Genomic DNA, 57,671 nt, shown 5'->3' on the forward strand with positions numbered 1-57,671 from the left:
TCATTTCGGGGCCGACTGCCTACGCGGATACCCAGATCGCGAAGCTCGTTCCAGCTGACATGTTCGGCAAGGATGATCGATGGGACGTCACGCGTCACTGGACCGACGAGGAGCAGGTGGCGCTCGGACAACGGGCCGAAGCAGTTGAACGCGGCGCATTCGTAGACCAGGTATCCCAGACCTTCCGAGAATTGCTCACCGATCTCGACAGTGCGCGTGCCGAACTCGACGCGCTCGAGGATGGTCCGATGGGCACCTTTGCCCTCTCTGACAGCAGCCGCTTCACGGTCCGCTCCGGGGTTCGGATCCGAAATGTCGACCTCCGGGATCACCCGGGTGAAGTTCCTGTGTACTCGGTCTTCACTCGTGCGAACGTGATCAAGGGCCGCATTGACGCTGACTGGCTCAGGGAAGCCAAGGGTGTCGAGCCCGAAGAGTTCCCGTCGGTGACCGTGATGGCGACTGGGGCATCTGCCGTTGGTTTGGTTCACCTGCGTGAAGCCGGCTCGGTCATGACAGACGATGTCGTGATCGTTCAGCCGTGGCCGACCGAAGAGCCTGGTGTTATCGACGTGGACGGCAGCGACACCGGCGATAATCGCTTGTCGTCACTCGGCGATGACGGGCTCCCCGCCCACGACATCGATCTGGGCTACTTGGCGGTAGCTCTGGCGCGCACGATCGCTCAGGGTGGCTACATGTACGAAGCGAAGCTGTACGTTCGCCGTGTCACGCAGTTGGTGATTGAGGTGCCGGTCCGTGAAGACGGCAGGCCCGACACGGAGCGACAAGTTGCCATCGCCCGCGTCGTGAAGCGCATTGACGAGATTCGCGATCGCATCGATGAAGCCAACAGGTGGATCAGGTCGTCACGCTTGGCGTGACGGACCGCCGCTTCCGAACGCGTGTGGCAGAAGTCTGTTACCAGATCGAGCGGAATGTGTGATCAGGCGCAGTCCTTGCAGATCATGTTCTTGGGATCTGCGAGCTGGCTGCGGTGGTGGACCAGGAAGCAGCTCATGCAGGTGAACTCGTCGTCCTGCTTGGGCTTCACCTCGACCGCGAGCTCCTCGTGGGACAGGTCGGCGCCGGGCAGCTCGAATGACTCGGCCGCCTCGGTCTCGTCCTCGTCGACCTTGCCCGAGTTCTTGTCGTGGCGGCGCGCCTTGAGTGCTTCGATGCTCTCCTCGGACTGTTCGTCCTCGTTCTTGCGCGGTGCGTCGTAGTCAGTCGCCATGACTGGTTGCTCTCTCCCCTCTCGACTGACCGCCGCTCATGTCGGGAGCGTGCGGATGGCAGCAGCAGTGTTGCACCACCGCGCGGGTTGCGCAGTTACCCGTCCCCTCCGGAATGCAGACCGCCCGGGGCAGCCGGCCAGACACGAATCATGGAGGATCAAGTCGGTCAACGGGGTGGGAACTACGAACGCAATCGGAACCGCCAATCCTGCCCGCTCGTGCGTCCCGGCTGGCAAAGGGCGTCCCAACTCGTGCGTCCTAGGACCGGCTCTCGCCACCGCCCGCTGAGTCGCAATGGCACTCCTCATCGAGAGCCAGGACGAGTTCGTCGCCGTGGACTTCGACGAGCAACCTTGGTTCGCATCGTTTCCGCATGTCGGTTCTATGCCGTGAGCGCACGGGCTGGCGGTCCTCTGGCCGCCAACCTCTGCTCCCGCTGACAAGGAACCTTGAGGCCTTGAGGAGAACCCATGCTTGCGGCGACGGGCTGCGCTCAGCCACCAACGTCGCGTTGAGACATCGGAGCAGCGGGTGTTGGCTGGTCGGTCGGGGCGCCAAGGAAGGGCTGGTCTCTCAACGCTGGCGAGGCGGACCCGAGGCGGAGCTGGGACTGATCAGTGAGCCGCCGGGTCGGGTCCGACCGGATGGAGGGAGGGCCGCGAGCAGCCGACGCAGGTGCGGGCCCTCCCGCTGCTCGTCGTAGCGGAAGCCCGAGTACCTGCCGGGACCGTCGTCCTCGACGTCGCTGCACACGATGCTGTCGACGCCGTGCCGGGCGGACTGCGGAGATGAGGTACTCGTTGCGAGGCCGGCAGGGTGCGGACACGACCTGGATGGCCCGGGTCGGCTCCGTTACGAACGCGAGCTGGAACATGCCACTTCCGGCGAATCCACCAACGACGCCGGCCGCGCGGAACATCTGGACTTGCTCGGCAAGCGAGAGTTCCTCGGGGAAGACGACCTCGAAGCCGTGGTCGACGAAGACCTGCTCGACGTCCTCCCGGTTGCGGCACGACCGGTTCGCCAGGCGCCTGGACACGAAGATTCGCCGTGGCCTGCTGAGCGCCTCCGCTTGCGCGGCGAGCCGATCTCCCGCCCGACGCCAGACCTCGGCGACCTGCGGGTGCACGTAGTGGGGGTTGCTGAACATGGGCGTGCCGGCCACGACGATCCAGGCGCACCGGTCCCTCCACCAGGAGCACCCGGTCGCGCGGGATCCCTCCAGCGTCGTACAGTGCCAGCTCGAGGTCGAGCAGCGTCGGGTGGACGTCGCTCGCCATCACGATTGCCTGCGCGTCAGGGTCTGCGGCGAGGGCGTGAGGCCAGGCCCACACTCGCGCCAGCGACTCGGTGATCAGGTGACCGAAGTGTCCGCGATCCTCGTTGTCGAGGTGCAGGTAGGTGCCGTCCAGGACGGGGACGTCGGGCCCGATCGGCTCGACCGGCACGACGAAGTTTGGGGCGACCTCAGGAAGGGCGATGTTGCGCAGCACCTTGCCGCGATGGTGCCGGTAGGTGTCGGGCAGCACGACTCGGCCCCGCAGCGCGACCTGGTGACGGGGCGACGACGACTTCTCGGTACTCGCGCAGGTTCAGGTCGACGGCCTCGATGGGCAGCTCGTGGTGCCGATCTCGGGGTTCGGGGAGTTCCCGGTACTTCGGCGGATCCGGAGCCGCGCCGGGTGGCACGGCGATCACCCTGACGACAGATGAGGACGCGCCGCGGCCAACGTCGCGAGCAACCTCGAGGCAGCCGTTGAAGTCCTCCTCCCGCACCTTGAAACGCCGGCGCAGCCGGCCTCGGATCGGCTCAGTCTCGGGTTCTTGCCAGTGGACGAGTTAGAAGGGACGGCTGACGGCTACTTTCGCCCAATCCCAATAGGTCACGTCGAAGTTGGGAGGCAGCGCCCTCCGCGCGAGAGCGGATCGTCGGAACGGTTCGGCGCGTCTCAAACGAACCCCCCGGTCGCCGGATTGTGCTTGTCGCGCGGTGCCGCCGGGGTCAGTACAAGTCGGCGATCTCACCAAATCCCCGCTTGCGCGTGTGGTCATCATGTGGTCATCACGCGTTGTCCTCACTGTCCTCACTGTGCTCGGGACGAGGCGCGGTCGCCTTCTTGAGTGCCTGCTGTGGTGGATGCCGGAAGGTCGCCGGCCTCGGCTCTCTCGTAGCGACGGACGAATAGGCTGCAGCGTCCGGCCGAACGAGCTCTTCGACGGAGTTCTGCGCCTCGAGCATTGCCAAGCGGTCGCCGAGGCCGTTTTGACCGTATCGGCTCGATGAGTATGACTTCCCGGCGGACGACCTCTACGGACGTCATGTCGGACGTCATCCGCGCGGTGGGCACCTCACGCCTCCGCGGCTCTTGCGTGGCGCCTGCCGCTGCGACCGGGCGACCAGGACACCTCCCGCACCCAACAGAGCGACGGCGAACAGGATGAGCGCCGGAGACAGGGGCGAGCCGGTGTTCGGGAGCGTTGAGGACCCGGCCACCTCACCGCCCTTGGGCACCGGCGCAGCACTCGCCTGGTCGGTCGTGGTGATCGAGCCCGCCGGTGTCGAGGGGGCGAGTGTTGGGGTCGGGGCGGGCGTCGCCGTGGATGTTGGAGTCGGTGTGGGCGTCGGCGTCGCGGTTGGAGTCGCGGCGGAACCTTGTCCAGTACCGCTCGCCGACGAGGTTCGCTCCGTCGCGGTCACCGGCTCTTCAGCTCCGTTGATGGTGACGGTGCCCTGGTTGGTGTAGGCCCCGCGTGACGGGTCTATGACGTGGGCATCGACCCACACCTCGAAGATCTCTCCGACGGCAAGGCCGGTCAGGGTGACGGTCAATTGTTGAGCCGTGCAGGTGATCGTGGCCGGGTTGTTGGTGAACGGCGCGCTGAGAAATCCGCGTGTGCCGCGGACTGTGCCGACTTTCACGGCCACCGTCGCACAATCCAAGGCGAGGCCCGGTCCGGGTGTGTCGGTAACCGTAACGTCGGAGGTGGCGGCGGTCATCGCGGGCGCCGTAATCACCGATCGGACGATGCTCTGCTCGGCGTTGTGCCACCAAGAGTACTTCTTGGTGGCGGCAGGGTCGGGACCGCAGCCGTCGGTACACGGATCGGTGGTCGAGATCGGCGCATGGATCACGCTCGATCCGACATCGAACTGGAGGTCGACCTGCTCGGTGGTCGTCTGCTCAACGTACTGCGTGCTGAATGCGCAGGCGCCATGCAGATTTGTCGGATGATCCGACGCGTAGCCGCTCAGTGTGAAAGTGACCAGGCCGGATGCGTCGGCCAGCGCGGTGGCGACAACAGTGCCATCGGGATCGCGCAGATCGAAGGCCGCCGCACCGAACCAGCGCAACTGCGCCGGAAGCTTGAGCGTGAAGGTGTCACCGGGTTGGGAGTAGTCAGGAACCGCCCAGGTGCAAGTGAAGTCGACCTCGTCCCACTGCTCCACCTGTGAAGCGGTCGTCGTCATGGATGTAATCCCGTCCGGGATGGTAGCGGCAGATGCGGGAGACTGACCGGTGGTGATGGTCAGCATCAACGCCGAGAACATCGCGGTGACCGCTGCCACGAGAATTGCCGCGTGTGTTGTAGATCGAAGACGAGACTGGGGCACTTGAAAACTACTCCTCATTGGGCGAAGCGCCATCCGTCCCCGGACCCTTCACTTGGCGGATGCGAGCGCGGTCCTTCAGCTGCCGACGGTGACCGTGTTGAACGACCACTTCCGGTGACCAACGGGGTCGCGGACCTGGAGGCAGTCGGCGAGCCTTCGTCTGCGGACCAAGCCCGAATTGGGCAAGGTGAGGACGGCCGCGGCCGCAGGCGGGATGTGCGTTTGCTTGTCGCGATCGGCGTCGTCGTGTCGCATCCGCGGTCGGTCAGTCGGATGTCGTCGCGGTCGAATGAGGGCGGACTCGGGAGCGTGACGGCGGTGCTTCGGAGGTCGAGGGTGAACGATCCGCCGGCGAAGGTGGAGCCGCCTGCGATCTTCGTCGTCCGAACCAGAACGTTGGACTTGCACGCTTCTGCCGGTTCACACATGAACGCGACGCGCGGGTTGGTGTCCAATCCGATCGCCTCGAACTGAGAGTCCTCCACTGCAACGACGCGTCTAGACCGCACACCAATACCCGGCCGTTGAGCCGTTCTCTTGTCGATCCGCGACTTGTTGCCCACGCAAAGGGGACGCCACCATTGAGCGGCACTTACGGGCGAGCTGACATAGAACGCCGAACGTGACCGCGGCGAACATATCGACGCATGCAGTCGACCGTCGAGCTCCCGTGTCGCGCCCGACACGGTGTGGAGACAACTCCGCTCGATGAACATGAGCGGCGCCCTCACTGGCAATCCGATCAGCGGAAGATTTCCTTGCGCCGTGGTCAACGCGACCCCGAACTCGAACCGCGTGCCTTGCGGGAGCTCTGTCAGGGCTGGGTCCATGGTCCCACCGAGCACGTTGCTGGACGGCCTCTGATCGCGCGGCCGGCACCAACTCAGTGCCAGTAGCTCGCATGGATTCACGGGCAACGCCTACACATGCGGAAGCGCCTCGGCGATCGGTTGAGGCCGAGTCTCAGCCTCGGACGAGGCCCATAGGATCGGCAAATCAAGGTCAAGCGTCCTCGGGCGGTGGTCCGGCATGCGCTGAGCTGCGACCGGACCTGGACGGCGTCGCCGGCCACTGGCGCCCCGCCCGCGGTGGAGCGGTCGAGTTCGTGGGCGAGGCGGCGCGGGCCGGTCTTCCGCAATCTGGCAAGACGGATGGCGATGCCCGGGAATAAGGAACTGAGGGCCGGTGCGTCTATGTATCGGGAGGGAAGCCCAAGTAGGCCACTTCATTGAGGTTGCGTCGGGCCGCCCAGGAGGGAGAAGGCTCATGTCTCGGAATGCCAGGTTGCTGGTTCGCCCCATCACCGGAGCCACGCTGTTGGGCGCGAAGCGCGCGTTCAGTACCCGGCGTGTACCGCCGTCGTCGATGGCAACGCTGATCACGGGCTCGGTGCGTCCACGCTCTGGCGACATCGTGCTGGCTCGAGTGTCCAGGTTGGGCAATCACCGGCGGCTGGAGACCGTCGAAGGCCGTCGGGCTGCTCTGCACGTGGGCGACCTGATCGTGGTGGCATACGCCGACCGTTACGCACCGGACCAGTTCGAGTCGGAGGTGCCCGACCGTCTTGAACCCACCCAACTGGTGGCTTCGGGTGGAATCGCATCCAAGGTGCTGAGTCGGAGCCGAGCCGTCAGGGCAGCCACCGACATCGTGCCGCTCGGATTGATCGGGGACGAGCGTGGACAGCCCTTGAACGTCCGCGAGTTCGCGCTGCCCCCCGTGACGCCCACGCGACCGCGCCCCGTGACCCTCGCCGTCGTCGGAACATCCATGAACTCAGGGAAGACCACCACGGTGCATCACATTGCCGAGGGGATGGCGAGGCGAGGGGTCCGTGTCGGCACGACCAAGGTGACCGGGACCGGATCCGGCGGGGACTACTGGGTGATGCTCGATGCGGGCGCGTGGCCGATGCTTGACTTCACCGATGTCGGCCTCGCCTCGACGTACCGGCAACCAGTCGGCCTGCTGGAGGAAAAGATGCTGGAGCTGGTCGACCACTTGACAGAGTCGGGGACCCAGTTGAACTTGGTCGAGATCGCAGACGGCTTGTACCAGCAGGAGACCGCACAGCTGATTCGGTCTGAGGCGTTCCAGTCCATAGCCGACGCCGTGATCTTCGCTGCTGGAGACGCCATGGGCGCCGTCCACGGCGCTGAGGTGTTGAAGGCACTCGGGCACAACCTGCTAGGTGTCTCGGGGCGGATCACCACGTCCCCGCTCGCGACTCGAGAGGCAGAGGAAGCCCTCGGCATGCACATCTTGACGCTTGCCGACCTTGCAGACGCGGACTCGATGGGGGCGTGCCTGGGAATCACGGTGCCGGATCTGGCTGACGCCGGAGGCTCGGTCGCTGGTGAGGCTGCCAGTTGGGAGTTGAGCCTGCCCGGCCTGGCCGACGGCATCGTGCACGAACGGGGTGGCATCGGGGAGCACGAGGTCGGCTCCAGGTCATGATGGTGCGCATTCGCCGAATCGATGCAGCCGCGGTCGTCGGCATCGGCCTTGCTCAGGCGGCTGCGCTGGCCGCCACATTGCTGCTTGTCCGGTCCATCGTCGACGCTCTCGCTCCGGCAGGTGTGGGTCAGGCGGCTGCTGACCAGCGACACCACACCTACCTCCTCGTCGCTCTATTGTGCGTGACGGCACTGGTACAGGCGGCATTGCGTGCACTGGAGTTCTCGGTCGCGGAGAAGGCAGGTTACGAAGTCGTCCGCCGGCTCCGGCTCGAGATGTATGAGCATCTTCAGGGCATGACTCCGACGCAGCTGCAGTATCGCGCTAGAGGGGGACTGATGCTCCGGTTCATCGGGGATCTGTCAATGCTCAGGCTCTGGATCAGCCGGGGCATCCTGCGCGGGACGGTGGCCCTCATCGTCGTGACTGCCACGTTGACCGCGATGGCTGTGCTCAACGTGTGGCTGGCGCTGGCAGTGCTCGCCGTGATCAGCGGTGGATCTGCCGCCTCGATCGGGTGGGGCAAGGCGATGCGCGCGGCCACCAGACGGATGCGTCGCAGGCGGTCGCTGGTGACGGGCAACATTGACGAGCAGTTGAACTCCCTGGCGGTGGTCCAGGTGTTCGGCCGCGCCCGAGGAGAGTTCTCGCGCCTCGCACAGCAGACCGAGTTGCTGACTCAGGCTCTGTGTCGCATCGCCGGACTGCGGGGACGGCTGCGTGGCATCTCGTCCGCCACCGCTGCCCTGTCGGTCGCGGCTGTGCTGGGTGTGGGCCTGGTCGAGGTGAGCCGCTATGCGACGACTGTCGGAACGGTGGTTGCTGCTCTGCTCATGACACAACAGCTCAGTGGCCCGGTGCGCAATCTGGGACTCGCCCACGACTACTGGCACCGCGGACAGGTCTCGCAGCAGAAGATTACCGAGTTCATCAACAGTTCGAGCAGCGGGCTCGAGCCAGCAGGAACCCAACCGTTGCGACTTCGGTCGGGTCGCGTTGAGTTCGTCAATGCCGCCGTCGAAGGTCGGCTCCCTGCGATCTCGGCCGTCGCGGCCCCCGGTCGTATCGTCGGCATCTGCGGGGCAGCGGGTAGCGGCAAGTCGTCGTTGCTCGCGCTCGTGGCCAGACAGCTCGAGACCACGAGCGGCGACGTGCTCATCGACGGCCAGGTCCTCGCTTCGACGTCGCCGGCCTCCGCCTTCCGGCAGCTCGGAGTCGTGAGCCCGGACCTGCCCCTGATGCGAGGAACGGTGTGGCGCAACCTGACCTACCGGATGCCGAATGCCTCACGTCACGAGATTCAGAGAGTCTGCTACGCCCTCGGTTTGGACGAACTGGTCTCCACGCTGCCGGGCGGATTCGAGTTCTGGGTCACCGAAGGTGGCCGGAATCTCTCCACAGCGGAGCGTCAGCTCCTCTGCCTGGGGCGGGCCCTCATCAACTCCCCCAAGGTGCTCCTGTTCGATCAACCCACGCTCGGCCTTGACCCCACGCAGGCATCAACTGTCCGCAAGTACCTTGCCGGATATCGCGGGACAGTCCTGCTGGCATCAACTCAGCCGGCCGACCTCGCCATCGCTGACGTCGTCTGGGACCTGGGTTCCGAAGGCAGGATCAGCGTTGTCGAGGGCGATGAGTACCGGCGCAGCCCGAGAACGACGACTACCAACCAGGTACGACCATGGGTCCGCAACGTCACGGCCTGATCGAGTCACCACCACGTGGCCCGACGCCTCGTCGTCCGGCACGCCTCGGCTATCGGGCGTTCATCCCAGCCAACCCTGAGCGGCTGCTCGTGCTCGTCCATGGGCAACGGCGTGACTCTGCACGCCTGTTCAGGGCATTCTTGCCCAGCGCGATCTACACCAACGTCGCCCTGATGGCGCCAACGTTCGGCGATCGGGAGTTCACCGGATACCAACGGCTCGCCGGCCGCCAGGGGCAGTTCGCTGCACACGACGCGCTGGTCGCAGCCGTCGCGTCGTTGAAGGCCGAGACAAGCCTGCAGTGCTCCACCATAGACTTGTTCGGCTACTCCGGTGGCGCACAGTTCGCCCATCGGTTCACCCTGGTCTCACCCCATCTGGTTCAGCGAGCGGCCGTTGCGGCGTCCGGCTGGTACACCTACCTACGGGCCGGTCGCCGCTGGCCCTATGGGCTCGAACACAGCAGTGGTACGTCGACAACAGTCGACCCAGTCGCCTTCCTCACGGTTCCGATCCTGGTCCTTGTGGGCGAGCGCGACGTCCGTCCAGGACCGGCCGTCCGCAGCAACCGACGACTTGACCGCGAACAAGGTATTGGCCGCCTCGAGCGGGCACTCCGTTGGGTCGATCACACCGAATCGGTAGCACGCACCCTGGGCGCCACCTCCAACGTCACTTTCGACCTTCTCAGCTGTGCCGGACATTCGTTCGGCGAAGCAGCTCGCGCCGGGCTCGTGGACAAGGTCATGGCCCACTTCAACATAGGCAACGACGGCGCATTCGGGTCCTGCCGCGAGGAATGGAACAGATGAAACGATCCACCCGAGACCGCATTCTGATCGCGGTGCTGGCAGGCAGCGCTGTGGCGACCGGATGCGCAGTAGGCCTCCACCTGGCCTCAGCAAAGGGACCCGATGTGGCCACCGTCGATGCGCATCCGACGCCACAACAGTCGGGGAGTTTGAGCATCGACTTCCTCGGCGACACGATGCTCGGCGACGGCGCCCAACCGCTGCTGGATCGTCACGGTTATGACTACCCTCTGACGAAGGTGACGGGCCAGCTCGACGCCGACTACACGATCGTCAACCTGGAAACAGCCATCACCACCGCAACCCAACCAGCCATTCCGGGGAAGCAGTACTCCTACGCCAGCTCGGCACTCGGCCTCGACGCCTTGCACCGAGCTGGCGTCGACGCAACCAGCCTTGGCAACAATCACAGCATGGACTACGGGTCAGTGGGTCTCGCTGACACGCTCGCCGCCCTGAACCGATCGGGACTGGCCGGCTTCGGCGCAGGGTCAACGCTCGCCGACGCCGAGCGGCCCCTGCTCATCACCAGCTCATCGGGCGACGTATCGGTTATCTCGCTCACCGAGGACTTCGGCTTCGCGAGCACTGCCACCACCGATCACGCGGGCACTGTGGCCTTCAGCGCACGATCCGTCCAGCGCGGCGTGGACCTGGCGCGGGCTGCCGGCGCCGAGTTCGTGGTCGCCTACGTCCATTGGGGCGACAACTACGCGCCCACCAACAATCAGCAACGCTACTGGGCAAGGATGCTGGTCGACGCCGGTTACGACCTGATCATCGGCACAGGCCCCCATTCCAGCAGCCGAGTCGAGCTCGTCGACGGCGTTCCCGTGGCCTACAGCATAGGGAACTTCGTGTTCGGGGCACCGGGCCGCTTCGACACCTACGGGCTGCTCGGCGTCGGACTCGCGGTCCGCCTGACCGTCGAGAGCCAAGGTGCCAGTCTGCGCCTGAGCTGTCTGCGTACCGACAACGACGTGGTGCGGTACCAGCCCAGGCCCTGCGCTCCGGCGGTGGCTCGGCGAACCATGACTGCCCTGGCGCCTGCCCCGAGTATCGATCCGGGTGGGAGCACCGCGACGATCCGCTTCACTGCCCGCACGCCCTCGTGAAGTCGTGGACACGAAGATGAAGGCTGGCGTTCTCGGCACGTGGCCGCCGCGCCTCGGAGCGCCCTCCAGCCGCAAAGCGGCGCGCCCGCAAATCGCCCGCCTCATGACTTGCCTGGCTGGTTTGGCAGCGGTCGCCGCCGTGCTCGCTGGGCTTGCCGGTTGTTCGGGCTCGCCTGAGCCTGTGAGCCGAGTTGGGGTCTTCACCTTCTCCCCTCCGGGAGGCCCAGCAGTACCCGTCTGGTATCTCATCCACGGCTCGCCAGCCGACGCTCAGATCGTCCTGGTGCTCACCGGAACCGACCGGAATGCAGAGGACTACCGATCCGACTGGGAAGACCTCACGCCGACGCCGGACCTGCTTGTTCTGGTACCCGAGTTCAGCAAGGAGGACTTCCCGTCCGAGCAATACAACCTTGGCGGCCTCGAGAACCCCTCTGGTGCGGATCCCCAGCACTCGCTCACGTTTGGCACCCTCAACCAGATCGTCGAACGGGGCAAGGTCCGGACCGGCGCCACTGATACCCGTTACAGCGTCTTCGGACACTCTGCCGGTGCGCAGTTCGCGGCTCGCCTCGTGGAGTTCGCGCCTTCTAACGCGCTCGAGGCTGTGGTTGCCGCCAACCCCGGCTGGTACACGATGCCTGACGATGATCAACCATTCCCCTACGGGCTATCCGGGATCGACCTGGACGAGAACGACCTGGGCGCAGCATTCGCAACCAACTTCACGCTCATGCTCGGAGCAGACGACATCGACGAAGAGGATCCCAACCTTCGTCACGACGATGGCTCCGACAGTCAAGGCGACAACCGCCTGGAACGAGGTCTGGCCTACTTCGGGGTCGCCCGGCGAACAGCCGCCAAGTACCGTGACCCGTTCGCCTGGGGACTCGTAGTGGTCCCCGAAGTCAGTCACGACCACCACGCCATGGCGGCTGCGGCCGCCCCCTACCTGTTTCCCGACTCTAGTCCTACCTCGGGTCGGCCCAGCGCTGTCCGCGCACGATGACTGGATCGCTTAGGCCCGGCAATAAGAACAGCTCGCTGTCGGACCACGGTGCTGTCCGACTTGCGATCTACACGACGTGACTATCGAAAAGGCCGTGCCGGACGTCTGTACTGGCAGGCTGGCCATGAAGCCCCAACCCTTCTCGGTCCGGCTCGCACGTCCGCTCGAGACACCTCTGCGGACGTGTTCTCACAGCCGGAGCAGCGTTCGCCGCGCAACAACACCCCTCACTGGCAACCTGATGGTGTGCATCGTCGCTGCAGTAGGAGACGGGTGGCTCCCAGTTCGGGAGTCGTAAGTTCGCGCGGTTGCTGCGCGTCGTTTCGGCAGGTGGGTAGGGGCTCACATCTCGCCCACCAGTCCCCGCGAGGGACACAACTCAATGCCGGATTGCTTTGTGCGCAAGGCGCGGATTTCCGGCGCGGGTGACGGTCCCGGGTTTCGCTACTGTGGATGGTGGGGGCGTCACCCGCTTGGGATGCGCGGCCGCTGGTTACGTTGGCGTCCAACGTCGGTCAGGATCAACGGGCCCGTCGGGGTCTCCGGGGGCATAGGCGTACCATCCGACGTCGGTTCTGCCCTGGGCGATGGCTTGGCGGATTTGCCGTCCGATTTCGGCGCCCCAGCCGATGGGTGGCAGTTCGGGGCGAGTGGACCAGATGAGGTCGTCCTCGTAGAACACGAGGTAGGTGTCCTCGGGGTTGAGTTGGTTGAAGTCTTGGGGGTCGTCGGCTTGCGGATCGAGCGGTTCGCCTATCAGGGCCCATTGCTCGGGGGTAACGAGAACAGTGAACGACGTGCCGTCCTCGCGTATGACGGCGAGCCGCCCGTGGGCTTCTTGATGGACGGTTCCGTTGAGTGCGAGTCGATCCAGCAGCCAATGCCACCGTTCGGCGACCTGTTCGGGAGACGGGGTGGTTGCGGGTGGTCGAGGCGAGACGAGCCGGCGCGCCGCGCGTTCGACCTCGTCGGCGAGCAGTTGTGCGTAGCCGGACGGTTCCTCGCGTCCGGTGGCGTATCGCCAGTCCGGGGCCAGCGGGGCATAGGCCGATCCTTGCGTCTGGCCCCGCCAGGCGGGGGGTGGATCGGCAAGGCGGAAGGCAACCTCAACTCGGGGCCAAGGCCGACCACCCACCGGCCGCACAGCGGTCACCACGACGTCCTCCCCAACCAACCCTGCTAGCAGGTCCTGAACCTCGTACAGGAAGGCGGAGTCGTCCATGTTGGGAGGGTCCCACACTCCCCGTCAGCTCGTGCAGCTTCCCGCCCCGCAGCGCCGGCACCCATACCTGGCACTGGCATGGCTCGTTGAAGGCGTGGAGGAACACGGTCAGTGCACAACTCCCTCCCGTGTGCGGGCCCGCGCCTGCCCGGCCACCCCCCTCCCCGGCTGGGCAGGCATGGTCCTTCATAGTCCAGACGCTGGTGTTGCCGACGAGAGGCGCCGCCGGTGTCGAAATGTAGCGAACTCTGGCTTCGCCTATGACAAGGTTGACTTGTGTGGCAACCCCCCGCGCCGAAGGACCCGCCAGGCACACCACTGTCTCCACCCCTCGCTGCAATGGGCGAGGGCCGGTCGAGCTGAGGTCGTCGTATAGACGCTGGGGAGACGCCCGGCCATCGCGACAGTGCGAGAGGGACGCCCAGTTGTGCGGAGGTCGGCTCCTCCTTTCCGATCAACAGACTGCGAGGATGAGTGGATGCCAGTACAGATCGTCCGGGTACCGGAGCGGCACAGTTGGGAGGATCACGGACCTCGGCTCCGGGTCTATCTCCACGGCAGCAGCGAGTCATCGACCTCCGGATGGGCCGACACCTATGACGTCACCGGCGCGGACGTGTTGCAGGTGATCGACTGGGCACAGAAGCAGGCCGGAGACACCTTGACCTATGCCATCGCGCTGGGCTGGGACGACACAGAAGCCGAGAAGTTGAACCCCGGGCGCGGGCGCGGCCTCGTGTGGCTCGTGGGGATGGACGGCAACGACAACACGACCGACCCCGTCTGCGCGGAAGAGGCCGAGGTTCAGCGGCGCATGCTGGTCCGTCGATCAAGTCCGGTAGCTCTCGGTCGTGACGACCGAGTGCCCCCTGGAGTCCCCGATCCCTACAACGACGGATCCGACAGCCGGCAGTAGGCACCGGATTGTCGAATGGATCGTTGTGAGAGATAGGCCTCCTCCGACGAGGCGCGGGACAAGCGCCCTCGAATCAGCGGATTCGCAGCGGCTGCCCGATCCGCGAGCTGGCGTCGAGCGCGGAGGCGAGCACGTCCAGCATCGGACGGCCGTCGGACGTTACAAACCAGTTCGCTAGGCTGCTGATCGTCGGGGCGATATTCTCACCCCACGGGGGTTGAGCGGCAGGATCATCGGCATCCCAGACCACTTGGTCGGGAGTGAACCGGGCCAGCTCAGCTCGAACGAGGTCCAGCTCCGCCAGCGCGGCTGACGCTCGACCGTGCGACAGCTCACCGTCGGCGTACAGTGCGGCCAGAGCCGGAAGACGGCTTCCCCGCCGTCCACTCTCCAAGCGCACGGCGACCGTGTCGAAGAAGGCACCGAGGAAGGCGCCAGTTCCGATAGGGAATGCGATCACGCCGGTGCTGAAGAAGAGCGCCACGTCAAGGGAGGGTACCTCCCCTGATCCAGTTCCAGATGACACCACCTTAGTGCCCATGGGCTGCCGCGTCAGCCTCTGCGTCTTCGGAGTGACCGATCGCGGTGTGCCTAACGACAAAGCGGCCGCAGACGAGGCCGAGAAGTGGCGGTCCGCAGTCCTGTGAGTGACCGCGGACCGCCACGTCCGCCGCTGCGCCCAATAGATCAGGGGGGACGCAGCAGGCAATCGATGACGCAGAAGCGTCAGACGAGGAGAGGTGTGGGGTCTCTGCTCGTCCACTAGTAGGACGTTGTTCGGCCGCCACGTCTTACTGGTGGAGGCAGTTCTGTTCAAGTGATTCTTGTGTCGACTTCCACGTGATCCAGAAGGCTTGCACTCATGCGCGCTCCGGTCGACTGCCGCGGCGGGCGTGCAGACGAGATCCGAACGAGCGCAGCCGCCGGTGTTGGCACCGGAAGTCGCGTGATTAGCAAGGTGGGGATCATGAAGTGGTGTGCGCGGGGCGCCCGAAGTCTTGCGTCCACCAGTACCGCGGTTCGTTGGCCATGACGCCGACGCCCATATCCCGTAGTCGACAGTTGAGAATGTTGTGACGGTGGGTAGGGCTGTTCATCCAGGCGTCGACGACGTCACTTGGCGAGGCGAAGCCTGCGGCGACGTTCTCGGCCAGCAACGACCAGTCGTCGTAGCCGGCTTGAGCGAAACGCCTGTGCAGCGAAGGTTCACCGGGCAAGAAGTGAGCCATGACGCCCGCCCGTGCCATTCGCTTGCTGTGCGACCTCGCCGCGCGCCGCAGGTGCTTGTTGAGCTGAAGCGGCTGGCAGCCGGCACGTTCTCGGTGGAGATTCACAAGGGCGACGACTTGTGCTTCGAGGTTCGGAGCGAGGGAGGAGTCGTGCGAAGCGACATCCGCTGCGTCCGATGAGGTCGGTGTTGCGGACGAAGGTCCAACGACCAGGAGGACTGCGGCCGAGAGCATGAGGAGAAGGGAGATGAAGGTTCTTCCTGCCCCCCGACGTTCTTTCAAGGCGTGCGGCATTGTCACTGGTTCCCCGTATTCGGTTGACGCGATGTGCAACCGAATGACGAGAATGCTTGTCGGTCTATTACAGGGGATCGCGGGGTGGAGACCGTGATTTGCGGACGCGTTCGGGTGCGTGCTTGCCAGAGCGAGGGGATAAGGAGGACGAGCTTCCCCTGCCCCGCTTCTTACGCGACGTTGCCCTGGAAGGCCGTGCAAGGGACAGGAGGAGGCGGAGCGGTCCCGCGTCCTGGCTGGTTCCTTCCGCACCGCCGCCCACGTCGAATCTCGCTGCGAGTGGTACGGCCGACGTTGCCGCGTTGAGGTCCGAGGCTCGCGAGAGTTGGGCGCGACCCGGTCGACGCGGTTGGGGCGTCAGCCAATCGAGGGTGGTGCGCTGGCCCAGATGAACGCAGACGGCGACGAGCCCGATCGCCATCGGATTTGTCTCGGCTGTTGTGCATGCAGGGAATCGCCCTCTTCGAGTTGCCAAGTCTGGTCGTCAACATCAACCGTGAGGTGCCCTGATCGCACGACGATGACGACCGACGACCCGGCGACGTCGAGCGGGCACGTTCCTGTCTCGTCCGGTTCGGCATTGGCGAATGCGACCTTCAGCTGCAACGTATCGCTGCTGACCAGGTGGGTCCCTGGCTTGGGGTCGAGCCTTCCAGCCTTGACAGATGCCACAGTTTGTTCAGCGATGAAGTCGCCCAAGGTCAGCTCGAGGGCGTGCGCGATTCGCGCCAGCACCTGCAGGGAGGCGGTGCTGGTGCCCGCCTCCACCGCAGTCAGGTACGACGGCGATACGTCTGACCGGCGCCCGACCTCGGAGAGGCTGAGCCCGAGTTCTTTGCGGCGACGGCGCAGTCGAACGCCCATGGCCTTGGCCAGGGTCTTGGCGTTGTCGGTTCTGGACATCGGCTCAGACGATAGCCGGGCTGACGAACCAGAGAATCTCGGCCGGGCCGTTCGAGGTGATCTCCATGGAGTACGGCATTTGTGACGCGAAGTGCGCGTAGTCGTTGGGAGCGAGGTCCTGGATCTCCCCGTTGAAGATGAAGCGCACGGACCCGGTCAGTACGAGCGCGAATCGTTCTCCTGCGTTGCGGAACTTCACGGGCGGCTGGTCGCTCGGGTAAGCGCGGTGAATCAGCGCCGAGATCGAGGTGCCAGGACCGTGGCTGCTGAGGATCGTGTACTCCTCTGCTGCGTTGGGGGACATGCGCAGCTTGTTGAGGTCGCCGGCACGGCTGACGCGCACCGTCGGGCCGGTGTCGACCGGGAAGAACTGGGTGATGTCGGCGCCGACCGCGACTGCGATCGTTGACAGCGCACTCAGTGACGGCAAGGTCGCGCCGCTCTCCACCTGCGAGATGTATGCACCGCTGTAGCCAGTCTCCTGCGCGAGCGCCTTCACGCTCATCCCGGCACCGCGTCGGTGCTTACGGATGGTCGGTCCGAGGTTGGAGATCGAGTGGTCCACGCGTAAACAATAGCGCAAGATTGCCTCTTGACGTGGCTCATCTCACACTGTTCTACTTACGAATGTAAGTGATTCCGAATGAAGGTGAGCAGTGACCGTGATCCGCAGCGTGCTCCGTCTCAAGCCCCGTCCGGACGGCGACGGCGAGGTTCTCGACTTCTACGAGCGCCACGCGATTCTCGCCCGGGCTCTCGCGGACGGCGGTTGCGCCGGCGCCGAGCTGCATGTGCGCGTCCCCCAGCGGGACGAGGTAGTGGTGACCGCGCTGTGGCACTCCGTAGCCGACTACCAGGAATGGACGGTCTCGTCTGCCCGGGCCAGTTATGCCGACGACCTCGAGGAGCTGCTCGCCCCCGAGTCCCTGCCCCTGGGCTCCGGCGATCTTTACGAGGTGGTTGTCAGCATGAGCGGAGCCGACGCGTGAGCGGCCAGCTGCGGGTCGGTGTCGACATCGGCGGCACCTTCACGGACATCGTGGTGATGGACCCGAACGCCGCCACCACCACGACCTACAAGGTGCTGAGCACACCGAAGGATCCAAGTCTCGGGATGTTGCGCGGCCTCGACGAGCTCGCCATCGCCGACCAGATCGCCTACCTCGTCCACGGCACCACCGCCGGCCTCAACGCCCTGCTCTCGCGCACGGGCGAGCGCAGCGCGCTCGTCACCACCGCCGGCTTCGGCGACGTGCTGCGCCTGCGCCGTGCGGCCAACCCGGACATCTGGGACCTGCGCGCCCAGAACACGGAGTCGGTCGTCGCCGACGCCGACATTCGCACCGTCAACGAGCGCATCCGTCACGATGGCAGCGTCGAGACGCCGCTGTCCGAAGACGACGTCGAGACAATGGCATCGTGGCTTGCCGCTGAGTCCATCACCACGGTCGCCGTCTGTCTGCTCCACGCGCACCGGAACCCGGCGCACGAACTCGCTGTGCGCGACGGGCTCCGCCGTCGGCTGCCTAACCTGTCGATCGTACTCTCGCACGAGGTCTCGCCCGAGCAGGGTGAGTACGAGCGCACATCGACCACTGTCGCTACAGCGTACGTCGCGCGCACCGTAGACCGCTACCTCACCAACCTCGTCACCGAGCTGGAGGCCCGCACTTGCCGCGCTCCGCTGCAGGTGATGCGCTCGAGCGGCGGCGTCTGCTCGGCTGAACTTGTCAGCCGTCAGCCGATCCAGACCATCCTGAGCGGCCCGGCCGGTGGAGTGGTGGCTGCTGAAACCCTGGCGAAGGGCCTGGCGCGGCCGAACCTGATCGCGATCGACATGGGCGGAACGTCGTCCGACGTAAGCCTGGTCGTCGACGGCACCATGACGCTGGACACGGAGGGCGAGATCGCCGACCACGTGATGCGCATGCCTGTTGTCGAGCTGCACACCATCGGCGCCGGCGGCGGCTCGATCGCGTGGACCGAAGGAGGCGGTCTGCGGGTCGGCCCCAAGAGCGCTGGATCAGAGCCGGGCCCGGCCTGCTATGGCCTGGGTGGCGACCAACCGACCGTCACCGATGCCCAGGTGCTGCTGGGCCGGCTCGACCCCGACTGGTTCCTCGGCGGGCGGATGACCCTCGATGTCGCGGCCGCTGAGCATGCGATGCGCACGGTCGGCGACGAGCTCGGACTCGATGCCGTCCAGACCGCCGAGGGCATCCTCGCCGTGGCGAACGCCAAGATGGCCAACGCGATTCGAACGCTCACCCTGCGCCGCGGCGTCGACCCGCGGGAGTTCACGCTCGTGGCCTTCGGCGGCGCCGGCCCGCTGCACAGTGTGGCCCTAGCCGAGGAGCTCGGCATCGACGAGATCGTCATCCCCTATGCCATGGGAGTGCTCTCGGCCTGGGGCATGCTCCACGCGGACGTGCGCCACGACATCTCGGCGCCCCTCTCGGGTCGATTCGGCGAACCCGAGGCGATGCGAGCGCTCGGCGACGCGCTCCGTCAGCTCCGCAAGCAGGGCGAAGCGCTGCTCGAGCAGGAAGGCGTTCCCGAGGAGGCCCGTGCCTACGTCGCGAGCGCCGACCTGCGCTACGCAGGCCAGGAGCACGCGGTCGCCGTCGAGGTACACGACCCGGCCGAACTCGGTACCGCCTTCCACGCGGCCTACGAGCAGAAGTTCGGACACGCGATGCCAGATGCTCCCGTCGAGCTCGTCAACGCCCGGCTCTCTGCGGTCGGGAAGATTGGGGCCACCCTGGCCGAACCGGGCGTCGGCCGCAGCAATCCAGCGCCAGAGACAACGCGTCAGGTGCGGGTCGATGGCGTGGACGTTTCCGCCCGGATCCTCCACCGCGACGCGCTCGTCGCGGGCGCCTCGCACCTCGGGCCGATCATCGTCCAAGAGGACGGCTCGACGACCCTCGTCCCTCCGGGCTGGGCGGTTCGCCGCGGCCCGTTCGGAGCACTCATCATCAGCAGGCAGGAGGACCGGTCGTGAGCCGGGACGTCATCACCACCGAGATCGTCCGCAATCTCTTCCAGTCAGCGGCAGAGGACATGCACGCCGCGCTGGTCCGCTCGGCGTACCAACCGCTGCTCTACGAGAATCAGGACGCGGCCGTCGCGCTGCTCGACGTCAACGCGGATGTGCTGGGCCAGTCAAGCGGCCTTCCGCTCTTCCTCGGCAACCTCGATGAGGCGGTCAAGGAGACCCTGCGCCAGCGCGGCCGCGCAGCGAATAGCACCGACTGGCTCGCGCCGGGCGACGTGGTCTGCCTCAACGACCCTTACATCCAGGGCACCCACGTCAACGACATGACGCTATTCGCGCCGGTCCACATCGAGGGTGAGATTGTCGGATACGTCGCGGCACGGGGCGACGTCACCGACCTCGGCGGGCGCGATCCCGGCGGCGGCACGGAGACCACCGAGGTCTACCAGGAGGGCCTGCGCCTCGGCCCGGTCAAGATCGCCAACGCAGCCGGTCCGGTCGAGGATGTCCTCGACATCATCCGTCGTAACAGCCGCAGCCGTGAGCTCGTCGTCGGCGACCTCAACGCGATGATCGCGGCGTGCCGGATCGGACACCGACGGATGACCGAGATCATCACCAGGTTTGGGCTGAGCATGGTCGAGACCTGTCGTGACGAGATCTTCCGGCAGAGCATGCTTGCGGACCTCGAGACCGTCCGCCGGGTGCCCGACGGCATCTATGTCGGTGAGGGGCTGATGGACAACGACGGCATCGAGCTCGACCAGCCGGTGCCCGTGCGGCTCCGCGTCGAAATCCGCGGTGACCGGATGATCGTGGACCTGACCGACAGCCCGGCCGCTACGCGTGGACCGATCAACTGCGGACGCGCCCAGACCGTCGCCGCTGTACGGGTGGCCTACAAGCTGCTGTTCGCGCCGGAGCGGGCCTTCGACGGCGGCTGCTTCCGCAACCTCGACGTCCTCACCCGGCCCGGGACGGTGCATCACGCCGTCGAGCCGGCGGCCTGCGGGTGGTACTACTCGTCGCTCGGCATGCTCATCGACCTGTTCGTGAGCGCCTTCGCCGACGTGCTGCCCGAGCAGGTCACAGCCGCCCAGTTCGGCGACTCGATGATCTCCTACTTCGCCGGGCCCGGGCGTGACGAGGGCGACCCGCCCTACCTCTGCGTCGAGGCACACGCCGGCGGTTGGGGGGCCTCGGCCGGATCAGACGGCGCGAGCGGCGTCATCAACGTCATCAACGGCAGCTTCCGCAACACGCCTGTCGAGGCCATCGAGGCTCGCTACCCGCTCACCCTCCTGGAGTACGGCATCCGTCGGGGGTCGGGTGGCGCGGGCGAACACCCCGGCGGCGACGGGATCGTCCGACGTTACCGGATCGATGAGCCGACCCGGCTCTACCTGTGGATGGACCGCTCCCGCACTCCTGGCTGGGGCCTTCGCGGGGGAGAGTCCGGCCTACCGCCGCGGGTCGAGATCGCTGGGAGCGTTCAGCGCGACGACCTGCTGAAGACGAACGGTCTCCAACTTGCGGCGGGGGACACGGTGAGCATCCTGACGGGCGGTGGTGGTGGCTTCGGCGCGCCGGCACCTGCCGGGGCGTCATGACTGGCGAGCCGCTGCTCCGGTTGGAGGGCGTGGCCAAGCACTTCGGCGGTGCCGTCGCGCTCCACGGCATTGACCTGACGATCGAACAGGGCGAGGTGCACTGTCTCGTAGGGGAGAATGGCGCGGGCAAGTCCACTCTGGGCAAGGTCATCGCCGGGGTGCACCGCCCCGACGCGGGCCAGCTGATCCTCCGGGGTGAGCCGGTTGACTTCCGCTCGCCGCGGGCGTCGATCGCCGCAGGTATCGCATTCATCGCGCAGGAGCTCGCGATTGTGCCCGATCGGTCCGTCATAGAGAACGTCTTCCTCGGCCAGGCCGGTCGAGCGCTCGACCTGGTCCCGCGGCGCCGTCTCCGCGCCAAGTACGACGCGTTGGCGGCCAAGGCGGGATTCGATGTCGACCCGGCCGCACCCGCCGGCTCTCTGCGTCTCGCTGACCAGCAGAAGGTGGAGATCCTGAGGTCTTTGGCCCGCGACGCCGACCTGATCATCATGGACGAGCCGACGGCGTCCTTAGCCGGAAGCGACGCTGACCAGCTGCTGCGGATCATCGATGATCTGCGTTCTGAGGGGCGCACGGTCGTCTTCGTGACGCACTTCCTCGCGGACGCGCTGGCGGTCGCCGACCGGATCACCGTACTCAAGGACGGCCGTTTGGTGCGCTCCTCGCCTGCGGACGGAGAGACGGCTGACGGCCTTGTCGAGTCGATGCTCGGCCGCAGCCTCGGCTCGATGTTCCCAGACCGCCTCGATTCCCCGCCCGTTACCGCCGACCCCGCGCTCGAGGTCACGGGTCTGAGCCGCGACGGCGAGTTCCACGACGTCGACCTCAAGGTCCGTCGCGGCGAGGTCGTCGGCATCGCCGGCCTGGTCGGCGCCGGCCGCACCGAACTCGTCGAAACCCTAGTTGGCCTGCGTCGACCCCGTGCCGGAAACGTGACGGTCGCGGGCCACAGCGGACCCTTCAGATCACCGCGCCATGCTCAGCAGGCCGGACTGGTCATGGTTCCCGAGAGCCGCAAGGACCACGGATTAGTGCTCGGGCGTACCGTCCGCGAGAACGTGACGCTGCCCCACCTGGCCAGCGTCAGCCGGTTGAGCTTCGTGTCGAAGGCCCGCCAAACCGACGTCCTGGGGGAATTGCTGCCGCAGGTCGGCCTCGACCCGGCCCGGATCGACTCGCTCGTCGGCGAGCTCTCCGGTGGCAACCAGCAGAAGGTGATGTTCGCACGGTGGCTTCTCGAGCGGCCGACTGCACTCATCGCTGACGAGCCGACCCGCGGTGTCGACGTCGGCGCCCGCGCCGGGCTCTATGAACTGCTCCGTTCGGTCGCGGACGAGGGCGCAGGCGTTCTGATCGTGTCCTCCGACAATGAGGAGCTGGTCGGTCTCGCGGACCGGGTCCTGGTGATGCGCACCGGCCGCGTCGTCGGCGAGCTCGTCGGCGACGAGATCGATGAGGACCACTTGCTGCAGCTGATGTTCGCCGAAGAAGCCCGAGAGGAATCCGCCTGATGACCACGCCAACCCTGCCTGCGCCCCGCTCGCTTGCATTGGCCCGCGACTATGGCGTCGTGCTGAGCGCCGTCGGCCTGTTCATCGCACTGGCGATCGCCTCAGCCCCGTTCCGCACCGGCACCAACCAGCTCAACCTGCTCGATCAATGGTCGACGATCGGGATCATCGCCTGCGGCTCGACGATCTGCATCGTGGCGGGCGGCTTCGACCTTTCCGTGGACGCGATCTTTGCGCTGTCTGGTGTCCTGGCGGCGTGGCTCGCCGTGCACCTGGGCGACCCGACGCTCGCTCTGCTGGTCGGCATGCTGAGCGGACTGGTGCTCGGTGTCTTCAACGGACTCCTCGTGACCGTCGGTCGGATCAACCCGTTCGTCGCGACCATCGCCTCTTCCGTGGTGTTCCTCGGCATTGCCCAGCTCATCACACGCGGCTCGGTGCTGTCCGTTGCCGGCCAGGGATTCTCGCGCCTCGGCCTCCAGCGCTTCGGTGACCTGACTCTGCCAGCCGTGGTGTTCGTCGTGTTCGCCGTGCTGACCGCGGTCCTGCTCGCCCGCACCGTGGTCGGGCGCCGCCTGTACGCCGTTGGCGGCAACTACGAGGCCGCCCGCTACTCGGGCATCGCGGTCAACCGCGTGCAGGTCTTCGCGTATGCGGTCTCCGGTCTCTCCGCGAGTATCGCCGGCGTCCTCGCCGCGAGCCGCAACTCCTCGGCGTCGGCCGACATCCGGACCGACCTCGCCTTCCAGGCGATCACGGCCGTCGTCATCGGCGGCGTCAGCATCTACGGCGGTGCGGGCACAATCCCGCGCGCGCTCGTCGGGGTGTTGATCCTCGCCCTGATCGGCAACGGCTTCAACCTGCTGGCGGTCGATCCCGCCTACCAGCAGGTCCTTCTCGGCATCATCATCGTGCTGGCCGTCGCGGTCGACGCCTGGGCACGACGCACACAGAAGTAGCCCGTGCAGTTCCCCTTCCTGAGAGGTCCTCATCCCATGATTCCCAAGTCCCGTGTCGCCCTGGCGTGCGCTCTGCTCAGCCTGGCCGCGCCACTCGCGGCCTGCGGCTCGGCCGCCGACACCGGCTCCGACGCTCCCGGCATCGCCGTCTTCCTGTCGACGTCTGCGAACTCGTACGAACAGGCCCAGGCCGACGGGGTGAAGGCCGCTGCGAAGAAGCTCGGCGGCGGCAAGGTGCAGGTGTTCGACGGCGGTTTCGATTCCACGAAACAGATCGGGCAGATCCAGGATGCCGTTACCTCCGGCCGGTTCAAGGCCTTCGTGATCGAGCCGATCGATGGCGCAGCGGTCGCGGCGCCCCTCAGCCGCGCCGCCGACCAGGACATCGCGGTTGTCTGCATCACCAGCGCCTGCGGTCCGGACACGACGAAGATCGACCTCCAGTTCCCCGGCCAGGCGGGAGTCGTCGGCAGCGACTATCAGAAGACTGCCGCGGCGATGGCCCAGCACGCGGTCGATGCTTGTGCCGACGTCGACCCATGCAAGGTCTTCTACCTCAACGGCGACAGCACCTTCCCCAGCGACCGACTCGCCAAGGACGCCTTCGCCGCGGCGATGAAGGCTGCCCCTGCCAACGTCGACTACGTCGGGTCGCAGGATGGCAAGTACGACACCGCAACCGGTCGCTCGGTCATGGAAAGTGAACTGCAGCGCAACGCCGACATCGCGGTGCTCGTCTCGCTGGCCGACCAGCAGACCCTGGGGGCCGCGCAGGCCATCGACGGCGCCGGACGTACCGGAAAGATCAAGATCATCTCCTTCGGTGGCAGCAAGCAGGCTGTGGAGAAGGTGGCTTCGGGGGAGTGGCTCGGGGCCCAGCTCACCATGCCGTTCAGCATCGGTCAGACCGGCGCGGAAATTGCGATCAAGACCGCCCAGGGAAAGGCGCCGGAGCACAAGGCGGTCGACGCCACCACGCTCGCGCCCGTCGAAGGCGGCCTGCTCACCGCGAATGACGCGTCGGGCTTCGAGGCGCAATGGACGTCGTGACGGCCCGTCACGAACGGCTCCGCGACGCCCTCGGCAGCACCGGTGTCGACGCGGCCTTTGTCTCACCGGGCACCGACCTCCGCTACCTGCTCGGCGCGACGCACCCTCCTTTCGAGCGCCTGACCGGCTTGGTCGTCGGCGGCGGAGCGCCGGTCCTGGTCGTGCCGTTGATGGACGCCGACACCTGGCGCGAGTCGGTCCCGCAGCGGGATCTCGAGATCGTGGCCTGGGCGGACGGCGAGGATCCGTACGCCGTCGTGGGGGAGCTGCTTGGTCGGGTGGCCCGCGTCGCGGTATCCGCCGACCTCGCCGCGCGTCACGTGATCGGGCTCCAGCGTGCGACCGGTGGAGGGACCGCCTTCGTCGCAGACGCCGCGGTGCAGGCGCTGCGACTCGTCAAGGACAAGGAAGAGATCGCGCAGCTGCGAGGCGCAGGCGCGGCGATCGACGCCGTGCACGCCGTCGTACCGGACCTGCTACGGCCAGGCCGCCGGGAGCTCGACGTCGCGAGCGACATCACCGAACTCATGACCGACCACGGCTTTTCACGGGCCGAGTTCATTGCTGTCGCCTCTGGGCCCAACGGCGCACACCCCCATCACAGTGCAGGACCACGAGTGATGGAACGTGGCGACCTCGTTTTCGTCGACGTCAGTGGGCCTTGGTGCGGCGGCTACTTCGCCGACTCGACCCGGGCCTACTCGCTCGGCGAACCCGCAGCGGCCGCCGTGCACGCGACGGCCGCCGTCGTCGAGGCGATGGACGCTGCGGTCACGGCAGTTCGTCCGGGCGTCCGCGCCGAGGACGTCGACCGTGCCGCCCGCCAGGTGCTGCGTGCACATGGACTGGCCGACCGGTTCCTACACCGGACGGGTCACGGCATCGGCCTCGACGTGCACGAGGCGCCCGACATCGTGGCCGGCAACGAAAAGGTGCTGGTGCCGGGCATGGCGTTCAGCATCGAGCCCGGTGTCTATCTTCCGGGGAGATTTGGTGCACGCGTGGAGGACATCGTGGTCGTCACGGACGCAGGACGCGACGTGGCCAACAACCGACCCCGTGAGCTTCTTGTCCTGTGAGGCCTAAAACCAGGAAGGACCTAGGCGTGCCGGGCCGGCCCCGACCGCACAGACGCCGCCGCTGCTGGGCGCGGGTCCGTTGCAAGAGAGAGGTCGGGTGGCGGCACCGGATGTGTACGGGGCCGGGCCGCCACCCGGTGCCGATTCGGCGACGCTCCCATGCTTGTCACTGAATCGGCGTTCTTGGAGGCGTATGTCGGCTCCCGTTTGCTAGATCGAGCCTGTCGCGCCTGTCACGTAGACGCAGTCGAGGAGCCGTCCCTTACGGCTGGCGGGATACTGGGTTCGCGAACATGCCGCCGCCCATAGCAGTTGGATGAGGTCCGAGCATCACCGGCGCAACTGGGTCTCCCTCCGACCGAATCGCCGAATCGAGCCCGCGTGACCTCCGACATCGGCTTCATCCCCCGGGAAGCGCCGTGCCGGCGCTGAGCCGCGATGGGCGGACAAGAATCGAACCAGCTTGCCCAATCGATTCAGCGTTGGCTTTCCCGCGACGCCAACCAGGATTCGCTATCTTTCCTCGGCCTTCGCAGCAGGTCTGCTGGGTGAAGCGGGAGCCCGGAACTCGTCCTCCGACGCGAGGCCAAACAAGTCGACGAGAATATGGCACAGCGGCGGCTCGATGTCGTCCAAAGTCACGTCTAGCAGGTCTTCGACCCGCTCGACCTTCAACTCGATGCCGTACCTGGTCAGCAACGGAGGCAGGTAGCTCGCGTCCAAGAGACCGTGCGCGGACATGAGACGCCGCAGTGGCCACTTTGCTCGCGCCGTGTCGCTAGGTTCGTTCATCGTTTGGTGTCGCCTCTCCTCTACCGATTTCTCCTTAGGACGCGCTGGGCTGCTGCACCCTTACTGCGGCGGGGGGACAGGCTGACATAGGGTCACCAGACCAGGCAGTTCGAGATCGGCCACAGCATTTTCCGTGTCCTCGCGTAAGAATGCAGGCTTGGCGGTCGTCTAGCTTGGTGAGCCGGTTGCCGAGCTTCAGGAAGCCGGCTCAAGCCCCCTCCGGGCACGGCGTCACCCTGGGCCTCCCCCCGGGGTGGCGCCACTCACGACCGCCACCTGAGCATTGAGTCCCGTACGCCGTGCAACGGTGAATGGCCCGTCGCGATGTTGACCGGCCGTGTCTGTCGCCGCATGGCTGCGGCCCGCATTCACCTCGCAAGCTCGGTCGGCGCATGTGCTACTGGATCTGGTCACGCGACTCTTTACTTCGCGTTCCGTAAGGAGCGGCCATGGCTGCGCGTCCATCCCCTGTTGTATGACAGAGGGGGAACATCATGGGGAAGTATCGACTGCTGATTGCTGCGGTCATGTGCATCGTGTCGGCCGGTCTGGTGACCGCACCGTCGGCACGAGCTACCGACATCGCCGGACCGGCACTAAGTCGACCGGTGCTGAATCGGCAGGGCGTGGTGTTCAAGGGCCGCGCCAAGCCGCGCCAGGTGGTCAGGCTGCAGGCCCGCGGGCCGTCGTACTGGACCACGGTCGGCAAGGACCGCGCCTCCCGCAAGGGCGCCTTCCGGATCTCCGTCCCCTATCCCGACCAGCCGCGCACCTTCCGGGTCGTGGCCGGCGGCAAGGTCAGCGGGACCCGCAAGGTCGTCCCGGTCGCCACGTCCTCGCTCAAGCCGAAGCCGCCCGCGCCGAGCGACACCTGCGGGGTCCGGCCCGAGCGGGCCGAGGGCGGCTACTACGCCTGCACCTTCCGCGACGACTTCGACGGCACCGCGCTGGACCGCAGCAAGTGGATGGTCCAGGAGACCCGGATCAGCGGCATGTACGGCGGCAGCCAGGGCTGCTACGTCGACAACGACCGCACCGTCGGCGTCTCGTCCGGCCTGCTCCGGCTGACCTCGACGATCCTGCCCGAGCAGTTCCTGTGCCGGAGCCCGTACGGCTCGTGGATGACCAACGCCGAGGTGTCCACCGTCGCCACCCGGTCGATGTTCACCCAGGCCTACGGCCGCTTCGAGGCGCGGATCAAGATGCCCGCCGAGTCCGGGATCGCCGGCTCGCACTCGGCGTTCTGGCTCTACCCGCAGGACCAGGCCTACGGTCGCTGGCCGGCCTCGGGTGAGGTCGACATCGCGGAGTGGTTCTCGGGCCTGCCCGCCAACGTCTACCCGTCGGTGCACTACGCCGGTGAGAACACCGCCCTGAGCTCCGGCTACTCGTGCCGGATGCCGACCTCGTCGACGGCCTTCCACGACTACGCGGTCGAGTGGACGCCGAGCGTCATGCGGTTCTACTACGACGGCACCCTGTGCTACTCCCACTCCTGGACGCCGACCGGGATGAGCGCACCGCAGCCGTTCGACAAGCCGTTCTACGTCGTCCTCACCCAGGTCTGGGGCCTGGGCTGGAACACCCGTGCCGCCGGCATGCCCGACACGTCCACGCTGCTCGTCGACTGGGTCAAGGCCTGGGAGTAGTACAACTCACTCGGGCAGCGAGGCATCCCAGTCACGAACGCTGGATGAGGTTGCCAGGGACTCGTCAAGGCCAGATTGGGTTCGGCACCGGTACTGACTGAGCGGGTCAAACTGTCACCCGTTCGTGCAGCAGACCCGGACCCTTCAACCGAGAGACGGGTGCGCCGTGTGACTGCTTAGGCGCACTTGTCGCGCCGCGCCAGAGGTGCGTGCGGGTGAGCAGTCGGTGGGCGAGGGCTTCTGCGGCGCCTTTGCGTAAGGAGGTGCCCTCACTGGGCGTCAGATGTGCGAGGGGCGGGGAACCTGGGGGGTTCTGCACGGATGCGTCCCGCCCCTCAACCTCGAGACGCCGGACCGGTGGTTCCCCTGAACATCCAGCTGGTCCGGCAGGGTGGCGGCTCCTTGCCTGCGTGGGCATATCTCCTTTGGGGGGGCCGCCACCCACCCCGACAGAGGGGGTCGCCGACGTCGTAACTACGCACCGACATCCGGCGTCTTCTCGTTGAGGAGCAGGCGCGGAGGGGACCTTGGTCGGTCTGCTTCCTCGACGCCGGATCCTGAGACGGACACCAGGGTTCTCGTATCAGGTGCCGGCAGGGTGGCGGCTGCAAGCCTTGCGCAGGCATACACAGTTGCAGCTGCCACCCACCCACAGCGAGGACCGCTCTACCGACTCGATGAGCCGACAGAGCCGAGAGCGAGGGGACCCCGTGGCGATCCTGCGACCTGGCGGTGCTGACTCGACGTCGGGCGACGACTATGACCCATTTGCGCCCGTGGAGGGCGACGTGATCCGGCTCATGGCGAAAGAGGACGTCGATTGCCCGTTGTGGCACGCCGGTCTTCTGTTCAGCGATGCGGAGGAGTTCATCGAGTTCGGTGCCCCGCCCGAGCTAGCTCGCGATCTTGCGGCATGGGCAGCCGACCGTCAGGCGAACGGGCGACACGTCGCCTCCGACATCGAGGCGGCCAAGCTAGTCGAGAGGCTGTCGGAGGCCTTCGACCATCGCTACCGCTTCGTCTTTCGACCATGACCGAGGAGCGGCCGCTGGATGACGAAACCCGGCCCGTCGACCTCCGGGCAGGCTGGCGGGCCAGCGCCACCGGCCCTCGGTCCGACGTGGATCAGAGCGTGATCCAGTACCCGCCACCGACGGCGTAGAGCCGCACTTAGGCCCACTGGGCCAGGCTGATCGACGCGGCACCGTCGATGCTTGTCGCCAGGGCCGGCGTTCACGATCACCGTGGGACCGTCGGTGTTCTTGATGACGTACAGGTTGCCGACGGCGGCCGCGACTGCGGGGGAGCCAGAGGGTGGCGCGGCGGGCGGGAGCTGGAAGATCGTAAGGTCGTTGTGGTCGCTGACCCGGGCTTCGGGCGTCGCCCGGGCTCTCCGGGCAGCCGACGGTGGTCGGGAGGTAGATGACGCCCTTGCCCCGCGCGGCGGTGTATGGCTCTGCGGGTGCGAGAGACCGCGACAGAAGCTAGGCATGGACAAGTGCCTTCCACGGCCCGGGCCGGTACGCCATTGCAACGGCGAGCGTCGCGCTGAGCTCGGCGCGGAGCTCGAGGGCGATCATGCCGGCATCGAAGGCAAAGGTGCCGTCTGCTGTGCGAGCGTGATCAACGATCGCCAAGGCCCCGCCAACGGCTTCGGGGAGCCGGCAGATGCCGGAGACAGGGGTTCAAAGATCATCGCCTCAGCGGAATTTCGTTCAGGATCGAGAAAGAAACTTCGTTCAGGATCGAGAACTCGTGGCGCCATTGGTGGCGATGGCGATGCGGAAGTAGGGAAGACCGAGGCCGAGCACGACGCCATCCGAAACAGGCGGCCCTCGTGCCGTAAGACGGTCGACCAACCGCGCGTCCCTACAGTAGGCGACGTCGGGCCGGGCCCGCATCCCGCGCTCCGTCGCGGTGTTCGTCTGGTCCGCGTCTGGGAGGGAGGCGGACCAGGCGAACACTACATTGGTCAGATGGCACAAGGAGATGGCCAGGGCAGCGCGGCGTGCCTAGTAGAAGGTCCCTTTGCGCAGGCAAGACGTCTAGGTGTACCCGGCCATCAGGTTGGTAGCAGCCGGCTGATCGGTGGCTTGCCTCCAAGTGCGCTGTGGCGGCGTTCAGTGTTGTAGTGCTCGAGCCAGGGAGCAAGAGCGGCTGTGCGCTGGTCGTTGGTGGTGAAGACCTGGCGGTAGGCCCACTCGGTGGCCAGGGTCCGGTTCAGGCGTTCGACCTTGCCGTTCTGCCAAGGGCAGTGGGGACGGATGAACTTCTGGACGATGCCGTGCTCGGCGCACACCGTGCGCAGCGACCATCGGTAGGCCCAGGCGTTGTCGGTCATCAACCGCTCGATCCGAGTGATCCCGTGGGCGCCGAAGTAGGCGATCGCACGCTCGAGGAATGCCGCGCAACTTGGCCCCTTCTCGTCGGGCAGGATCTCCCTGTAGGCCAGCCGGGAGTGGTCATCGACCAGGGAGTGGACGTAGTCGAACCCGACCTTCGTGGACCGGTCGCGCTCGATCGAGCCACTGGCACGACCGTGGGCACGCCAGCCGCCGCCGTCGGGGATCCGGCCGATCTTTCTTCACATCCATGTGGACCAGCTCGCCGGGCCGGTCCCGCTCGTAGCGGATCGCGGTCTGTTTCGAGGACCGGATGACATCGCCGGTGATCGGGTCGCACTCACGCAGGTAAGGCACGCGGTAGCGACGCAGAATCCGTGACACAGTCCGTGCAGGCACTCCGACCTTCGGGCCGAGAACATCAGGGCCCTCACGCAGCTCGGCACGAGCAGCGAGGACCTTCTGCTCGACCTCGTTGCTGGTCTTGGTGGGCAGCGAGTGGGGGCGTGAGGAGCGGGTGGCCAGGCCGTCTTCGCCTTCGGCGGCGTAACGGTCGATCCAGGTCTTCACACACTTGCGAGACACGCCCATCGCAGCAGCGATGTGGGCTTGTTTCCAGCCTGCTTGGTGGCGTTGGACGATCAGGCGTCGACCGTGAACGGTCAGCCGGGCACTACCGTGGGACACGAGAACCTCCGGGTTGGAGTGGGCCTTAGACAAGCCACATCCCACCCGGAGGTTCTCGTTCGTTCAGCCAGCCACGCCGCTACCAACGTCCTGGCCGGGTACACCTAGAGCGGTGCATTTGGGTCCACGATCGGTGCCGGTGGAGACCAGACTTCAGAGCGCCACGGCTCTGAAATGGCCCGAGGACATCGGCTGTGGCGGCCGAGGCCCTCGGGCCTGGATCACATTCCCGGCATGGCGAGGAACTCGTGGACGTCGATCGTGCCAACCGCAAGATGGGGATGCGCGGCGAGCAGATCGTCGAGGGCCTCACGAGATTCGGTCTCGAGGATGGAGTAGCCACCGACGGTGCTGTCGCCTCCGGAGACGGGGGAGCCTCCGTCGACAACGGCGTCGCCGGCACGGCCGAACCACTCCATCCACGCTTGCATGCCAGCCTGCTGCGCTTCCGGGCTTGCGCTGGCCATCTGCTCCTGTGCGGAGGAGTCGGATCGGTAGAGCACGAGGTACTTGGTCATCTTTGGGGTTTCCTTTCGTTGCGGTGGCACCGTGCCGTCCACGCCGGCCCACGACCGGGTTGGAACGTGGGCGCGTCTCCGATGACCGGGCGGTTTTCACGGCGACTACATCTGCGCCGTCGGTGTATTGACGGCCCAGGAACGGGATGACGCTGCGAGATAGACGGTTCTGGGATGCACGGGCTTACGTCGGTTTGGTACCGACGAGCGCCCCCCGGATTCCGTGCCTCTTGGTGCCCGGATGGGCCGGAGGGTTCCTGCCAATCGTCGGTTGATCTTGGCAATTCGCCGCGAGTTACTGCAGGTGTCGCGAGTAAGTGGGAGCGGTCCGGCAGCGTCTGGTTCATGTCCGATGAAGCGGTATCGCTCCAGAAAAGCGTGCTGTATTGAGGAGGAAAGATGCGCATCGCTATGAAGATGATCGCCGGGATGGCCGTGCTTGCTACGGCCCTACTTGGCCTCATGATCTCGCCGGGAAGTGCCGGCGCTGTCACGCCGGCGCGGGCAGCCGAGCTGCAGTACCACGTCGTGAACAACTTCACGGCGGGCGAGATCCGCAACTCTGGACGCTTCTACGCGAAGGGCGACGCGGTGACGTACCTCGGCAAGCGCGTCAAGCTCCAGCGCAAGCGTCCGGGAGGGGACTGGGTGACCGTCGATAGGGATCGAGCAGACGCCGTAAGTGGTCACTTCAAGTTCAAGTTCTCCGACCGCTGCAACACCAAGTTCCGCCTCGTTCTCAAGGCGTCCGGGGTCTACGCGAAGACGAAGATCAAGATCGGTCGCATCGTTTGCTACTGACGGCCGAGAGCCGGCGCCCGCCGTTTCCGCAGTGGTCCCGCATTCCGCATGGGTACAGGACCACTGAGGGGGCGTCGATTACAACGCAGGACGCTGGTGATGGAAATCCGGCTGAAGGAAGCCACGAGCGCGTGGGACCAGTTGGCTGACGTTCGACCAAAATCGTGACCGCGTCGGAGGCGTCATGCTGTCCGATCTGATCGGTCTCGTAAGTCATGCGGTCACATCTCCGTCGAGTCGATAGAAGCGCCGGATTGGCCAGCGCTCGGTCAGCCGAGGTGATGTCTTGAACTTGATGCCCATGATCGCCGTTCTCGGGTTGGTCACCATCAGCGTGACAGTGGCACTCGGATTTCGGGCCGCCCGCGCATCGCGGCATGCGCCAAAGCACCGAAGCTAATCAGTACCGGCAGGAGGCATCAACGGCCGACCGTGACGCCACGACCGCGTCTGGACGCTCAGGCGCCTTCGCATAGCTCGGTTCGGGCGCGAGCGAACTGCATGAAAAAAGCTCAGGTCGCGTCATAAGTATGACGCTCCGCGCTGCGTCCATACGGTATGTCGAACAGTGCACGACGGCACTCCGGGGACGACGAGCGGCTCCTCGAAGCGGCTCGAGGAGGCGACGACGACGCCTTCAGCCAGCTCTATGAGAAGTACGTCGGTGAAGCGCGGGCCTACGCCTCCAAGGTGGCGGGCGACAGTCAGGCGCAAGACCTGGTCAACGAAGCGTTCTCGCGCGTCTGGACCAAGGTGCGGGCCGGCGGCGGCCCAGGTCCGGATTCCTTCCTGTGGTACCTGCTGGCTGCGATTCGCAATCTCAACGTCAGTCAACTTCGCAAGACTGGACGAGAAACCCTCATGGAGGACGTCGGGGCCCTGCCTGGTATGCAGGTTGATGACCTAGCCGAGCAGTATGCCGAGCGATCCACAGTCGCCGAGGCCTTCCGATCGATGCCCAGTAGGTGGCAAGAGGTCCTGTGGGCTTCCGCTGTGATGGGTGAGCCCGTCGAGGAGATCGCCGACCGGCTCGGCCTCAAACCAAATGCGGTGCATGCCCTCCAGTTCCGGGCTCGAGAAGGGCTGCGTCTGGCCTACCTGCGCGAACACGTTGCAGGGACGCATGATCCTGGTTGCGAGCGAGCCGCAGAGCTCATGCCGCGGGCGGTTCGGGGCGGTTTGCGCCGGGCGCAGCGGACCTGGCTCGAGGAACATCTCGCCACCTGCGACCGGTGTAGGGCATCGCTTGAGGACCTCGGTCAGTTGAACAACCGCCTCGCGGCTGTTCTTGCCCCTGCTCTCCTCGGCATGGCCGTGCTCCCCAAGTCCGGGCACGCGGCCATCAAGGTCGCCGCCTGGTCGTCGCTGAAGGTGACAGCGTCTGTTGCCGCGGCATCGGTGATTGCGGGATCGACGCTCTGGATAGGCCGCCCGGTGTTCGACAACGAGGGCAGTGACGAACGCCCCGTGTCGGCTGCGGAGCAGCACCACGAAGACGGTGCGCGGCTTCCTTTCGCGCCGGTCGTGCCCGGCTCAGCGGGGCCCTCCAAAGCGAAGAAGGCGAAGGTGGTCGGCGCAAGCGGAGAGCGACAGCCCCAGGCGCGTCCTCCCGCTGAGCCCCGTGTCAACCAAGGCACTCAGGCAAAGCCGGTGAACAAGAGGTTGGCAACACCGACTGCTCCATCGCCGGGTTCATCGAAGACGCCTCCGGCGCCCACTGCCAGTGCGCCGCCGGTCGACGTGCCGCCGGTCGATCCGGTTCCGGATCCGCGTATCGCGTCCCTCTCGGCGACGAGCTGGTGGCGGCAGCAGCGGGTTGAGTCTCATGTCGATGTCCTGGCACTTGCCGAAGGCGAGCCGGCGACGCTCGTCATGACCTTTACCAACGTCCAGTGGTTCAGCCCTGACCTCCGTGACGCTCCCGGATGGACCTGTCATGTCGTCCGATTCGAACCGAACCGGCTCGCAGAGGTCCGGTGCAGCGCCTCGGAGAACAGCGGGTCCGGTGCGATCGGGCTCGACCTCGGGTGGGCACCGAACACATCTCAGGTCGACATCAACACCGAGCTGCAGGTCTCATCGACGGTCGATGCCGATCCGTCGAACAACGCGAGGTCAGATCGCCTCGATCTGCCGTGACCGGGGCTGCCGGACGCCGTAGCTCGACTGCGAAGGATCGCGGCAGACCGCCGCCCCATTCGCAGGCAAGACCGGTGGCGGATGAACATTTGCGCTGATGCGTGGTGCTGGCCTGAATGATGTGGACCACTGCTGAGGCACACCGGAAGATTCGAACTTCTGTGCCAGAACAACGTAATGACCCGGACGAGCGACGCGTCTGTGATGCGTGACGGTCAGTAGCGCATCTCTGTTGGGACTCCCGGCGCGCCGCCGCGGTGGCGCACACCGGGGCGCGCGTCGTCGTACCGGAATTCCGCTGAGCCAAATGATCCCCCGCGCGCTCGCAGCCTTCCTGCTCGTCGCCATCGCGGTTGTCGCGCCCAGCCTCGCGCCAGGGGTCGCGCCTCGCGCGAGTGCGGCTCCAGGCGACCCGTTCCCTGCGACGAATCCGCAGGCTTGGATGCTTGCCAACGACCCTGCCACGTTGTACTCGATCACCAACAACGCCGACGGCACGATCTCGTTCACCGCGGCGGGTGCGACGGGCAGCCTGGGCAGCGAGGTCAATGCCCTCGCATTCAACGCGCTTGACGGTTACCTGTATGCGACGCAAAGAGTCGGCGGTGTGAGCGGCGTAAACCGCCTGATCAAGATCGGGCAGAACGGTGTCGTCGTGACCGCCAACGTCGCGACCCTTCCGGATGCCGTTCCTGGCGTCTCCGGGACACAGAACTTCATCGACGGGACTGTTGACCCGGCGACCGGAACCTTGTACCTGTCAGCCAACAACGTCAGCATGTCGACTTTCACGAAGGTCAACCTCGCCACTGGCGCGGTCACCACGACGAACTTGTCGCAGACGTTCAGCAACAGCGGAATCGCAGACTGGGTCTTCCAGGCCGGTTTCCTGTGGACGGTCAACGATGGCGGAGACCTGATCAAGGTCGACCCCGCCACCGGCGTGGCGACGACGGTCAAGACGAACGCGATTCCCGACGCAACCACGCCTCCGTCTGGGCCGCAGGCGTACGGCGGCGGCTTCGCCCTGGGAAACGGCAACATCGTCTTCATCGACAACGGCACCGGCAAGGCCTACCAGATCAACATGTCGTCGGGCACCTACAACTCGTACTACGTCGGCGATGGACCGTCGACAGCCAACAACGACGCCACTTCCGGCCTTGGCTCGCCGACGGACCTGGTGGTCGGCAAGTGTGGTCCGAGCCAGGGAACCTGCAAGTTTCCGACCGGCAACAACACGCCGCTGCACTCCTATCCGCTCGGCCAGGACCCGGCATCCAACTACGTCGCCGGCTCGACCTTCACCTACACGCTGACCGTCTACAACGATGGTCCGGGCCTGAGCAGTGGCTCCGTTGTCACCGACACCCTGCCGACCGGCACGACCTACTCGTCGTCGAGCTTGTCGACCTGCGTGGCGAGCGGCTCGACGGTCACCTGTGGTGTCGGCCAGATCGCGGCCGGCACGAGCATCTCGTTCACGATCACCGTCAACGTGGCGTCGAGCACGACCGGTGCGGTCACCAACACCGCGACTGTGCTCGGCAACGAGGCCGAGGTCGATACAAAGGACAATTCCGACACCCACACGCTGGCGGTCCAGCTGTCCTGCGCGGCCGGAACCATCTACGGCGTCAACCGTACGTCGCCGTACTCGCTTCTCGCGATCAACTCCGGAACGGGAAGTTCGACCGGGGTGGCCACCTTCAACACACCCCCCATCGACCTGCTGGGCTTCCAGGAGCTCAACGCCCTCGCGATTGCTCCTGGTGGCACTGCGGCATATGCAGTCTCGAACTACCGGACCTCGGCCGGGACCGTCACGGTGCAAAAGTACGACCCCTCGAGCGGGGCGGTCACCAATGTCGGCACCCTCTCGTTGGCAAGCGGCCTGTACATCGTCGGCGGTGCGTTCGACCCGACCACCAATCGCTATTGGCTGATGACCTACAACTCCCTCAACGGGTGGTACGAGTTCTACGCCTACGACACCGCCACGAACACCTCGCTCGGAAGGCAGTTCTCGTTCCCCTGGAACACCGACCTGACACTGCACGGAAACGGTGACCTCGCGTTCGACGCGACCGGCCGTCTCTACGTGCTGATGAGCGACGGCTCTGCTCGGAGTCAGATCCGCATGTTCGCGCCTCCGCTTCCGAGTGGGGACACCAACCTTACGTCGTCGTCTGGGACGCTGCTCACCTCGCCGGTGGGCGCGGTCACGGTGGAGTCCAACGGCATCGCCTTCGGCGCCGACGGCTACCTGTACGCGCAGAGTCTGGACGGCACCGGCGGGCAGGCTGTCATCCGCAAGATCGACCCTGCAACGGGCGTGGTGCAGTCGTCGGTGAATCTGACGAACCCCGACGGGACAGCGAACACGAAGTCGGTCGACCTTGCCTCCTGCGCCATGCCGAGCACGATCACGCTCCAGAAGAACATCGTCGGACGCAAGGTGGCCACCGACCAATTCGACCTGAGCATCACCGGCAACGGTGTCAGCCAGAACAACACAGCCACCACCAGCGGATCCACCACGGGACTGCAGACGAATGCGGGCGCCGTCGCCGGTCCGGTCCTGGTGATCCCGGGCAAGGTCTACGCGATCACCGAGGCCGGGGCGAGCGGTGCGAACCTCGCGAACTACAGCCGCAGCTATGAGTGCGTCAACACCCTGAACAACAACGTGGTCGTCGCCTCGGGGACGACCTCCTCGGGCTCGGTCACCGTGCCTGCGGCAAGCGCGACAGGCGCCAACATCGTCTGTACGTTCACGAACACACCGCTCAATCCCAGCATCAACATCGTCAAGAGCTCAGGCAGCGTGACCGGGCCAGATGCCAGCGGGGTCTACACGGCGAACTACACGGTCACGGTGGCCAACTCCGGCAACGCGAGCGGGACCTACGGCCCCCTGGTCGACACTCCGGCCTTTGACTCCGACTACACGGTGCAGAGCGCGTCGTGGGCCGGCCAGAGCACGGGGTCGGCCACCGGGACCGGGCCGTTCACGCTGGCCCCGTCAGGTACCTCCATCGGCGTCGGTGTCACCCACACCTACAACGTGGCGATCAAGTTCAAGTACACCGGCACCGGGGTGATCACCGCCTGCGGAGGTCCGGGCACTGGATTGTTCAACTCGGTCGCAGCGATCGGTGAGACAGGGCCCACCACGGACAACTCGGCGTGCAACACCCCGCCGGCGAACATCAATGTCACGAAGACCGCGGGCTCTGTCAGCGGTCCGGACGTCGCGGGCAACTACACGGTCACGTACTCGGTGAAGGTCATCAACAGCGGCCTGTCGGCAGGCAGCTACGGCGCGTTGACCGACACGCCGGCGTTCTCGGCGAACCTGGTGCTGACCGCTGCGAGCTGGACGACATCGGGTGCAGGTGCACCGGGGAACGGCGGCGCCAGCGGTGCTGGCCCGTACGCGCTCGCCCCCGCAGGGACGACCATTGCCGCCGGCGTGACCCACACTTTTGCGCTGACCATCACCTTCCACTTCTCCGACAACACCGTCGCTACGGTGTGCGGCGGCCCGGGCGCCGGCTTGTACAACGCGGTCGCGGTTCCGTCAGGACAGGAGACCAGCACGACAGACAACTCGGCATGTGTCGAGCCGCCGAAGCGCTACGACGTGTTCGTGCGCAAGGTCGGCAAGAACGCCGCCGGATTCACTGTCTCGCTCGCGGGCTCGACTTGGCAGTTGCAGGCCGATGCCAACGGCACTCCGGGAGCAGTCATCACCGGTGGCATCCAGCCCGTGTCGGGTCAGACGGGCGAGTTCAAGATGTCACAGCTTCAGCCCGGTACCTACTGGCTCACGGAGACGAAGGCGCCGACGGGCTACCAGTTGCTCGCACAGCCGATCAAGTTCGTCGTGTCCGCGACGGGTGTCGTCACAGTCGCCAGCGGCGGTGACACCGCGATCAGTGTGGGCAGCACCTCGGGCGGTCAACCTGAGATCACGGTCGGAGACGTCGCTGCTCTGACCCTGCCCCTCGCTGGAGGCAGCGGCACGAAGGCCTTCGCCCTCCTTGGAGGCTTCCTGCTGCTCCTGACCGTGCTGTCGCTCGTCCTGTTCCGCCGTCCCAGCTCGGGCGCGAGCACCGGAAAGCGGGTGAGGGAGTAGCCGCGTCTGGCCAGCATGCAACTTCCACCGTGATGAACCACAGACCTGTAGTCACCAGAATCAGAAAGTAGAGAAGAGAATGACCATGTCCACCACGGGACGCTTCAAGGCGCTCCTCATGGCGATTGCCGCGCTTGGCGTCGTGTTGGTCGGGCTTGCTTCGTCGGCGAGTGCGGCGTCGCCGTCGCTGCCGGACCCGACCAAGACCGGCTCCATCAACATTCACAAGTTCAAGGCTCCTGACAGCCCGACGGGGTTGCCGAACAACGGAACGGTGCAGGACACGACGGGTCTGACCCCGGTTCCGGGTGTGACGTTCTCGATCCAGAAGGTGGGCGGGATCGACCTGACCACCAACCAGGGTTGGCAGGACGCCAGCGCTCTCAGTGGCGTGTTCAACCCGGCCAATGCGTCGGGTTCGATCACCGGGGCCGGTTACACCCTGACGGCTGCGTCGGGCTCGCCCGTGACCACGAACGCGAGTGGTGACGCATCGCTGGCGGGTCTTCCGCTGGGCCTGTACCTGGTGACCGAGACGGCGTACCCGACCGGTACGACGCCGTCGGCGCCGTTCCTGGTCTCGGTCCCGCTGACCAACCCGGCCGACCAGTCCACGTGGCTCTACGACGTCAACGTGTACCCGAAGAACTCGATCGACAACGTCTCCAAGACGGTTGAGGACGCCAATGCGGTCAAGTTGGGCGACCCCGTGACGTGGACGATCAAGGGTGACATCCCGAACGTGAAGACGATCGACGGCTACAAGATCGTCGACCAGCTCGACCCCAAGCTCGACTACGTGGGCACCACGGTCACGCTGGCCGATGGCACCGCGATCACCCAGGGGACCGACTACGACGTTGTGTTCGACTCCGCCACCAACACCGTGACGGTGCAGTTCACCGCTGCGGGTCGGCTGGTGCTGGCGGCGCACCCCGCCACGCAGGTCGTGGTGAAGATCGACACCAAGGTCAACGCGGTCGGTGAGATCGTGAACACCGCGCTGCTGTACCCCAACGCGGCCAGCTTTAACGTCCAGCCCGGCAACCCGGGTGGCCCGCCGGTCACCCCGCCGGTGATCACCAAGTGGGGATCGATGACCGTGCAGAAGGTCGACGAGAACGGTGCCGCGCTCAGCGGTGCGCAGTTCAGCGTCTACCCGACCGAGGCCGACGCCAAGGCCGGTACCAACGCGATCACCCTGGGCGGTCAGACGGTCTTCGCTGTTGACGCGAACGGTCAGGTCACGATCTCGGGCCTGCGGTACTCCGACTGGGCCAACGGTGTCGCGGTCGCCCCGGGCGATGCGGGCTACCAGACCTACTGGCTGGCCGAGGTCAAGGCCCCGACCGGTTACGAGCTCCTCGCCCAGCCGGTCGAGTTCACCATCACCGCCGCGACCACCACGGTCGGTGTGGACATGACGGTCAAGGACGTCCCGGCCAACGCCGGGTTCCAGCTGCCGCTCACCGGTGGCAAGGGCATCTGGCTCTACTACATCGGCGGTGCTCTGCTGCTCGGCGCCGCGCTGGTGCTGAGCATCCGTCGCCGGCAGAACGCCTGATCGGCAACGTCCTACTGAACACCTGAGGTAGGGGCGGTCGGCCTCACCTGGCCGACTGCCCCTACCCGGGCTCGAGAAGGAAAGCAGTGACCATGTCCCTGAAGAACGCCGCAGGCCTCCGGACACGCACGCGCGCGGTGTTCATGGCGATCGCTGCGATTGCCGCGCTTGGCGTCGTGTTGGTCGGGCTTGCTTCGTCGGCGAGTGCGGCGTCGCCGTCGCTGCCGGACCCGACCAGGACAGGGTCACTCGACATTCACAAGTTCAAGGCTCCTGACAGCCCGACGGGGTTGCCGAACAACGGAACGGTGCAGGACACGACGGGTCTGACCCCGGTTCCGGGTGTGACGTTCTCGATCCAGAAGGTGGGCGGGATCGACCTGACCACCAACCAGGGTTGGCAGGACGCCAGCGCTCTCAGTGGCGTGTTCAACCCGGCCAATGCGTCGGGTTCGATCACCGGGGCCGGTTACACCCTGACGGCTGCGTCGGGCTCGCCCGTGACCACGAACGCGAGTGGTGACGCATCGCTGGCGGGTCTTCCGCTGGGCCTGTACCTGGTGACCGAGACGGCGTACCCGACCGGTACGACGCCGTCGGCGCCGTTCCTGGTCTCGGTCCCGCTGACCAACCCGGCCGACCAGTCCACGTGGCTCTACGACGTCAACGTGTACCCGAAGAACTCGATCGACAACGTCTCCAAGACGGTTGAGGACGCCAATGCGGTCAAGTTGGGCGACCCCGTGACGTGGACGATCAAGGGTGACATCCCGAACGTGAAGACGATCGACGGCTACAAGATCGTCGACCAGCTCGACCCCAAGCTCGACTACGTGGGCACCACGGTCACGCTGGCCGATGGCACCGCGATCACCCAGGGGACCGACTACGACGTTGTGTTCGACTCCGCCACCAACACCGTGACGGTGCAGTTCACCGCTGCGGGTCGGCTGGTGCTGGCGGCGCACCCCGCCACGCAGGTCGTGGTGAAGATCGACACCAAGGTCAACGCGGTCGGTGAGATCGTGAACACCGCGCTGCTGTACCCCAACGCGGCCAGCTTTAACGTCCAGCCCGGCAACCCGGGTGGCCCGCCGGTCACCCCGCCGGTGATCACCAAGTGGGGATCGATGACCGTGCAGAAGGTCGACGAGAACGGTGCCGCGCTCAGCGGTGCGCAGTTCAGCGTCTACCCGACCGAGGCCGACGCCAAGGCCGGTACCAACGCGATCACCCTGGGCGGTCAGACGGTCTTCGCTGTTGACGCGAACGGTCAGGTCACGATCTCGGGCCTGCGGTACTCCGACTGGGCCAACGGTGTCGCGGTCGCCCCGGGCGATGCGGGCTACCAGACGTACTGGCTGGCCGAGGTCAAGGCCCCGACCGGTTACGAGCTCCTCGCCCAGCCGGTCGAGTTCACCATCACCGCTGAATCTTCGAAGCCCGGAGTCGACCTCCGCATCACGAACCTGCCCAACCAGGTGTCCCCCGGATGCGCTGAAGCAGTCCGGAGCTCCGGCACTCCCACCAGCGACTGTAATGACAACGGCGGTGGTCACAGCCCGTTCCTGCCGCAAACCGGTGGCCCGGCCTTCCTCGCCCTCGTGGCTGGCCTGGTTCTTGTTGCAGGAGGCGCGTTGTTCGTGACGGCCGCGCGGCGTCGCGGAGACGCCCCGAGCTCCCTTCGATGAGCACCATCGAACTGCCGCGGTCCGCTGCCAGCGCGGCGCCCCCTCCGCGTCCGCGGCGCACACGCCGCTGGCGCGGCATCGTGACGGCGTGGACCATCAGACGCGCGCTCGTGGTCGTGCTGGGCATGGCCGGATTCGCAGTTCTGCTCTACCCGTCTGCCGGCGCATGGTTCACCGACCGCGCGCACGCTTCTGTCGTGAGCGGCTACGCCGAAACAGTGAAGTCGATGACCCCCGAGTCGATCCGACAGCAGTTGCACGCGGCCCACCAGTACAACAAGCATCTGCCCAAAGGTCCTCTTCGCGATCCCTACAGTTCTTCGGGAGCCGGTCAGGAAACAGCGCTGGGCAGCGACGCGAAGAGGTACCTTGACACGCTGAACGTCGTCCAGGGCGGAATGATGGGCGTCCTTTCCATCGGCGGCATTGGGGTCACGCTGCCTGTGTTCCACGGCACCGGTGCCTCGACGTTGGACAAAGGTGTTGGGCACCTCTACGGAACGGCTCTGCCGGTTGGGGGTCGGGGTACCCATTCAGTCCTGACCGGGCACTCGGGTATCGCCGGAGTCACCCTGTTCACTCACCTGCATGAGATGCAGCTGGGTGACACGTTTACGGTCACGGTCCTCGACCGAACCTTGACCTATCAGGTGGACCAGATCAAGACGGTGCTGCCCGAGGAGACTGAGGATCTCGAACCGATCGCCGGCGAGGACCACATCACCCTCGTTACCTGCACGCCGATCGGTGTGAACAGTCATCGGCTCCTGGTTCGCGGCATCCGCATCCCCACGCCGAAGTCGGTCTCACCGCCGGCATTCATCGCCGGCAAGTCAGGTCCGGGCTTTCCCTGGTGGATCCTCGAAGCTTGCGGGGGCTTGGTCGTCCTGCTCCTGATCTCGAGCCCACTCGGTCGGCGTGCACCGCGGCGTTCCGAGGGCTCCGGCAGGTAAGTCCGGCTTCGCCTGCCGGTGACGTCCCGCGTCGTGGTGGAGTGTCCTCGACACCGTGCGGGTCAGTGGTTCTCATGATGCCGTCATGAGTTCGGGCTTGGCCACCTCCTGGGTGGTCTTGTTGGTGCCGGTGATGAGTTCCATGGAGTGTTCGGACAGATAGCGACGTTCGGCGGTGACCTGCCATTCGTCGTGGGCTTCGACCAGGACGGCCCCGGCCAGCCTGAGCAGGGCCTCGGGGTTGGGGAAGACGCCGACGACGTCGGTGCGGCGTTTGACCTCCTTGTTGAGCCGCTCCAAGGGGTTGGTCGACCAGATCTTTTTCCAGTGCGACACCGGGAACCCGGTGAACGCGAGGAGGTCGTCGTGGGCATCACGCAACATCTGCTCGACCTTGGGCAGCTGTTTGCCGAGCATCGCCGCGATGACCTCGAACTGCTCACCAACGTGCTCGGCGTCGGGTTGGGCGAAGATCGTGCGGATTGCGGCGGCGACCATCTCAGCGTTGCCCTTCGGTACGACCGCGAGGACGTTGCGCATGAAGTGGACCCGGCACCGCTGCCCCGTCCTCGCTGTCCCCGACGTCGAACCCGAGGACCTCACGGCGCCCGTCGGCGGTGACTCCGGTGGCGATCACGACGGCCTGGGACACCACGCGACGGTTCACGCGGGCCTTGCAGTAGGTCGCGTCGAGGAACACGTACGGGTAGGTGATCTCGCCCAGCGACCGGTCACGGAACGCGCCGACTTCCTCGTCGAGGTCCGCACAGATGCGGGAGACCTCCGACTTGCTGATCCCGGTGTCCGCGCCGAGTGCTTTGACCAGGTCGTCGACCTTCCTGGTCGAGACACCGTGGAGGTAGGCCTCCATCACCACCGCGAACAAGGCCTGGTCGACCCGTCGTCGGCGTTCGAGCAGTGAGGGGAAGAAGGATCCCGACCGCAGCTTCGGGATCCGCAGTTCCAGGTCGCCGGCGGTCGTGGACAGCGTCCGCGGCCGTGATCCGTTGCGCTGTGTCGTGCGTTGGTCGGTGCGTTCCCAGGGGCCGGCGCCGATCACCGCGGTGAGCTCGGCGTCGATCAACGCCTGGTAGATCGTCTGTGCCGCGGTGCGGACGCGGTCCTCGACCCCGCCGGCCTGCATGGCTTCAAGTACCTCGAGTAGTGCAGCATTGTCCAAGGCCATCGTGCTTCGTGTCCTATCCGTGAGTGTCTGTCGCAAGTACTCACTGACCGTCGCACGATGGCCGCCTACGTCACCGGCAACACGACGAACCTCAACGCCGAGGAACTACACCACTCGGCGGGACGTCACCCGCCTGCCGTGGGACACGTTGCTCCGGAGACACGTCGGAACCCTAAAGCGGCCGCTCCCGGCACCGTCAGCACCGTCCGCGTGCGAATGGGGCAAGTGCTCCCGCGAGCGACACATCGCTTCGGATCCTGTGCGGCGCGTTCTGCCGAGCTCTCTCGTTGACCATGTGGCCCACATCTCGCTCTGCCCTAGCCACCCTGCAGATCTAAGGCCACCGGAGGCTGAAACGCCGACGCCGCCCCCACACGGAAGGTAGCCACTCGGCTCGAGCAAAGTCGCCAAAAAAGTCTGGCACTCGATGTAATGTCAGGTGCGTCTCGAGCGTCAAGTTGCGTACAAGCGACATGCAGTCCCGGTCATGTGTGCTTGGCCAACTGAATGGAGCCGTCGGTGTTCGGATGTGGGGACCTCAGGGGTACCGGTGCGCGCGATCGCAGTCTGTCGGCGCGTCTTTGGAGTCTTGGGAGCAGGCCGAGTCGTCGGCCCGCTGTACGCCGACGGCAGAACACCCCTGGGATCGCCGTGTTCGGACGCATAGCCTCGGCGTTGTTGTTCGTCGCTCTGGCGCTGGTCGTTCCGAACGCTCTCCTGCAGCCAGCTGCCGACGCGGCACCGGGGGATTCGTACCTCACCAGCGATGCCGTCGCCGGTTGCTTTCTGGCGCAGGCCGTCAGCGGCAGCACCACTATGTACGGCATCGTCTACGACTCTGTGACTGATACGGCGACCTTCACCGCGGACTACAACAAGGATGGAACCAACGACGTCGGTACTGGAAGTACCAATTCGATCGGCTACAACCCAATCGATGGGTATATCTACGGCACGCAGTTGCGCGCCGGGGTCAACTATCTTGTGAAGATCGGCCAGAGTGGGGTAGTAGTCAACAACGCGGTCATGGTGTTGCCGGACTCTGTCACCAGCGACACCGGTATGACGGCCTACTTCGTCGGCACGGTCGCGCCTAACGGCACCATGTACATCGCGAACGGCATCGGTGGAAGTCGATACGTCACCATCAACCTGAACACGCTGACGAGTGCAACGGGGGTTCTCACCAACGCGGGTTCGAGCTACACACCTGACAGCCTCGCTGACTGGACCTACGCGAATGGCCTGCTGTACGGAGCGGAGACCGATGGCGACATCGTCGTGTTCGACCCCGCCACCGGAGCTCGCGTCGCCCGCTATGCAGGAGTGCTCCCGTCGCTCGTGAGCGGCAACTTCTACGGCGCTGCCTACACGCTCGGCAACGGAACCATGGTTTTCAGCAACAACAACACCGGTCAGCTCTGGCTGTGGGACCCTGCCAACCCAACCGTCCGCATCAACTACGGCACTGGCCCCAGCAACTCGAACAATGACGGAACGTGCGTTCCGAGTTCGCCCAGCATTCACCTCGAGAAGACAACGACAGCGTCCAATCTTGTTGTAGGTCAGTCGATCACCTACACATTCGTCGGCACCAACACGGGCAACGTCCCCCTCAACAACATCACCATCACCGATATTGCGGCTCAGTTCACCGGCTCAGGAACGATGGGGACAATCGGTGGATGCACTTGGCAGGGTGGCGTAGCTGGAACCTTGTACCCCGGAAGGACGGTCACCTGTTCGGCCAGTTACACGGTGACCCAGGGTGACGTCGACCGGGGCAGTGTCTACAACAACGCCGAAATCAAGGGGATCTCAGCAGATCTGAATGCAACTGTCGTCACGGACCAGGATGATGCAACGGTCAGCGGCACGCAGACGCCGTCGATCGACCTGGTGAAGACCGCCAGTCCCAACTCGCTCGCCGTCGGCACTCCCATCAGCTACACGTTCATCGCCACGAACACCGGCAACGTCACCCTCCACGGCGTGACGATCACCGAAACCCAGTTCTCCGGCAGCGGCACAGTCCCAGTCCCTGGCGGTTGCACGACCTCTATGGTCGGCACGACGGACCCTGCGACGCTAGCGCCAGGCGAAACAATGACCTGCACGGCGACTTACAGCCCCACTCAGGCCGACGTCGACGCCTACGCGAACAACCCGGTGTCTGGGCAGTTGACGAACACCGCCCACGTCGTGGGTCTCTCGCCGGCGAATGTGTCGGTGACTGACGACGCAAATGCGGCCGTTCCCGCAAACCCGTCGCCCCAGATCACGCTTACGAAGACCCCCACCCCGACAACCTACGAATCGTCCGGCGACGTCATCACCTACCAGTTCGTGGCGACCAACACGGGCAACGTAACCCTCACCGACGTGAGCATCCTCGACGATGTCACTGCGTTCACGGGCGACGGCGGTGCCTTGACGGCCATTGCCGGATGCACCACTTCCAATGCTGCTTCAACCAACCCGACCACACTTCTGCCCGGCGAGACGATGACGTGCGCGGCTACCTACACGGTCAGCCAAGAAGACTTGGACGACGGCACGGTCCACAACAAGGCCGACGTCACGGGTACGCCGCCAAGTGGCCCTGCGGCGTCGGCTACTGCGACGGCCGACGCTGCGGCGATCCAGTCGCCGGGGTTGTCGGTGAACAAGGTGGCGTCGTTGGCCGATGGTGATGGTGATGGTCTGGCGGATGTGGGTGAGGTGATCACCTACTCGTTCACGGTGACCAACACGGGGAATGTGACGTTGGCGCCGGTGACGGTCACGGACGCGAAGCTGGGGTTGACGGATGCGGCGTGTGTGGCGTCGTTGTCGGTGGGTGCGACCGATGTGCCGTGTTCGACGACGGTGGCGTACACGGTGACGCAGGCGGATGTGGATGCGGGTGTGGTGCACAACTCGGTGACGGCGACGGGTACGCCGCCGTCGGGGCCGCCGGTGGTTTCGCCGCCGGACACCACGGACACGCCGGCTGACCAGGCTGGTGGGTTGTCGTTGACGAAGGTGGCTGACAAGTCCGACCTGGTGGTTGGTGAGGTGATCACGTACACGTTCACCGCGACCAACGAGGGTGTCACGACTCTGACCGATGTCGCGATCAGCGAGGTTGCGGGGTCGTTCACGGGTTCGGGTGTGATGTCGCCGATCGGTGGCTGCACGGTGAACGGGGTTGCGGCGACGAATGGGTCGGCGACGTTGTTGCCGGGTGAGTCGTTGGCGTGTACCGCGACGTACACGGTGACCCAGGCCGATGTGGATGCTGGGCAGGTCACGAACGTGGCGGATGCGGACGGTACGTCCCCGACAGGTCCGGTGGATGCGCCGGACGCGACCGAGCAGGTGCCGGGCACCGCTTCGCCGGGGTTGTCGGTGAACAAGGTGGCGTCGTTGGCCGATGGTGATGGTGATGGTCTGGCGGATGTGGGTGAGGTGATCACCTACTCGTTCACGGTGACCAACACGGGGAATGTGACGTTGGCGCCGGTGACGGTCACGGACGCGAAGCTGGGGTTGACGGATGCGGCGTGTGTGGCGTCGTTGTCGGTGGGTGCGACCGATGTGCCGTGTTCGACGACGGTGGCGTACACGGTGACGCAGGCGGATGTGGATGCGGGTGTGGTGCACAACTCGGTGACGGCGACGGGTACGCCGCCGTCGGGGCCGCCGGTGGTTTCGCCGCCGGACACCACGGACACGCCGGCTGACCAGGCTGGTGGGTTGTCGTTGACGAAGGTGGCTGACAAGTCCGACCTGGTGGTTGGTGAGGTGATCACGTACACGTTCACCGCGACCAACGAGGGTGTCACGACTCTGACCGATGTCGCGATCAGCGAGGTTGCGGGGTCGTTCACGGGTTCGGGTGTGATGTCGCCGATCGGTGGCTGCACGGTGAACGGGGTTGCGGCGACGAATGGGTCGGCGACGTTGTTGCCGGGTGAGTCGTTGGCGTGTACCGCGACGTACACGGTGACCCAGGCCGATGTGGATGCTGGGCAGGTCACGAACGTGGCGGATGCGGACGGTACGTCCCCGACAGGTCCGGTGGATGCGCCGGACGCGACCGAGCAGGTGCCGGGCACCGCTTCGCCGGGGTTGTCGGTGAACAAGGTGGCGTCGTTGGCCGATGGTGATGGTGATGGTCTGGCGGATGTGGGTGAGGTGATCACCTACTCGTTCACGGTGACCAACACGGGGAATGTGACGTTGGCGCCGGTGACGGTCACGGACGCGAAGCTGGGGTTGACGGATGCGGCGTGTGTGGCGTCGTTGTCGGTGGGTGCGACCGATGTGCCGTGTTCGACGACGGTGGCGTACACGGTGACGCAGGCGGATGTGGATGCGGGTGTGGTGCACAACTCGGTGACGGCGACGGGTACGCCGCCGTCGGGGCCGCCGGTGGTTTCGCCGCCGGACACCACGGACACGCCGGCTGACCAGGCTGGTGGGTTGTCGTTGACGAAGGTGGCTGACAAGTCCGACCTGGTGGTTGGTGAGGTGATCACGTACACGTTCACCGCGACCAACGAGGGTGTCACGACTCTGACCGATGTCGCGATCAGCGAGGTTGCGGGGTCGTTCACGGGTTCGGGTGTGATGTCGCCGATCGGTGGCTGCACGGTGAACGGGGTTGCGGCGACGAATGGGTCGGCGACGTTGTTGCCGGGTGAGTCGTTGGCGTGTACCGCGACGTACACGGTGACCCAGGCCGATGTGGATGCTGGGCAGGTCACGAACGTGGCGGATGCGGACGGTACGTCCCCGACAGGTCCGGTGGATGCGCCGGACGCGACCGAGCAGGTGCCGGGCACCGCTTCGCCGGGGTTGTCGGTGAACAAGGTGGCGTCGTTGGCCGATGGTGATGGTGATGGTCTGGCGGATGTGGGTGAGGTGATCACCTACTCGTTCACGGTGACCAACACGGGGAATGTGACGTTGGCGCCGGTGACGGTCACGGACGCGAAGCTGGGGTTGACGGATGCGGCGTGTGTGGCGTCGTTGTCGGTGGGTGCGACCGATGTGCCGTGTTCGACGACGGTGGCGTACACGGTGACGCAGGCGGATGTGGATGCGGGTGTGGTGCACAACTCGGTGACGGCGACGGGTACGCCGCCGTCGGGGCCGCCGGTGGTTTCGCCGCCGGACACCACGGACACGCCGGCTGACCAGGCTGGTGGGTTGTCGTTGACGAAGGTGGCTGACAAGTCCGACCTGGTGGTTGGTGAGGTGATCACGTACACGTTCACCGCGACCAACGAGGGTGTCACGACTCTGACCGATGTCGCGATCAGCGAGGTTGCGGGGTCGTTCACGGGTTCGGGTGTGATGTCGCCGATCGGTGGCTGCACGGTGAACGGGGTTGCGGCGACGAATGGGTCGGCGACGTTGTTGCCGGGTGAGTCGTTGGCGTGTACCGCGACGTACACGGTGACCCAGGCCGATGTGGATGCTGGGCAGGTCACGAACGTGGCGGATGCGGACGGTACGTCCCCGACAGGTCCGGTGGATGCGCCGGACGCGACCGAGCAGGTGCCGGGCACCGCTTCGCCGGGGTTGTCGGTGAACAAGGTGGCGTCGTTGGCCGATGGTGATGGTGATGGTCTGGCGGATGTGGGTGAGGTGATCACCTACTCGTTCACGGTGACCAACACGGGGAATGTGACGTTGGCGCCGGTGACGGTCACGGACGCGAAGCTGGGGTTGACGGATGCGGCGTGTGTGGCGTCGTTGTCGGTGGGTGCGACCGATGTGCCGTGTTCGACGACGGTGGCGTACACGGTGACGCAGGCGGATGTGGATGCGGGTGTGGTGCACAACTCGGTGACGGCGACGGGTACGCCGCCGTCGGGGCCGCCGGTGGTTTCGCCGCCGGACACCACGGACACGCCGGCTGACCAGGCTGGTGGGTTGTCGTTGACGAAGGTGGCTGACAAGTCCGACCTGGTGGTTGGTGAGGTGATCACGTACACGTTCACCGCGACCAACGAGGGTGTCACGACTCTGACCGATGTCGCGATCAGCGAGGTTGCGGGGTCGTTCACGGGTTCGGGTGTGATGTCGCCGATCGGTGGCTGCACGGTGAACGGGGTTGCGGCGACGAATGGGTCGGCGACGTTGTTGCCGGGTGAGTCGTTGGCGTGTACCGCGACGTACACGGTGACCCAGGCCGATGTGGATGCTGGGCAGGTCACGAACGTGGCGGATGCGGACGGTACGTCCCCGACAGGTCCGGTGGATGCGCCGGACGCGACCGAGCAGGTGCCGGGCACCGCTTCGCCGGGGTTGTCGGTGAACAAGGTGGCGTCGTTGGCCGATGGTGATGGTGATGGTCTGGCGGATGTGGGTGAGGTGATCACCTACTCGTTCACGGTGACCAACACGGGGAATGTGACGTTGGCGCCGGTGACGGTCACGGACGCGAAGCTGGGGTTGACGGATGCGGCGTGTGTGGCGTCGTTGTCGGTGGGTGCGACCGATGTGCCGTGTTCGACGACGGTGGCGTACACGGTGACGCAGGCGGATGTGGATGCGGGTGTGGTGCACAACTCGGTGACGGCGACGGGTACGCCGCCGTCGGGGCCGCCGGTGGTTTCGCCGCCGGACACCACGGACACGCCGGCTGACCAGGCTGGTGGGTTGTCGTTGACGAAGGTGGCTGACAAGTCCGACCTGGTGGTTGGTGAGGTGATCACGTACACGTTCACCGCGACCAACGAGGGTGTCACGACTCTGACCGATGTCGCGATCAGCGAGGTTGCGGGGTCGTTCACGGGTTCGGGTGTGATGTCGCCGATCGGTGGCTGCACGGTGAACGGGGTTGCGGCGACGAATGGGTCGGCGACGTTGTTGCCGGGTGAGTCGTTGGCGTGTACCGCGACGTACACGGTGACCCAGGCCGATGTGGATGCTGGGCAGGTCACGAACGTGGCGGATGCGGACGGTACGTCCCCGACAGGTCCGGTGGATGCGCCGGACGCGACCGAGCAGGTGCCGGGCACCGCTTCGCCGGGGTTGTCGGTGAACAAGGTGGCGTCGTTGGCCGATGGTGATGGTGATGGTCTGGCGGATGTGGGTGAGGTGATCACCTACTCGTTCACGGTGACCAACACGGGGAATGTGACGTTGGCGCCGGTGACGGTCACGGACGCGAAGCTGGGGTTGACGGATGCGGCGTGTGTGGCGTCGTTGTCGGTGGGTGCGACCGATGTGCCGTGTTCGACGACGGTGGCGTACACGGTGACGCAGGCGGATGTGGATGCGGGTGTGGTGCACAACTCGGTGACGGCGACGGGTACGCCGCCGTCGGGGCCGCCGGTGGTTTCGCCGCCGGACACCACGGACACGCCGGCTGACCAGGCTGGTGGGTTGTCGTTGACGAAGGTGGCTGACAAGTCCGACCTGGTGGTTGGTGAGGTGATCACGTACACGTTCACCGCGACCAACGAGGGTGTCACGACTCTGACCGATGTCGCGATCAGCGAGGTTGCGGGGTCGTTCACGGGTTCGGGTGTGATGTCGCCGATCGGTGGCTGCACGGTGAACGGGGTTGCGGCGACGAATGGGTCGGCGACGTTGTTGCCGGGTGAGTCGTTGGCGTGTACCGCGACGTACACGGTGACCCAGGCCGATGTGGATGCTGGGCAGGTCACGAACGTGGCGGATGCGGACGGTACGTCCCCGACAGGTCCGGTGGATGCGCCGGACGCGACCGAGCAGGTGCCGGGCACCGCTTCGCCGGGGTTGTCGGTGAACAAGGTGGCGTCGTTGGCCGATGGTGATGGTGATGGTCTGGCGGATGTGGGTGAGGTGATCACCTACTCGTTCACGGTGACCAACACGGGGAATGTGACGTTGGCGCCGGTGACGGTCACGGACGCGAAGCTGGGGTTGACGGATGCGGCGTGTGTGGCGTCGTTGTCGGTGGGTGCGACCGATGTGCCGTGTTCGACGACGGTGGCGTACACGGTGACGCAGGCGGATGTGGATGCGGGTGTGGTGCACAACTCGGTGACGGCGACGGGTACGCCGCCGTCGGGGCCGCCGGTGGTTTCGCCGCCGGACACCACGGACACGCCGGCTGACCAGGCTGGTGGGTTGTCGTTGACGAAGGTGGCTGACAAGTCCGACCTGGTGGTTGGTGAGGTGATCACGTACACGTTCACCGCGACCAACGAGGGTGTCACGACTCTGACCGATGTCGCGATCAGCGAGGTTGCGGGGTCGTTCACGGGTTCGGGTGTGATGTCGCCGATCGGTGGCTGCACGGTGAACGGGGTTGCGGCGACGAATGGGTCGGCGACGTTGTTGCCGGGTGAGTCGTTGGCGTGTACCGCGACGTACACGGTGACCCAGGCCGATGTGGATGCTGGGCAGGTCACGAACGTGGCGGATGCGGACGGTACGTCCCCGACAGGTCCGGTGGATGCGCCGGACGCGACCGAGCAGGTGCCGGGCACCGCTTCGCCGGGGTTGTCGGTGAACAAGGTGGCGTCGTTGGCCGATGGTGATGGTGATGGTCTGGCGGATGTGGGTGAGGTGATCACCTACTCGTTCACGGTGACCAACACGGGGAATGTGACGTTGGCGCCGGTGACGGTCACGGACGCGAAGCTGGGGTTGACGGATGCGGCGTGTGTGGCGTCGTTGTCGGTGGGTGCGACCGATGTGCCGTGTTCGACGACGGTGGCGTACACGGTGACGCAGGCGGATGTGGATGCGGGTGTGGTGCACAACTCGGTGACGGCGACGGGTACGCCGCCGTCGGGGCCGCCGGTGGTTTCGCCGCCGGACACCACGGACACGCCGGCTGACCAGGCTGGTGGGTTGTCGTTGACGAAGGTGGCTGACAAGTCCGACCTGGTGGTTGGTGAGGTGATCACGTACACGTTCACCGCGACCAACACGGGGACCACAACCTTGTCGCCGGTGACGATTAGTGACGCCAAACTGGGTCTTCTGGATTCCCCGTGCGCGGCTTCGCTGGCCCCGGGCGCGAGTGTGGCTTGTTCGACGTCGGGTTCGTATCTGGTGACCCAGGCGGATGTGGATACCGGGCATGTGGACAACACGGCGACCGCGACGGGCATTGACCCGTCGGGCAGCACAGCGACAGCGACGGACTCGGTAACAGTGGTGGGTACTGCCTTGCCGTCTATGAGTCTCGACAAGACGTCGCGGGTGGTTGATGTAAACGGCAACGGCAAGACCGACGTGGGTGATCAGATCTGGTACAGCTTCGTGATCGTGAACACCGGGAACATCACGCTCTCGAACGTAGTTGTGAATGACCCGATGTTGGGCCGTCTTGGGATCGGAATCACTTGTGCCACGACGACCCTCGCGCCCAGAGCGTCGACCACGTGCACCGCAGACGAAGCGTATGTCGTGACGCAGACGGATGTTGATGCTGGTGGAGTGTTCAACCGGGCGTCGGCTACCGCAGATGTGCCGCCCGGGGTCCCGCCGGTCGTTCCGCCGAATGATGTGACTGAGACACCTGCAGTTCCCGCACCCGCCATCGACTTGGACAAGAAGGCGAAAGTTGAGGACGTCAACGGAAACGGCCGCACTGACATCGGCGACTACATTCACTACTCCTTCAAGGTGACGAACACCGGGAACACGACGCTGACCAACGTGCGCGTTGACGACGAGATGTTGGCGGGCTTGGGAATCGGGATCACCTGCCCCCAAACTACGCTCAGCGTCGGCGCATCGATGAAATGCAGAGCGGACGAGCCCTACGTGATCACGAGGGCGGACGCAGAACTTGGGTTCGTCTTGAACACGGCGATCGTCTTGGTCGATCCGCCGGCTGACTGCGGTTGCAAGCCGCCGTCTGACAGCGACCAGGAGAATGTGCCGGTGACATGGTCGAGTCCGCTGCTGCCGGATACCGGCCTGTCGAATGCGGTCGTGTGGGCTGGCGCCGGAGGGCTGGGACTGCTTGCTGCCGGCTCCCTGATGATGGTCGCTGGCCGTCGTCGACGCGGCGAGTAGTTCAAGCCATAGGGAACAAACGTGACCACGCCCCGGACCCCACTCGCCTGTCAAAGGTCTTGGAATCAGATGCGTTGGCCGCATTGCCGAGCCCCGAACGAGGATGGAGACGTTGAATGAACCGGACGAAGCTGGCTGTTGTGACCGCGATGCTGGTGCCCGCCTTGATGGCCTGCTCAAGCGGCGATGATGGCAAGGACGCAGCCGACGGCAAGGCTGGTAAGAGAGGCGATGAGGCATCCGACTCGGCGAGCGCGATCGTCGCGCCATCGGTGGAACCGACCTTCAAAGGCGCGATCTCAAGCCTGGCCGATGTCGCCTGTGAGGCATCAAACGGCGTGTGGTCCGGCAAGGGGACGCTGACTAACAGCGGCAACAAGAAGCGGACCTTCGAGGTCACCTACTCGGTGATCAAGTCCGCGACCTCGGAAGTGCTCGGCGCCAAGTCGAGGAAGGTGCAACTGGCGCCGGGGGAGTCGCAAGCGATCGACTTCGCAGCGATCTACGACAAGGCCCCCAAAGGCACACAGTGCGTACAGCGCGTCATCGAACCCCTCAAGAAGGAGTGAGAGGCGCCCGGAGTGGCCCACGGAAATGCCCCGGCAGTAAGTAGACTGGATTGAGTCTCGTCTACTGAGTGGTGGCCGCCGGCTGCAGTTCGGCAGCGTGCGGACCCCCTGAGAGACCAGTCTTGGATGAGATGAACGACATGACGAGATCAAAGCGATCGAGGCGCGGGCCCGGATGCGTCGTTGCCGCACCCGACAACACTCTGCGCGCCGACGAGGCTGTGCACCGTTCAGAGGAGACACTTGCCGTTCCCTCGAATGCAGCTGGGCTCCTGATGGAGGTGGTTCGCCGTGAGCATGTTGCCGCTCTGGCCGGGCCATTCGTCATCGTGGAACGCTCGGCCGCCGGCTCGATCGTCGATCGCGAGACTTGCGCTGGTCCGTATCGGACGATGCACGATGCGATTTCTGCACTATGGAGAGCCACGCCCCATGGTCGCGAATGCATCATCGAACGCCTGATGGATGCGATTCCGGACGGCGTCGTCGAAGTGAACAGCCGGTCGCACGGTGGGGACGATGTCTGAACTAGGCGAACCCGAACTCCTCGACGCAGCACGGCACGGGGACCGGGAAGCTGTAGGCACGCTGTTCAAGCGCCACGGCGCGGCCGCCACACGCCTAGCGACTAGCATCGCAGGCCCATCTCGAGGCGACGACCTCGTCAACGAGGCGTTCATTCGGATAATTCGGCAGTTTGATCGCGGCCAAGGACCGACCGACAACTTTGGCTCCTACCTGAGTACGACGATCAGGCGGATGCACATCGACAACTTGCGGCGGCTCAAGAACGAAGCCTTGGTGGGCGATGACGCAACGCCAGATCAACCTGTCGCCGACGGAGCGGAGGGCCGTGCCGAGAACGCCATGGTGTTGGCGGCACTCAGCGAGCTGCCGGATCAGTTCCGTGCGGCGTTGTGGTATGCGGAAGTGGTCGGGCTTCCGTACGCCGAGATCGCCGAACGAATGGACTCGAACGCCAACGCGGTCGGCGTCCTCCTGCATCGTGCGAGAGAGGCATTGCGCCGCTCCTACCTGTCCGTGCACGTCAAGGCGGCCCCCGGACCGGAATGCCAGGGCCCCCTGGCTGATGTTGCTCGGTTCGTCCGTGGCGACCTTCCGGCACGTCGGGAAGCAAAGCTCCTTGAACACCTCGATGGCTGCGGATCATGTACCGCAGCTGCGCAAACCGTGAGGGAGCTGAACACCAACCTCGGCGCACTTCTTGTTCCGGCAGTCGGCGCCGGAGGGCTGATGCTTTCCAAGACGTCCAAGGGGTCGGGGCACGCAGCGGCAAAGTCGAAGACGCCCGCGCTCGTGGCCGGAACGGTTGCCACTGGTGTTCTCGCGGCCATCCTCGCGTTGGTGTTCCGCGCAGGCGACCCGCCCGCCGAGACCGCCACCACCGTTGCCACGTCAACGCCGACAACCTCGCCCGCAGCACCGAACTCATTAGCGCCGACGCCCCCCGTCGTCCCCGTCGTGACGCCGTCGGTGGTGCCGCCCTCGCCGCCTCCTACGGTGGCGCCCGCCGCCACGCCGACTCCGACGGCGGCCCCAGCGCCGCAGCCCCGGTTGGCCGTCAGCCAACCGAGGCTCTCGAGAGCGACTTCCGGCAACGTCACAGCCGTGCGGGTCTCGCTTGCAATCCAGTCATCTGAGAGACGAATCGACATCGTCGTTGACGTGGGAAACTCCTTGGGCCTGGCGGTCGGGGGCTCAAGGTGGCGGTGCTCAGGGGGTGGAAGCAGCCACGCAACCTGCTCCATCTCAGCCACCGCGAATCGTACGGAACTCTTGGCACTCACGATCACACCCGCTGACGCCGCCAACGCCGTGTCCGGTTCGGTCGCGGTGACCAGCGGAGGCATCAAGTCAGTACGCCGATTCCGAGGGTGACGGCGTGCGCAAGACCGCGTAATGACTCCCTGTGCGGTCGCGTCCATTTCTGCGTAGGGTTTGCCGAACCGCGGAGAGGGTGAGTTGTGGAAGTTCTGGGACTTGCGGTCGTGGGAATGGTGATCGGCCTGTTGGCGAGATGGATGCGCCCGGGCCGCCAGGGCTTGAACCTGAGGTGGACGTTCGTCCTGGGGGTGCTGGGCGCCGTCATCGGTGGCGCCGTGGCAAGTGGGGTGGGCACAGGCAGCGTCTGGGAGCTCAACGTCGTCGGCACTTTGGTGGGCGTCGTTGCGGCCATCCTCCTGGTCGGGGCTGCGGAGGGCTTGGTCGGTCGCCGCGGAGAGTAGCGCGGGCTGGACTTCTGCGCATTGACGAGACGGGATGTGAGGACCTGTTGGCCGGGCAGCGCCCTGAGTCGCCTGGCTCGGCTTCTTGCCCCGAATGCGTGTGCGGGTAGGTTTAGCTCGACGAAGCCGCAACTGTCACGGACCGCGGACTTCAGTACGACCGCTGCTGTCCTCTGAGCGGGATCTTGCAACAAGGCCACCAGCGAGTCGTTGGTCGATTCGAACCATGCCCAGCCACCGTGCGTATGCCCGACCCGTGCACATACCGGCTTGGATATCGCCGCCGACCCATCGCGTCAGGTCGGCAAACGTGCCGGAGCCGCGGCGCCGTATGACGGCTCGCGTAACCCGAAAAGTCCCCGTGACCTGTCCGGTGAAGTGCACGATCTGGCCGACCCTGAGCCTCAGCACCCATCGGTTGCTGCAGTAATCATGCTGGGAAACAAGTTGGCCACCAGCGTGCCGTGTCGCAACGGCGCCTCGACATTCGTCGAGCGCCGCTTGGAGTTGCGCGGGATCGGCGCGGAGTGGCACATTCACACGTACGAACCGGTAGCGGACCTTTCGGCCCTGGCTGGGCGGGCGCGGAGTCAAGGCGACGGGCAATGCGGCTGGGTCGGCGGTGTCGATCTTGCGGGCCGTGTGACCTGGC

Annotated in this window: 35 protein-coding genes and 2 pseudogenes (1 of these 37 running past the window's edge); 26 read left to right on the top strand and 11 right to left on the bottom strand. The window is 65.8% G+C overall.

From position 1 onward, the window contains the following. A protein-coding gene (locus BJ958_RS21350) for an N-6 DNA methylase (RefSeq protein ID WP_179728857.1) crosses the window boundary here: on the top strand, positions 1-884 show its 3' portion. The gene continues 595 nt to the left of window position 1, outside the view; only the last 884 of its 1,479 coding nucleotides appear in the window; the start codon falls outside the window, past its left edge; the stop codon is at positions 882-884. 62 nt (positions 885-946) lie between these two features. Here the strand turns inward: BJ958_RS21350 and BJ958_RS21355 are convergent, their stop codons facing one another. The 3 genes from BJ958_RS21355 to BJ958_RS21365 form a co-directional block, all read right to left on the bottom strand. Beyond that, positions 947-1,237, bottom strand: coding sequence for a DUF4193 domain-containing protein (locus BJ958_RS21355; protein WP_179728858.1), 291 nt, complete (start codon positions 1,235-1,237; stop codon positions 947-949). 494 nt (positions 1,238-1,731) lie between these two features. Further along, complete coding sequence (locus BJ958_RS29335) at positions 1,732-2,388, bottom strand: glycosyltransferase family 61 protein (protein WP_179730316.1); 657 nt, start codon at positions 2,386-2,388, stop codon at positions 1,732-1,734. 1,179 nt (positions 2,389-3,567) lie between these two features. Next, the gene (locus tag BJ958_RS21365) at positions 3,568-4,806 is read right to left on the bottom strand and encodes an Ig-like domain-containing protein (RefSeq protein WP_179728859.1); all 1,239 of its coding nucleotides are present in this window, start codon (positions 4,804-4,806) and stop codon (positions 3,568-3,570) included. A gap of 1,533 nt (positions 4,807-6,339) precedes the next feature. Between BJ958_RS21365 and BJ958_RS21370 the strand changes: the two genes are divergently transcribed. Genes BJ958_RS21370 through BJ958_RS21390 form a run of 5 tightly spaced genes read left to right on the top strand, consistent with a single transcriptional unit; the run spans position 6,340 to position 11,950 of the window. Beyond that, positions 6,340-7,308 carry a DUF1611 domain-containing protein gene (locus tag BJ958_RS21370; RefSeq protein WP_179728860.1) on the top strand — a complete coding sequence of 323 codons (969 nt, stop codon included), beginning with the start codon at positions 6,340-6,342 and terminating at the stop codon, positions 7,306-7,308. Next, positions 7,305-9,014, top strand: coding sequence for an ABC transporter transmembrane domain-containing protein (locus BJ958_RS21375; protein ID WP_179728861.1), 1,710 nt, complete (start codon positions 7,305-7,307; stop codon positions 9,012-9,014). The genes BJ958_RS21370 and BJ958_RS21375 overlap by 4 nt, the downstream gene beginning before the upstream one ends. Further along, a complete protein-coding gene (locus BJ958_RS21380) occupies positions 8,990-9,826 on the top strand; it encodes an alpha/beta hydrolase (protein ID WP_179728862.1) in 837 nt (278 codons plus the stop codon). The genes BJ958_RS21375 and BJ958_RS21380 overlap by 25 nt, the downstream gene beginning before the upstream one ends. Continuing rightward, the gene (locus BJ958_RS21385; protein ID WP_179728863.1) at positions 9,823-10,941 is read left to right on the top strand and encodes a CapA family protein; all 1,119 of its coding nucleotides are present in this window, start codon (positions 9,823-9,825) and stop codon (positions 10,939-10,941) included. The genes BJ958_RS21380 and BJ958_RS21385 overlap by 4 nt, the downstream gene beginning before the upstream one ends. Positions 10,942-10,945: 4 nt before the next feature. Beyond that, positions 10,946-11,950: a hypothetical protein gene (locus tag BJ958_RS21390; RefSeq protein ID WP_179728864.1), complete on the top strand. Its 1,005-nt coding sequence runs from the start codon at positions 10,946-10,948 to the stop codon at positions 11,948-11,950. Between the two features lie 493 nt (positions 11,951-12,443). On the opposite strand, the gene BJ958_RS21395 is transcribed toward BJ958_RS21390, so the two are convergent. Continuing rightward, a complete protein-coding gene (locus tag BJ958_RS21395; RefSeq protein WP_179728865.1) occupies positions 12,444-13,172 on the bottom strand; it encodes a hypothetical protein in 729 nt (242 codons plus the stop codon). Positions 13,173-13,650: 478 nt separating this feature from the next. Between BJ958_RS21395 and BJ958_RS21400 the strand changes: the two genes are divergently transcribed. Next, the gene (locus tag BJ958_RS21400) at positions 13,651-14,088 is read left to right on the top strand and encodes a hypothetical protein (protein ID WP_179728866.1); all 438 of its coding nucleotides are present in this window, start codon (positions 13,651-13,653) and stop codon (positions 14,086-14,088) included. Positions 14,089-14,161: 73 nt separating this feature from the next. Here the strand turns inward: BJ958_RS21400 and BJ958_RS21405 are convergent, their stop codons facing one another. The 4 genes from BJ958_RS21405 to BJ958_RS21420 all read right to left on the bottom strand — a co-directional run bounded on the left by BJ958_RS21405 (position 14,162) and on the right by BJ958_RS21420 (position 17,079). Further along, on the bottom strand, positions 14,162-14,572 hold the full coding sequence (locus tag BJ958_RS21405; protein ID WP_218865923.1) for an Imm70 family immunity protein: 411 nt from the start codon (positions 14,570-14,572) through the stop codon (positions 14,162-14,164). Between the two features lie 481 nt (positions 14,573-15,053). Then, positions 15,054-15,551: a CAP domain-containing protein gene (locus BJ958_RS21410; RefSeq protein ID WP_179728868.1), complete on the bottom strand. Its 498-nt coding sequence runs from the start codon at positions 15,549-15,551 to the stop codon at positions 15,054-15,056. 417 nt (positions 15,552-15,968) lie between these two features. Beyond that, positions 15,969-16,514 (bottom strand): helix-turn-helix domain-containing protein, encoded by a 546-nt coding sequence (locus tag BJ958_RS21415; RefSeq protein ID WP_179728869.1) that lies wholly within the window; start codon positions 16,512-16,514, stop codon positions 15,969-15,971. 4 nt (positions 16,515-16,518) lie between these two features. Then, on the bottom strand, positions 16,519-17,079 hold the full coding sequence (locus BJ958_RS21420) for a helix-turn-helix domain-containing protein (RefSeq protein WP_179728870.1): 561 nt from the start codon (positions 17,077-17,079) through the stop codon (positions 16,519-16,521). Between the two features lie 91 nt (positions 17,080-17,170). Between BJ958_RS21420 and BJ958_RS21425 the strand changes: the two genes are divergently transcribed. The 9 genes from BJ958_RS21425 (at position 17,171) to BJ958_RS21465 (ending at position 29,199) form a co-directional block, all read left to right on the top strand. After that, positions 17,171-17,503, top strand: a complete 333-nt coding sequence (locus tag BJ958_RS21425) for an antibiotic biosynthesis monooxygenase (protein ID WP_179728871.1) — start codon at positions 17,171-17,173, stop codon at positions 17,501-17,503. Continuing rightward, a complete protein-coding gene (locus BJ958_RS21430; RefSeq protein ID WP_179728872.1) occupies positions 17,500-19,518 on the top strand; it encodes a hydantoinase/oxoprolinase family protein in 2,019 nt (672 codons plus the stop codon). Before BJ958_RS21425 ends, BJ958_RS21430 begins: the two co-directional genes overlap by 4 nt. After that, a complete protein-coding gene (locus BJ958_RS21435; protein WP_179728873.1) occupies positions 19,515-21,122 on the top strand; it encodes a hydantoinase B/oxoprolinase family protein in 1,608 nt (535 codons plus the stop codon). Before BJ958_RS21430 ends, BJ958_RS21435 begins: the two co-directional genes overlap by 4 nt. Before the next feature lie 29 nt (positions 21,123-21,151). Then, positions 21,152-22,636, top strand: coding sequence for an ATP-binding cassette domain-containing protein (locus BJ958_RS21440; RefSeq protein ID WP_218865925.1), 1,485 nt, complete (start codon positions 21,152-21,154; stop codon positions 22,634-22,636). Then, the gene (locus BJ958_RS21445) at positions 22,636-23,595 is read left to right on the top strand and encodes an ABC transporter permease (protein WP_179728875.1); all 960 of its coding nucleotides are present in this window, start codon (positions 22,636-22,638) and stop codon (positions 23,593-23,595) included. The genes BJ958_RS21440 and BJ958_RS21445 overlap by 1 nt, the downstream gene beginning before the upstream one ends. A 36-nt stretch (positions 23,596-23,631) precedes the next feature. Further along, positions 23,632-24,645 carry a sugar ABC transporter substrate-binding protein gene (locus tag BJ958_RS21450; protein WP_179728876.1) on the top strand — a complete coding sequence of 338 codons (1,014 nt, stop codon included), beginning with the start codon at positions 23,632-23,634 and terminating at the stop codon, positions 24,643-24,645. After that, entirely contained in the window at positions 24,633-25,724 is a 1,092-nt protein-coding gene (locus tag BJ958_RS21455) for a M24 family metallopeptidase (protein WP_179728877.1), read from the top strand. The genes BJ958_RS21450 and BJ958_RS21455 overlap by 13 nt, the downstream gene beginning before the upstream one ends. A gap of 1,286 nt (positions 25,725-27,010) precedes the next feature. Beyond that, positions 27,011-28,165 carry a glycoside hydrolase family 16 protein gene (locus BJ958_RS21460; protein WP_179728878.1) on the top strand — a complete coding sequence of 385 codons (1,155 nt, stop codon included), beginning with the start codon at positions 27,011-27,013 and terminating at the stop codon, positions 28,163-28,165. A 710-nt stretch (positions 28,166-28,875) separates the two neighbouring features. Next, positions 28,876-29,199, top strand: a complete 324-nt coding sequence (locus BJ958_RS21465) for a hypothetical protein (RefSeq protein WP_179728879.1) — start codon at positions 28,876-28,878, stop codon at positions 29,197-29,199. 1,028 nt (positions 29,200-30,227) lie between these two features. Here BJ958_RS21465 and BJ958_RS21470 read toward each other — a convergent pair. Both BJ958_RS21470 and BJ958_RS21475 read right to left on the bottom strand, forming a co-directional pair. Next, a pseudogene (locus tag BJ958_RS21470) lies at positions 30,228-31,194 on the bottom strand (IS481 family transposase). A gap of 221 nt (positions 31,195-31,415) precedes the next feature. Beyond that, positions 31,416-31,712 (bottom strand): YciI family protein, encoded by a 297-nt coding sequence (locus tag BJ958_RS21475; RefSeq protein ID WP_179728880.1) that lies wholly within the window; start codon positions 31,710-31,712, stop codon positions 31,416-31,418. Positions 31,713-32,111: 399 nt separating this feature from the next. Between BJ958_RS21475 and BJ958_RS21480 the strand changes: the two genes are divergently transcribed. From BJ958_RS21480 to BJ958_RS21505, 6 genes are all read left to right on the top strand, one after another. Beyond that, on the top strand, positions 32,112-32,513 hold the full coding sequence (locus BJ958_RS21480) for a hypothetical protein (RefSeq protein WP_179728881.1): 402 nt from the start codon (positions 32,112-32,114) through the stop codon (positions 32,511-32,513). A 558-nt stretch (positions 32,514-33,071) separates the two neighbouring features. After that, a complete protein-coding gene (locus BJ958_RS21485) occupies positions 33,072-34,652 on the top strand; it encodes a sigma-70 family RNA polymerase sigma factor (protein ID WP_179728882.1) in 1,581 nt (526 codons plus the stop codon). Positions 34,653-34,959: 307 nt separating this feature from the next. Next, entirely contained in the window at positions 34,960-38,793 is a 3,834-nt protein-coding gene (locus BJ958_RS21490) for a DUF6923 family protein (protein WP_179728883.1), read from the top strand. A gap of 85 nt (positions 38,794-38,878) precedes the next feature. Beyond that, on the top strand, positions 38,879-40,357 hold the full coding sequence (locus tag BJ958_RS21495) for a SpaH/EbpB family LPXTG-anchored major pilin (RefSeq protein ID WP_281367199.1): 1,479 nt from the start codon (positions 38,879-38,881) through the stop codon (positions 40,355-40,357). 92 nt (positions 40,358-40,449) lie between these two features. Further along, the gene (locus tag BJ958_RS21500) at positions 40,450-42,048 is read left to right on the top strand and encodes a SpaH/EbpB family LPXTG-anchored major pilin (RefSeq protein ID WP_179730317.1); all 1,599 of its coding nucleotides are present in this window, start codon (positions 40,450-40,452) and stop codon (positions 42,046-42,048) included. Next, entirely contained in the window at positions 42,045-43,001 is a 957-nt protein-coding gene (locus tag BJ958_RS21505; protein WP_218865927.1) for a class C sortase, read from the top strand. The genes BJ958_RS21500 and BJ958_RS21505 overlap by 4 nt, the downstream gene beginning before the upstream one ends. Positions 43,002-43,073: 72 nt before the next feature. On the opposite strand, the pseudogene BJ958_RS21510 reads toward BJ958_RS21505, so the two are convergent. After that, a pseudogene (locus BJ958_RS21510) lies at positions 43,074-44,187 on the bottom strand (IS256 family transposase). A gap of 678 nt (positions 44,188-44,865) precedes the next feature. On the opposite strand from BJ958_RS21510, the gene BJ958_RS21515 reads away from it, so the two are divergent. The 4 genes from BJ958_RS21515 to BJ958_RS21530 all read left to right on the top strand — a co-directional run bounded on the left by BJ958_RS21515 (position 44,866) and on the right by BJ958_RS21530 (position 56,672). Beyond that, positions 44,866-54,204, top strand: coding sequence for a DUF7507 domain-containing protein (locus BJ958_RS21515; RefSeq protein WP_179728885.1), 9,339 nt, complete (start codon positions 44,866-44,868; stop codon positions 54,202-54,204). Between the two features lie 116 nt (positions 54,205-54,320). Next, complete coding sequence (locus BJ958_RS21520) at positions 54,321-54,773, top strand: hypothetical protein (protein WP_179728886.1); 453 nt, start codon at positions 54,321-54,323, stop codon at positions 54,771-54,773. 131 nt (positions 54,774-54,904) lie between these two features. Further along, complete coding sequence (locus tag BJ958_RS21525; RefSeq protein WP_179728887.1) at positions 54,905-55,300, top strand: hypothetical protein; 396 nt, start codon at positions 54,905-54,907, stop codon at positions 55,298-55,300. Next, the gene (locus BJ958_RS21530; protein WP_179728888.1) at positions 55,293-56,672 is read left to right on the top strand and encodes a sigma-70 family RNA polymerase sigma factor; all 1,380 of its coding nucleotides are present in this window, start codon (positions 55,293-55,295) and stop codon (positions 56,670-56,672) included. Before BJ958_RS21525 ends, BJ958_RS21530 begins: the two co-directional genes overlap by 8 nt. The last annotated feature ends 999 nt before the right edge of the window (positions 56,673-57,671 follow it).

This window comes from Nocardioides kongjuensis (assembly GCF_013409625.1).
Taxonomy (GTDB): Bacteria; Actinomycetota; Actinomycetes; order Propionibacteriales; family Nocardioidaceae; genus Nocardioides; species Nocardioides kongjuensis.

Bases quoted from the DNA above. Each gene is read 5' to 3' on its own strand.
- BJ958_RS21355 (WP_179728858.1), bottom strand. From the start codon at position 1,237: ATGGCGACTGACTACGACGCACCGCGCAAGAACGAGGACGAACAGTCC.
- BJ958_RS29335 (WP_179730316.1), bottom strand. From the start codon at position 2,388: ATGTTCAGCAACCCCCACTACGTGCACCCGCAGGTCGCCGAGGTCTGG.
- BJ958_RS21375 (WP_179728861.1), top strand. From the start codon at position 7,305: ATGATGGTGCGCATTCGCCGAATCGATGCAGCCGCGGTCGTCGGCATC.
- BJ958_RS21380 (WP_179728862.1), top strand. From the start codon at position 8,990: ATGGGTCCGCAACGTCACGGCCTGATCGAGTCACCACCACGTGGCCCG.
- BJ958_RS21385 (WP_179728863.1), top strand. From the start codon at position 9,823: ATGAAACGATCCACCCGAGACCGCATTCTGATCGCGGTGCTGGCAGGC.
- BJ958_RS21395 (WP_179728865.1), bottom strand. From the start codon at position 13,172: ATGGACGACTCCGCCTTCCTGTACGAGGTTCAGGACCTGCTAGCAGGG.
- BJ958_RS21400 (WP_179728866.1), top strand. From the start codon at position 13,651: ATGCCAGTACAGATCGTCCGGGTACCGGAGCGGCACAGTTGGGAGGAT.
- BJ958_RS21410 (WP_179728868.1), bottom strand. From the start codon at position 15,551: ATGCTCTCGGCCGCAGTCCTCCTGGTCGTTGGACCTTCGTCCGCAACA.
- BJ958_RS21415 (WP_179728869.1), bottom strand. From the start codon at position 16,514: ATGTCCAGAACCGACAACGCCAAGACCCTGGCCAAGGCCATGGGCGTT.
- BJ958_RS21445 (WP_179728875.1), top strand. From the start codon at position 22,636: ATGACCACGCCAACCCTGCCTGCGCCCCGCTCGCTTGCATTGGCCCGC.
- BJ958_RS21450 (WP_179728876.1), top strand. From the start codon at position 23,632: ATGATTCCCAAGTCCCGTGTCGCCCTGGCGTGCGCTCTGCTCAGCCTG.
- BJ958_RS21455 (WP_179728877.1), top strand. From the start codon at position 24,633: ATGGACGTCGTGACGGCCCGTCACGAACGGCTCCGCGACGCCCTCGGC.
- BJ958_RS21460 (WP_179728878.1), top strand. From the start codon at position 27,011: ATGGGGAAGTATCGACTGCTGATTGCTGCGGTCATGTGCATCGTGTCG.
- BJ958_RS21475 (WP_179728880.1), bottom strand. From the start codon at position 31,712: ATGACCAAGTACCTCGTGCTCTACCGATCCGACTCCTCCGCACAGGAG.
- BJ958_RS21480 (WP_179728881.1), top strand. From the start codon at position 32,112: ATGCGCATCGCTATGAAGATGATCGCCGGGATGGCCGTGCTTGCTACG.
- BJ958_RS21485 (WP_179728882.1), top strand. From the start codon at position 33,072: ATGTCGAACAGTGCACGACGGCACTCCGGGGACGACGAGCGGCTCCTC.
- BJ958_RS21490 (WP_179728883.1), top strand. From the start codon at position 34,960: ATGATCCCCCGCGCGCTCGCAGCCTTCCTGCTCGTCGCCATCGCGGTT.
- BJ958_RS21495 (WP_281367199.1), top strand. From the start codon at position 38,879: ATGTCCACCACGGGACGCTTCAAGGCGCTCCTCATGGCGATTGCCGCG.
- BJ958_RS21500 (WP_179730317.1), top strand. From the start codon at position 40,450: ATGTCCCTGAAGAACGCCGCAGGCCTCCGGACACGCACGCGCGCGGTG.
- BJ958_RS21505 (WP_218865927.1), top strand. From the start codon at position 42,045: ATGAGCACCATCGAACTGCCGCGGTCCGCTGCCAGCGCGGCGCCCCCT.
- BJ958_RS21520 (WP_179728886.1), top strand. From the start codon at position 54,321: ATGAACCGGACGAAGCTGGCTGTTGTGACCGCGATGCTGGTGCCCGCC.
- BJ958_RS21525 (WP_179728887.1), top strand. From the start codon at position 54,905: ATGAACGACATGACGAGATCAAAGCGATCGAGGCGCGGGCCCGGATGC.
- BJ958_RS21530 (WP_179728888.1), top strand. From the start codon at position 55,293: ATGTCTGAACTAGGCGAACCCGAACTCCTCGACGCAGCACGGCACGGG.